General features: G+C 63.7%; 51 protein-coding genes and 1 riboswitch (1 of these 52 cut by a window edge). Of the genes, 16 read left to right on the top strand and 35 right to left on the bottom strand.

What is annotated here, in order from left to right; all coding sequences use genetic code 11:
* From AC2FMN_RS06080 to AC2FMN_RS06060, 5 genes are all read right to left on the bottom strand, one after another.
* Nucleotides 1-1,979, bottom strand: a 1,979-nt coding sequence (locus AC2FMN_RS06080) for a DUF2339 domain-containing protein (RefSeq protein ID WP_496686954.1), incomplete at its 3' end; no start/stop codon positions are given.
* A gap of 149 nt (nucleotides 1,980-2,128) precedes the next feature.
* Nucleotides 2,129-2,839, bottom strand: coding sequence for a VIT1/CCC1 transporter family protein (locus AC2FMN_RS06075; protein WP_496686952.1), 711 nt, complete (start codon nucleotides 2,837-2,839; stop codon nucleotides 2,129-2,131).
* A gap of 60 nt (nucleotides 2,840-2,899) precedes the next feature.
* Entirely contained in the window at nucleotides 2,900-3,889 is a 990-nt protein-coding gene (locus tag AC2FMN_RS06070; protein ID WP_496686950.1) for a YcjF family protein, read from the bottom strand.
* Nucleotides 3,890-3,892: 3 nt separating this feature from the next.
* On the bottom strand, nucleotides 3,893-4,336 hold the full coding sequence (locus tag AC2FMN_RS06065; RefSeq protein ID WP_496686948.1) for a GNAT family N-acetyltransferase: 444 nt from the start codon (nucleotides 4,334-4,336) through the stop codon (nucleotides 3,893-3,895).
* On the bottom strand, nucleotides 4,333-5,745 hold the full coding sequence (locus tag AC2FMN_RS06060; RefSeq protein ID WP_496686947.1) for a YcjX family GTP-binding protein: 1,413 nt from the start codon (nucleotides 5,743-5,745) through the stop codon (nucleotides 4,333-4,335). Before AC2FMN_RS06060 ends, AC2FMN_RS06065 begins: the two co-directional genes overlap by 4 nt.
* Before the next feature lie 112 nt (nucleotides 5,746-5,857).
* Between AC2FMN_RS06060 and truA the strand changes: the two genes are divergently transcribed.
* Nucleotides 5,858-6,625, top strand: a complete 768-nt coding sequence (gene truA / locus AC2FMN_RS06055; RefSeq protein ID WP_496686945.1) for a tRNA pseudouridine(38-40) synthase TruA — start codon at nucleotides 5,858-5,860, stop codon at nucleotides 6,623-6,625.
* A gap of 2 nt (nucleotides 6,626-6,627) precedes the next feature.
* Here the strand turns inward: truA and AC2FMN_RS06050 are convergent, their stop codons facing one another.
* From AC2FMN_RS06050 to AC2FMN_RS06030, 5 genes are all read right to left on the bottom strand, one after another.
* Nucleotides 6,628-7,560, bottom strand: coding sequence for a nickel/cobalt transporter (locus AC2FMN_RS06050; protein WP_496686943.1), 933 nt, complete (start codon nucleotides 7,558-7,560; stop codon nucleotides 6,628-6,630).
* Nucleotides 7,545-8,192 carry a DUF1007 family protein gene (locus tag AC2FMN_RS06045; protein ID WP_496686942.1) on the bottom strand — a complete coding sequence of 216 codons (648 nt, stop codon included), beginning with the start codon at nucleotides 8,190-8,192 and terminating at the stop codon, nucleotides 7,545-7,547. The genes AC2FMN_RS06050 and AC2FMN_RS06045 overlap by 16 nt, the downstream gene beginning before the upstream one ends.
* A 68-nt stretch (nucleotides 8,193-8,260) precedes the next feature.
* Nucleotides 8,261-9,076: a thioesterase family protein gene (locus tag AC2FMN_RS06040; protein WP_496686940.1), complete on the bottom strand. Its 816-nt coding sequence runs from the start codon at nucleotides 9,074-9,076 to the stop codon at nucleotides 8,261-8,263.
* 1 nt (nucleotide 9,077) lies between these two features.
* Nucleotides 9,078-10,313 (bottom strand): acyl-CoA dehydrogenase family protein, encoded by a 1,236-nt coding sequence (locus tag AC2FMN_RS06035; protein ID WP_496686938.1) that lies wholly within the window; start codon nucleotides 10,311-10,313, stop codon nucleotides 9,078-9,080.
* 162 nt (nucleotides 10,314-10,475) lie between these two features.
* Nucleotides 10,476-10,829, bottom strand: coding sequence for a hypothetical protein (locus AC2FMN_RS06030; protein ID WP_496686937.1), 354 nt, complete (start codon nucleotides 10,827-10,829; stop codon nucleotides 10,476-10,478).
* A 183-nt stretch (nucleotides 10,830-11,012) separates the two neighbouring features.
* On the opposite strand from AC2FMN_RS06030, the gene AC2FMN_RS06025 reads away from it, so the two are divergent.
* The 3 genes from AC2FMN_RS06025 (at nucleotide 11,013) to AC2FMN_RS06015 (ending at nucleotide 13,310) form a co-directional block, all read left to right on the top strand.
* The gene (locus AC2FMN_RS06025) at nucleotides 11,013-11,846 is read left to right on the top strand and encodes a bifunctional allantoicase/(S)-ureidoglycine aminohydrolase (RefSeq protein ID WP_496686936.1); all 834 of its coding nucleotides are present in this window, start codon (nucleotides 11,013-11,015) and stop codon (nucleotides 11,844-11,846) included.
* A 109-nt stretch (nucleotides 11,847-11,955) separates the two neighbouring features.
* Nucleotides 11,956-12,273, top strand: coding sequence for a hypothetical protein (locus AC2FMN_RS06020; protein ID WP_496686934.1), 318 nt, complete (start codon nucleotides 11,956-11,958; stop codon nucleotides 12,271-12,273).
* 53 nt (nucleotides 12,274-12,326) lie between these two features.
* Complete coding sequence (locus AC2FMN_RS06015) at nucleotides 12,327-13,310, top strand: type I glyceraldehyde-3-phosphate dehydrogenase (protein WP_496686932.1); 984 nt, start codon at nucleotides 12,327-12,329, stop codon at nucleotides 13,308-13,310.
* Nucleotides 13,311-13,315: 5 nt separating this feature from the next.
* On the opposite strand, the gene AC2FMN_RS06010 is transcribed toward AC2FMN_RS06015, so the two are convergent.
* Nucleotides 13,316-13,804 (bottom strand): ureidoglycolate lyase, encoded by a 489-nt coding sequence (locus AC2FMN_RS06010; protein WP_496682019.1) that lies wholly within the window; start codon nucleotides 13,802-13,804, stop codon nucleotides 13,316-13,318.
* A complete protein-coding gene (gene puuE / locus AC2FMN_RS06005; RefSeq protein WP_496686930.1) occupies nucleotides 13,801-15,219 on the bottom strand; it encodes an allantoinase PuuE in 1,419 nt (472 codons plus the stop codon). The genes AC2FMN_RS06010 and puuE overlap by 4 nt, the downstream gene beginning before the upstream one ends.
* A gap of 202 nt (nucleotides 15,220-15,421) precedes the next feature.
* Here puuE and uraH point away from each other — a divergent pair, with 202 nt between their 5' ends.
* Nucleotides 15,422-15,778, top strand: coding sequence for a hydroxyisourate hydrolase (gene uraH, locus AC2FMN_RS06000; protein WP_496686928.1), 357 nt, complete (start codon nucleotides 15,422-15,424; stop codon nucleotides 15,776-15,778).
* 4 nt (nucleotides 15,779-15,782) lie between these two features.
* Here uraH and AC2FMN_RS05995 read toward each other — a convergent pair whose 3' ends face one another.
* Nucleotides 15,783-16,697 carry a LysR family transcriptional regulator gene (locus AC2FMN_RS05995; RefSeq protein ID WP_496686926.1) on the bottom strand — a complete coding sequence of 305 codons (915 nt, stop codon included), beginning with the start codon at nucleotides 16,695-16,697 and terminating at the stop codon, nucleotides 15,783-15,785.
* A gap of 95 nt (nucleotides 16,698-16,792) precedes the next feature.
* Here AC2FMN_RS05995 and AC2FMN_RS05990 point away from each other — a divergent pair, with 95 nt between their 5' ends.
* From AC2FMN_RS05990 to AC2FMN_RS05980, 3 genes are all read left to right on the top strand, one after another.
* Nucleotides 16,793-18,016, top strand: a complete 1,224-nt coding sequence (locus tag AC2FMN_RS05990) for a urate hydroxylase PuuD (protein ID WP_496686924.1) — start codon at nucleotides 16,793-16,795, stop codon at nucleotides 18,014-18,016.
* A gap of 140 nt (nucleotides 18,017-18,156) precedes the next feature.
* The gene (locus tag AC2FMN_RS05985; RefSeq protein WP_496682009.1) at nucleotides 18,157-19,962 is read left to right on the top strand and encodes an autotransporter assembly complex protein TamA; all 1,806 of its coding nucleotides are present in this window, start codon (nucleotides 18,157-18,159) and stop codon (nucleotides 19,960-19,962) included.
* Nucleotides 19,959-24,050: a translocation/assembly module TamB domain-containing protein gene (locus AC2FMN_RS05980; protein WP_496686922.1), complete on the top strand. Its 4,092-nt coding sequence runs from the start codon at nucleotides 19,959-19,961 to the stop codon at nucleotides 24,048-24,050. The genes AC2FMN_RS05985 and AC2FMN_RS05980 overlap by 4 nt, the downstream gene beginning before the upstream one ends.
* Nucleotides 24,051-24,071: 21 nt before the next feature.
* Here AC2FMN_RS05980 and AC2FMN_RS05975 read toward each other — a convergent pair whose 3' ends face one another.
* From AC2FMN_RS05975 to ychF, 6 genes are all read right to left on the bottom strand, one after another.
* On the bottom strand, nucleotides 24,072-24,593 hold the full coding sequence (locus tag AC2FMN_RS05975) for a thioesterase family protein (RefSeq protein WP_496686920.1): 522 nt from the start codon (nucleotides 24,591-24,593) through the stop codon (nucleotides 24,072-24,074).
* Nucleotides 24,590-25,378: a cyclase family protein gene (locus tag AC2FMN_RS05970; RefSeq protein WP_496686918.1), complete on the bottom strand. Its 789-nt coding sequence runs from the start codon at nucleotides 25,376-25,378 to the stop codon at nucleotides 24,590-24,592. Before AC2FMN_RS05970 ends, AC2FMN_RS05975 begins: the two co-directional genes overlap by 4 nt.
* A 117-nt stretch (nucleotides 25,379-25,495) precedes the next feature.
* The gene (gene fdhF, locus AC2FMN_RS05965; protein WP_496686916.1) at nucleotides 25,496-28,279 is read right to left on the bottom strand and encodes a formate dehydrogenase subunit alpha; all 2,784 of its coding nucleotides are present in this window, start codon (nucleotides 28,277-28,279) and stop codon (nucleotides 25,496-25,498) included.
* Between the two features lie 11 nt (nucleotides 28,280-28,290).
* Entirely contained in the window at nucleotides 28,291-29,994 is a 1,704-nt protein-coding gene (locus AC2FMN_RS05960) for an NAD(P)H-dependent oxidoreductase subunit E (RefSeq protein ID WP_496686915.1), read from the bottom strand.
* Nucleotides 29,995-30,080: 86 nt separating this feature from the next.
* A complete protein-coding gene (locus AC2FMN_RS05955) occupies nucleotides 30,081-30,962 on the bottom strand; it encodes a LysR family transcriptional regulator (RefSeq protein ID WP_496686914.1) in 882 nt (293 codons plus the stop codon).
* A 72-nt stretch (nucleotides 30,963-31,034) separates the two neighbouring features.
* The gene (ychF, locus tag AC2FMN_RS05950) at nucleotides 31,035-32,132 is read right to left on the bottom strand and encodes a redox-regulated ATPase YchF (RefSeq protein ID WP_005978002.1); all 1,098 of its coding nucleotides are present in this window, start codon (nucleotides 32,130-32,132) and stop codon (nucleotides 31,035-31,037) included.
* 194 nt (nucleotides 32,133-32,326) lie between these two features.
* Here ychF and AC2FMN_RS05945 point away from each other — a divergent pair, with 194 nt between their 5' ends.
* The 7 genes from AC2FMN_RS05945 (at nucleotide 32,327) to AC2FMN_RS05915 (ending at nucleotide 38,204) form a co-directional block, all read left to right on the top strand.
* Nucleotides 32,327-32,812 (top strand): acyloxyacyl hydrolase, encoded by a 486-nt coding sequence (locus tag AC2FMN_RS05945; protein WP_496686912.1) that lies wholly within the window; start codon nucleotides 32,327-32,329, stop codon nucleotides 32,810-32,812.
* Nucleotides 32,813-32,890: 78 nt separating this feature from the next.
* The gene (gene trpA, locus AC2FMN_RS05940; RefSeq protein ID WP_496681988.1) at nucleotides 32,891-33,682 is read left to right on the top strand and encodes a tryptophan synthase subunit alpha; all 792 of its coding nucleotides are present in this window, start codon (nucleotides 32,891-32,893) and stop codon (nucleotides 33,680-33,682) included.
* Nucleotides 33,683-33,840: 158 nt separating this feature from the next.
* Nucleotides 33,841-35,007 (top strand): alpha-hydroxy acid oxidase, encoded by a 1,167-nt coding sequence (locus AC2FMN_RS05935; RefSeq protein ID WP_496686910.1) that lies wholly within the window; start codon nucleotides 33,841-33,843, stop codon nucleotides 35,005-35,007.
* A 110-nt stretch (nucleotides 35,008-35,117) separates the two neighbouring features.
* Entirely contained in the window at nucleotides 35,118-35,765 is a 648-nt protein-coding gene (locus AC2FMN_RS05930; RefSeq protein ID WP_496681983.1) for a 50S ribosomal protein L25/general stress protein Ctc, read from the top strand.
* A 129-nt stretch (nucleotides 35,766-35,894) separates the two neighbouring features.
* Nucleotides 35,895-36,575, top strand: a complete 681-nt coding sequence (pth, locus tag AC2FMN_RS05925; RefSeq protein ID WP_496686909.1) for an aminoacyl-tRNA hydrolase — start codon at nucleotides 35,895-35,897, stop codon at nucleotides 36,573-36,575.
* Nucleotides 36,576-36,653: 78 nt separating this feature from the next.
* Entirely contained in the window at nucleotides 36,654-37,817 is a 1,164-nt protein-coding gene (locus tag AC2FMN_RS05920) for a serine hydrolase domain-containing protein (protein ID WP_496686907.1), read from the top strand.
* A 9-nt stretch (nucleotides 37,818-37,826) separates the two neighbouring features.
* Entirely contained in the window at nucleotides 37,827-38,204 is a 378-nt protein-coding gene (locus AC2FMN_RS05915; protein ID WP_496681978.1) for a DUF2237 family protein, read from the top strand.
* 27 nt (nucleotides 38,205-38,231) lie between these two features.
* Here the strand turns inward: AC2FMN_RS05915 and AC2FMN_RS05910 are convergent, their stop codons facing one another.
* The 16 genes from AC2FMN_RS05910 to miaB form a co-directional block, all read right to left on the bottom strand.
* Complete coding sequence (locus tag AC2FMN_RS05910; protein ID WP_496686906.1) at nucleotides 38,232-39,887, bottom strand: autotransporter domain-containing protein; 1,656 nt, start codon at nucleotides 39,885-39,887, stop codon at nucleotides 38,232-38,234.
* Between the two features lie 456 nt (nucleotides 39,888-40,343).
* On the bottom strand, nucleotides 40,344-41,591 hold the full coding sequence (trpB, locus tag AC2FMN_RS05905; protein ID WP_496682055.1) for a tryptophan synthase subunit beta: 1,248 nt from the start codon (nucleotides 41,589-41,591) through the stop codon (nucleotides 40,344-40,346).
* A 118-nt stretch (nucleotides 41,592-41,709) separates the two neighbouring features.
* Nucleotides 41,710-42,354, bottom strand: a complete 645-nt coding sequence (locus AC2FMN_RS05900; RefSeq protein WP_496686905.1) for a phosphoribosylanthranilate isomerase — start codon at nucleotides 42,352-42,354, stop codon at nucleotides 41,710-41,712.
* A gap of 8 nt (nucleotides 42,355-42,362) precedes the next feature.
* Nucleotides 42,363-42,713 (bottom strand): lipopolysaccharide assembly protein LapA domain-containing protein, encoded by a 351-nt coding sequence (locus AC2FMN_RS05895; protein WP_496686904.1) that lies wholly within the window; start codon nucleotides 42,711-42,713, stop codon nucleotides 42,363-42,365.
* A 7-nt stretch (nucleotides 42,714-42,720) separates the two neighbouring features.
* Nucleotides 42,721-43,005, bottom strand: a complete 285-nt coding sequence (gene ihfB, locus AC2FMN_RS05890) for an integration host factor subunit beta (RefSeq protein WP_149775649.1) — start codon at nucleotides 43,003-43,005, stop codon at nucleotides 42,721-42,723.
* A gap of 273 nt (nucleotides 43,006-43,278) precedes the next feature.
* Nucleotides 43,279-44,955 carry a 30S ribosomal protein S1 gene (gene rpsA / locus AC2FMN_RS05885; RefSeq protein ID WP_496682571.1) on the bottom strand — a complete coding sequence of 559 codons (1,677 nt, stop codon included), beginning with the start codon at nucleotides 44,953-44,955 and terminating at the stop codon, nucleotides 43,279-43,281.
* A gap of 320 nt (nucleotides 44,956-45,275) precedes the next feature.
* On the bottom strand, nucleotides 45,276-45,893 hold the full coding sequence (gene cmk, locus AC2FMN_RS05880) for a (d)CMP kinase (protein WP_496686903.1): 618 nt from the start codon (nucleotides 45,891-45,893) through the stop codon (nucleotides 45,276-45,278).
* Entirely contained in the window at nucleotides 45,890-47,236 is a 1,347-nt protein-coding gene (gene aroA / locus AC2FMN_RS05875) for a 3-phosphoshikimate 1-carboxyvinyltransferase (RefSeq protein ID WP_496686902.1), read from the bottom strand. Before aroA ends, cmk begins: the two co-directional genes overlap by 4 nt.
* 68 nt (nucleotides 47,237-47,304) lie before the next feature.
* A complete protein-coding gene (gene trmB / locus AC2FMN_RS05870; RefSeq protein ID WP_496686901.1) occupies nucleotides 47,305-48,015 on the bottom strand; it encodes a tRNA (guanosine(46)-N7)-methyltransferase TrmB in 711 nt (236 codons plus the stop codon).
* A gap of 127 nt (nucleotides 48,016-48,142) precedes the next feature.
* A complete protein-coding gene (metK, locus tag AC2FMN_RS05865; protein WP_496686899.1) occupies nucleotides 48,143-49,324 on the bottom strand; it encodes a methionine adenosyltransferase in 1,182 nt (393 codons plus the stop codon).
* A gap of 5 nt (nucleotides 49,325-49,329) precedes the next feature.
* A riboswitch (SAM-SAH riboswitch) is annotated at nucleotides 49,330-49,379 on the bottom strand.
* Between the two features lie 42 nt (nucleotides 49,380-49,421).
* On the bottom strand, nucleotides 49,422-50,927 hold the full coding sequence (lnt, locus tag AC2FMN_RS05860) for an apolipoprotein N-acyltransferase (RefSeq protein WP_496686897.1): 1,506 nt from the start codon (nucleotides 50,925-50,927) through the stop codon (nucleotides 49,422-49,424).
* Entirely contained in the window at nucleotides 50,924-51,808 is an 885-nt protein-coding gene (locus AC2FMN_RS05855) for a hemolysin family protein (RefSeq protein ID WP_496686896.1), read from the bottom strand. Before AC2FMN_RS05855 ends, lnt begins: the two co-directional genes overlap by 4 nt.
* A 36-nt stretch (nucleotides 51,809-51,844) precedes the next feature.
* Complete coding sequence (gene ybeY, locus AC2FMN_RS05850; protein ID WP_496682558.1) at nucleotides 51,845-52,339, bottom strand: rRNA maturation RNase YbeY; 495 nt, start codon at nucleotides 52,337-52,339, stop codon at nucleotides 51,845-51,847.
* A 35-nt stretch (nucleotides 52,340-52,374) separates the two neighbouring features.
* Nucleotides 52,375-53,397 carry a PhoH family protein gene (locus AC2FMN_RS05845; RefSeq protein ID WP_496682556.1) on the bottom strand — a complete coding sequence of 341 codons (1,023 nt, stop codon included), beginning with the start codon at nucleotides 53,395-53,397 and terminating at the stop codon, nucleotides 52,375-52,377.
* A 139-nt stretch (nucleotides 53,398-53,536) separates the two neighbouring features.
* Complete coding sequence (locus AC2FMN_RS05840) at nucleotides 53,537-54,301, bottom strand: outer membrane protein (protein WP_496686895.1); 765 nt, start codon at nucleotides 54,299-54,301, stop codon at nucleotides 53,537-53,539.
* A 175-nt stretch (nucleotides 54,302-54,476) separates the two neighbouring features.
* Nucleotides 54,477-55,796 carry a tRNA (N6-isopentenyl adenosine(37)-C2)-methylthiotransferase MiaB gene (gene miaB, locus AC2FMN_RS05835; RefSeq protein ID WP_496686894.1) on the bottom strand — a complete coding sequence of 440 codons (1,320 nt, stop codon included), beginning with the start codon at nucleotides 55,794-55,796 and terminating at the stop codon, nucleotides 54,477-54,479.
* Nucleotides 55,797-55,918: 122 nt separating this feature from the next.
* On the opposite strand from miaB, the gene AC2FMN_RS05830 reads away from it, so the two are divergent.
* On the top strand, nucleotides 55,919-56,415 hold the 5' portion of the coding sequence (locus AC2FMN_RS05830) for a hypothetical protein (protein WP_496682574.1). The gene runs 367 nt beyond the window's last position; 497 of the gene's 864 nt are visible here — the first part of the coding sequence; its start codon is at nucleotides 55,919-55,921; the stop codon falls past the right edge of the window.

The following is a 56,415-nucleotide window of genomic DNA, read 5'->3' as shown; positions in this document are numbered from 1 at the left end:
CCCTCGCCCAGCCCTTCCAACCAGCGCAGCAGCAGCAGCGACACCAGAACGCCGCCCGTCGCCCAAGCCGCACTGTCTAACATGACCTTGGCGACAGGTCGGTCCAGCGGGCGCAGCATCCACCATGCGGCGACATAGCCTGCAACCGCAGTTCCATAGACCAGCGCCATTTCCGGAACCGGCGCATCGAGCGCCCAGCCCAGACCCGGGTTCAGGATCAGCCGGAACGTGACGGTGACGACTCCGGCCCAGATGAACCAGCTCATCGGCGGCAGGGCAAACCGCCGGTCCAGCGCCGCCGCCGCGATGATCGTGACCACGAATGCGATGGTCAGCGCCGCCGAGCTGAGCACGATCACGCAGCCGAAGGTCAGGCAGGACAGGGCCGACAGCGTGGCCAAAGCCGGACGCATCCGGGCCTTAACATCCACACGCGCAAAGCGCTCGGCTAGCACCACCATCAGCGCCGCAAGCGCGACCGCATGTAGGGCCCAGGGGTAGGCTCCGATAACGCTGGCCGGGCGCCAGCCAAGCTCAAGCGCGATGGCCAGCGCCGGGGCGTACAGCGCAGCGGCACCGGCCCAGACCAGCGGGTACCGTCCACCCCGGAACGACCGCCATGCCGCCAGAAGAGAGATCACCGCGCCCAGCGCAACCAGCCACGTCACGGCCAACGGAAAATCGGCCTCGGGCGTTTCGGAGTAGGTCTGCCAGAACCCACGCGCCACCGCGCCGCCATCAAACCCGTGCGTGAACACGAAACCACCCAGCCCCAGGGCAGGCAGCGCGGTCATGTCCTGCAGGGCCGGTGCGTCCTTGGCCCAGATCAGCAGGGCGAACGTCAGGACTGCCAGCAGGATCACACCCAGCCAGAACTCACCGCTCGTATCCGCCCATTGCAACACCAGAATGGCCGAGCTTGCCAGCACCGCCCCAAAGGCCAAACGCGTCGGAAATTCGGGCCACGGACCACTGGCTTTTCTGACAAATATTTCGCTGAACATCGCGCCGTCATGATCGGGCCAGATCCGGCGCACGGGAATGGCAATGGCGATCACGGCAACGGCGGCCACGTAGATGAGGAAAGCCGGTTCTGTGATCGGCGAACCAGCCACAAGCAAAAGGCCCGCCAAATAGGCTCCTATCAGCGACAGCACCGACACCCAGGCCCAACGCTGCACCGTGTCGATCCCAAGCCCAAGCCCGGTGATCACGAAGAAATATCCATACAGCCAGGACGGGTCGGCCGACTCTCCACCTACGACGAATGGCGCGGCAAAGGCGCCGATCAACCCGATCGCCGCCAGCAGTGGGCCGTGGAACCAGCCCAGAACCAGCCCGACAAGGGCGATGGCGATCATGCCCGCCAAAGCCGCCTCGGGGCCGATCAGGTCATAGAGCTGGCGCGCCGCCAGCACACCGCCGAACAGCGTGACCAGCCCCGCGCCTGCAAATACCGAAGGCAGGTAGGCGGTGGCCGACGACTCGTCATCGCCGTATCGGCGCCGCACGACTTCACCCGCCACGATCAGCAGCGCGCCGAAGCCCAAGGCCGCCACCACGCGCGCGGTGGGCGGCAGCAACCCGTTCTCGACCCCGTATTGCACCAGAAATATCCCCGCCAGCGCCAGCGACAGGGCGGATACGGCATAGAACCAGTTCTCGCGGAGCCACGCGCCCAGATCGTCGAAGCGCTCGGCGCGGAACACGACTGCGGCCGGAGGGGATGCGGTCTCGGCAACAGTTGCCGATTTTTCAGGCTCGGGCTGTTGATCCGGCGTGGGTGGGCTTTCCTGTTTCGGCGGGCCCCAAGGGGCCGGTCGGGGTTTTGGCTTCGACGCTTCTGCTGGCGCGGGCGGCGTCCGCGCGGGCCGTGCCATGTCGGGCTGCGGCTTGACACCCAACCTGATCTCCAACTGCTCGACCCGCCGCCGCAGTCGGGCATGGCCGACCAGCAAGACGACAATAGATACCGGCATCGCCAAAACGACCAAGCCAACAAGAACAAGCAGAGATTCCAAACCGCACCTCCGGGCAAATCTGCATTATAGGCTATCCTGTGCAGGCGCGGTAAGACAGTCGGGAAATCCCAAATGGTTTCAGCCTGTTGTGGTCTGACGCCAGTAATCTAAGGATGGAACAGAGACCCGACGAGATAGGCAATTGCCGCCGCTGCTCCACCAATCGCCAGCGTCTCAAGCCCCGAGCGCCACCAAGGCGCCAGCGACCACCGGCTTTTCATCGCGCCGATGGCAAAAAACACGCTCAGCGTCATCAGGACCGAGGCTGAAAACGCGCCCTCGACACCCAACAAGAACGGCACGAGCGGAACCATACCGGCCACGACAAAGGCCGCGAACGTGGCTGCGGCGGCCTTGAGTGGATGCGGATCGACGCTGCCCAACCCGTACTCGCCCTCAATCATCAGGTTGATCCAGGTGTCACGATCGGCAGTGATCGCATCGGTTGCCTGTTCGAGCACCCGGCCCGACAAGCCCTTGCGGGACAGGATTTCCAGCACCTCGCCGCGCTCGCCGTCGGGGTAGAGGCGGATGTGGCGCTCTTCGATGGCGCGGATCCGTCGGATATTGTCCAGCTCGGCCTTGGTCCCCGAGTAGTTGCCCGCCGCCATCGAGAATCCGTCAGCCAGCACGTTTGCCAAACCCAAAGCCACAATGACGAAGGGCGACAGCCCGGCCCCGGCGACGCCTGCCACGATGGCCAGCGTGGTCACCGATCCGTCGATCCCGCCATAGACAACGTCCCGCAAGAACCCACGTCCGGGTGGGGTGTCGATCCGTTCTGCGATTTCCTTTTGGCTGTGGCCGTGATCCGCCATGGCTGGTCTCCCTTCCGGAAGATTGTGCCCTGAGTATCGGCCCGATGGCTTTGCGGCAGATCAACCCTTGGAAAACAGCCCGCCCAGCGCGCGCGAGACCATGCCGCGGGTCGACGGCCTGTGCCGGTCCGAGAAGGGCAGCGGACGGCAGACCTCCATCGCGGCCACGCCGACGCGGGCGCTTAGGGCGCCGTTGACCAGCCCTTCGCCAAAGCGGCGCGACAGTTTGCTGAGGACTGACCCGCCCAGAACCGGTTCAAGCAGATCGTCGCCCACGGCCACCGCACCGGTGGCCACCAGGTGAACGAACACCGCGCGGGTCAACCGCCAGCCCCCCAGAATCCCGGCCCGCCCGCCATAGATTTCGGCAATCCGGCGGATCATCCGCAGCGAGGCAAGCAGCGCCGTCGCCACATCGGCCAGCGCCAGCGGCACCAGCGCCGTCACGGTCGCGACCTGGCGCGCGGCGGCCTCGACCTCGCGGCTGGCGGCGGCGTCCAGCGGAGCCAGCAATTCATCCTCGACCAGTCCCAGCAGGCCCGAAGCGTCGAACTGTTCCTCGACCCGTTCGGCCAGACGGTCGCGGCCCCAGCGCGTATCTTCGCGCCCGCGATAGAACGTGATCAGGCGCTGGGTCACGGCCCGGGCCTGCGCCAGATCGGCATCGGCCAGCGCGGCATCGGCGGCGCGGCGCATCCCGTCCACCCGCGACAGCCGGCCCAGCGCGGCCAGTTCGCGCAGCGCGATCAGCATGGCCACCAGCACCAGCGCGCAAATCAGGCCGGTCACGATCCAGCCCAGCACCGGAACGCTGGCGATCAACGAGGTGGCAAAATTCCACGCGGCTACAGAGACCGCCGCCCCCACGACGGCAACCGCCAGCCCCCAGAACCACCGGCCCAAAACCGACGGCTTGCGCGCGGCCAGCCGGGCCGCGGCCTGCATCGCCTGCCCCTGGGGTGGCGCGATATCCGGTACCGGCGCGGCGTTCGCCACGTCGGCGGCCGGGGCATCCTCGTCAAGTTCGATCAGAACCGGACCCTTGGCCATGCGTCACTCCTTCTGTTGCCAGACGAACCGAATGTCCGGCAGCTGTTCATCATTGTCGGCCCCGTCGCTTCGGGCCACTTCGACAAAGCCGTGCCGCTCATAGAACCGGCGCGCGCCCGTATTGGCCTGAAAAGCAAACAGCACCAGTTCGCTACGACCTGCCTTGGCGCTGTCTAGCAGTTGTGCGCCGATCCCCTGGTTTCGCGCGGCGGGGCTCAGGTACAGGCAATGAACCTCGGTCCCGTCCACGGCTAGAAAGCCTGCGACCTTGCCGCCCTGTTCGGCAACCGTGACCCATCCATTGTCGATCATCCGCCCGCAAAAGGCGATGGCTTCGGCCCCGGAATGCAGCTCGGGCATCCAGTCGTTTTCGTGTGCAAAGCCGTGCAGGATCTCTCCGATCGCCCCGGCATCGAGGCTGCGCGCGGGCCTGAGGGTAACGGTCACAGCCGGTCTCCGATCAGGAACTGCGCAGCGCGGTCCAGCCGGATATGCGGCGGGCCGTCGCCGGGGCGCAGCGACAGATGCGCCGGGGCAAAGGTCATGAACCCGTAATCCTCGCCCAACCAAGTGTCGGCCCCCCTGCGCGCGGGGCCCAGCAGATGGGCGGGGTCTTCGGGCAGCTCTCCGGGATAGAAGGCCGCCTGCTTGCCGGTGTCCAACGTACCGCGCACGCAGGGCAGTTCGACGCCGTTGTGGGTGCGGATTTCTTCGGTCGTCACGCGCAGCGCGGCGATGGACATGGCAGCGGTCTCGGCCCCGGCGAACCTGGCGCGGTCGCGCGCCTCGCGCGTCAGAGCCTCCATGATCGCGGTCAGGCGCGGGTGCTGCAGGTGGTGCAGGTGATCGGCCTTGGTGGCAGCGAACAGGATGCGTTCGACCCGCTTGCCCAGCAGCATCTGGCTGAGCCACGCATTGCGGCCGGGCCGGAAGGCAGACAGGATATCACCCATGGCGCGGCGCATGTCCTCGACCGCCTGCGGCCCCTTGTGGATCGCGCCCAGCGCATCCACCAACACCACCTGCCGGTCGATCCGGGCGAAATGATCCCGGAAAAAGGGCTTCACGACCTGCGATTTGTAGGCCTCGAACCGGCGCTCCATCTCGCGATGCAAGCTGCGGCGGCGCGAGGCGCCCTCGGTCGGCAACGGTGCAAAAGTCAGCACCGGCGACCCGGCCAGATCACCCGGCAGCAGAAACCGGCCCGGCGTACAGTCATAGAAACCCGCATCCCGCGCGGCAGTCAGATAGTCGGCAAAGCCCCGCGCCAGGGCCTGCGCGGTGGGTTCATCATGGGGGTCGGCCGGGTCAACAGATTTGATCTGGGCCAGGAAATCGGCGGCGGCCGGACGCTGCGCGATCCGCTCCAACGTTTCGCGCGACCAGTCGTCATAGGATTTTTCGAGCAGGGCCAGATCCAGCAGCCACTCGCCGGGATAGTCGACGATGTCCAGATGCACGGTGCGCGGCCCCTGCAGGCCGGCCAGCAGCCCGGCGGGGCGGACCTTGAACGACAGACGCAGCTCGGACACGGCGCGGGTGCTGTCGGGCCAGTGGGGCTGCGGCCCGGTCAGAGCCGACAGGTGCGATTCATAGTCGAACCGGGGCACGGTGTCGTCGGGCTGCGGCTGCAGGTAGGCGGCGTTGATGCGCCCCTCCTGCTGGGCGACCAAGCCGGGCATCCGCCCCCTGTCCAGCAGGTTGGCCACCAGCGACGTGATAAACACCGTCTTGCCCGACCGCGCCAGCCCGGTGACGCCCAGCCGGACGACCGGTTCGAAAAACGTCTCGGACACGCGGTCGCCGACGGATTCGACGCCGCGCACAAGACTGTCTGCCAGTGATGAGATGACCAAACCGCCGCCCCGCATTTCTTGTTTGTCCCAAGATAGGTAGCCGCTGCCCCGGTTGCCAGCGCTTTTGCCGCCTGCCCTTGCCCGGGCGCGTCCGGCAAGGTACCAGCAGCCCATGCCCAGATACGCGTTGAAAGTCGAATACCAAGGTGCGCCGTTTGCCGGATGGCAGCGGCAGAAAGAGCTGCCCTCGGTCCAGGGCGCCATCGAGGCTGCTTTGTCGAAACTGCAGCCCGGTGCGCACACGATCGCGGCCGCCGGGCGTACGGATGCGGGCGTTCATGCGCTGGGGCAAGTGGCCCATTGCGACCTTGAAAAAGACTGGGACCCGTTCCGCCTGTCCGAGGCGCTGAACTATCACCTCAAGCCGTTGCCGGTGGCGATTCTCAAGGCCGCGCGGGTGGCGGAAGACTGGCATGCGCGGTTCTCGGCCATCGAGCGGCAATACCTGTTCCGCATCCTGATCCGCCGTGCACCCGCGACCCATGACAAGGGCCAGGTCTGGCAGATCGGGCACCCGCTGGATGTCGCCGCAATGCAGGAAGGGGCCGACATGCTGATCGGGCGGCACGACTTCACCACCTTCCGGTCCTCGATCTGCCAGGCGGCCAGCCCGGTCAAGACGCTGGACGAGCTGCGCGTCGAACAGGTTCAGGGCTTTTCCGGCCCCGAGGTGCATTTCCATGTCCGTGCCCGGTCCTTCCTGCACAACCAGGTGCGCAGTTTCGTCGGTACGCTTGAACGGGTCGGCGCGGGCGCCTGGACCCCGCAGGACGTGCGCGATGCGCTCGAGGCCGCCGACCGCGCGGCCTGCGGGCCGGTCTGCCCGCCGCAAGGTTTGTACTTGGCGCGGGTGGGCTACCCCGATCCTGTTTTCGACTGACGTCAGAGCGCGCGCAGCAGCAATCCGCCCGCGATCACCGCGATCAGCAGCCCGGCCACCAGTTCGATCGTGGGCGCCAACACGGCCGCAAACCGCGTGGCCGAGGCCGAGGCCAGCAACCCGCCCCGCAACCCGAACGACGTCCAACCAACCAGGGTGGTAACGGTCGCGGTGCCCAGCGCCATGGCAAAGGCCCCGGCGATACCGACCATCGCGATGCCCATCTGCCAGGTCAGGATCAGCACGAACAAAGCTCCGGTACAGGGTCGCGCGGCGATGCCGGCGATCAGAATCAGCGCCTCGCGCAGGCTGCCGACCTGGGCCACCTCTTCGGCGGTGGGGCCGTGACGATGCCCGCAATCGGAACAGACCTCGCCGTCGTGGTGGTGATGCCCGTGATCATGATGATGGTGATGGTCGTGCGGAGCACTGTCCGCACGGCCGCGCCGGGAGAAACTGCGCAGCGACCGCAGAACAAGCCACAGCCCGATGGCCGCGATTGCGCCATAGCTGACCGGGGCCATGATCTGCTCGGTGGTGCCGACCAGGCTTTCCCGCGACATCTGGAACACCAGAACGCCTGCATAAACCAGAACGATCGCCGTCACGGCCTGCCCCAGCGAGGACAGAACGCTGATCGCCGACAGGCGCAGAAAGGCGACATTGCGGCCCAGCCCGTACCCTCCGATCAGCACCTTGCCATGACCCGGCCCCACCGCATGGAAGAACCCATAGGCAAAACACACGGCCAGCAGCGTGGCCACGGCCTCGGGCTGTTCGGCCCGCGCGGCCCGCAGGGCACGGGCGATCTGGTTCTGGAATTCCCGCTGCTCGCCCGCGGCCCAAGACGCGAGGCTGTCAAAACCTCCGCTGCCCCAGAACCACAGCAGCAGCGCAATCGCCAGGCTGACCGGCAGGATCAGGTAGCGGGACATGAAACGCGGATCTCGGTGGCAAAGCTTTCACCGACCAGAGGGATGTCGTTCTCCTCGAGGTCATAGTCGGCGTCCAAGGTCAGCAGAAAGGCCTGCATCTGGGCCAGTTCGCCGTCGATATCCGGCTCGAACCTGTCGATCCGGCAGGTTTCAGGCCCGGAAACGGTGACCGGACGCGTCACCTCGTAGGCGGTATAGAATGTCTCGTCATAGGGTTTGGCCGACAGAGCCTGCGCGGGTACTGGCTCGCCCTCGACCTTGCGCAGATGGGTGGTCACGATACGGCCATCCTCTGTCGTCGCGCGCGGCTCTAGCGGACCAGACAAGGCAACCGGCTGATCGGCTGCTAGGATGACCAGATCGCCGTTGTATCCTTCGACCCATTGCGCGTCGAAGCCAGCAAGGCGCTGTTCTTCCGCCTCGGATAAAACGCCGTCGCCGTCCTGATCCAACCTCATATCCTCGAGCACCAGCAGCGAGTAGAATTCGTCATAAGCCCAAGTGACGCGGACATGGGTCAGGTTGCCCGACTCGTCCACGATGAATTCCAACCCGGTGTCGATGAAGACATGCGGGTGCGCCACTGCAGAAAACGGCAGGCAACAGGCGATCACGGCGGGAATCCAGCGCATGAACGCGAAGATAGGGTGCCCGACCGGCGCTGGCAACACAGTTCGGCGGTGAGCACGGATTTTGCCGCTCATTTCGGCGGAAACAGGACCAGCGTCTGCAGCGCCGTGCCAATCGGGCCTTGAGTATCGTACAGAACCGACTGCGACATCCCGATGCCGCTGGGCTGCCAGTGTGACACGGAATCCGAGGCGAGCCAGTCAGACACCGGCTCGCGGTGGATCTGCACCGTCAGGTCGGTGTTCATGAACCCCATTTCCGAGGTCGGCGCATTCCAAGAAATGCCATTGCCGCAATCGGCCAGCGGGCACAGCGACTGGATCGGCGAGGGGGTTTCGCCCTGCAACAGAGGCGGGGTGCGCATCCAGATGGTTTTTGGCCCCGCCCCTTGGTTGCCGCCCTTGGGATAAGCCACCTCGGAATGATGGGCAAAGCCGGGCAGGTCATGCCGCATTTCGCCGATGGGAAACGGGCCGTCTTCGATCTGCGACAGGTCGGGGCCTTGGATCGCCACATTCGGCACCGGCCCCAGATCCCGGCGCGCCAGATGCATCGTGGTGGCGGTGGCGCACAGCGTATCGTCCAGGTCATGCACGGTGACGCGCGTGGTGGCCAGCGTCTTGGTGTGGCGCACGGTCTCGGCGGCCACGCGCAGACCGTACAAAGGCAGCGGGCGCAGCAGATCGACCGTCAGGCGGGTCAGCATCTTGTCGAGGCCGACCTCGATCTCGGCCGCGCGCACGATCAGGCCCGCAACCGGGCCGGCATGACAGTGATCGGCCGACCACGGCCCGCGCGCCGGGTCATTGCCGACAAAGGCCCCGTCGGGCGCGACCCGAAAATATGCGGTCTCACCCACCACTGGCTGCATCGCCGCGTCCTGCATGTCAGATCTTTTCCTGGGTATGCTTTCTCAGTTCGGCCCGCGCCACCTGACGGCGATGCACCGCATCCGGGCCATCGGCTAGCCGCAGCGTGCGCACATGGGTCCAGGCGGTGGCCAGCGGCGTATCCTGGCTGACGCCTTGCCCGCCAAACATCTGCACCGCCTCGTCGATCACCTTCAGCGCAACACGCGGCGCGACGACCTTGATCTGGCTGATCCACGGGGCCGCCGCGCGCGCATCGCCCTGATCCATGTACCACGCGGCCTTCAGACACAACAGGCGGGCCATCTCGATCTCCATCCGGCACTCGGCGATGATGTCGAAATTGGCACCCAGCTGCGCCAGCTTCTTGCCGAAGGCTTCGCGCTGCAGGGCGCGTTTGCACATCTGCTCCAGCGCCATCTCGGCCTGGCCGATCGCGCGCATGCAGTGATGGATGCGACCGGGCCCGAGGCGCCCCTGCGCGATTTCGAACCCGCGGCCCTCGCCCAGCAGGATGTTCTCGGCCGGCACTCGGACATCGGTGAACCGGATATGCATGTGCCCGTGCGGCGCGTCGTCATGGCCGTACACTTCCATCGGGCGCAGGATCTCGATCCCCGGCATGTCGGCGGGCACCACGATCATGGACTGGCGCTGGTGCTTGGGCAGGTCGTCGCCGCCGGTCTTGACCATCACGATGTAGACCTTGCAGCGCGGATCGCCCGCACCGGACGACCACCATTTCTCGCCATTCAGAACATAGTCATCCCCGTCCCGCACGCAGGACATCGAGATATTCGTGGCATCCGACGAGGCTACATCCGGTTCGGTCATCAGATAGGCCGAGCGGATCTCGCCCGCGAGTAGCGGCTTGAGCCACTGCTCTTTCATCTTCTCGGTGCCATAGCGCTCGAACACCTCCATGTTGCCGGTGTCGGGGGCGGAACAATTAAACACCTCGGCGCCCAGCGGGGTCTTACCCATCTCTTCGGCGAAATAGGCGTACTCGACCGTAGTGAGGCCAAATCCCTTGTCGCTGTCGGTCAGCCAGAAATTCCACAGACCCGCCGCCTTTGCCTTGGCCTTCAACCCCTCCAGGATCTCGGCCTGGCGGTCGGTGTACTGCCAGCGGTCGCCCTTGTTGATCTCGGCCTGGTATTCCTCTTCCAACGGCATGATCTCGTTGCGGATCATGTCGCGGACCCGCTCCAGCAGCGCCCGGTTCTCCTCGCGCAAGACGAATGACATGTTCATGGATGGTCCCTCCCCAATGGCCCGGCGCAGGGCCGAATTTCTGACGCGAGGATGGCGCAGGGGCACTGACCCTGTCCAGCCGGGTGACGGGACGTCACGCGCAATCATTTGTTCAAAGGACTTCGGGACGTTTGGCCCGGATCGAGCGTTTCCCCCAGGCAATCAGGGTGTCATGATCCAGTTTCCGCCAGCGTCCCTGCAACGCCGCGTCCGGATTTCGCGGGTTTGATCACCGCCTTCGGCTTGGATGAAATGCTGCAGATGTACACAGTTTCCCCGCACGTCGCGTACCCGGATCGTCCCTTTCGAGCCGGTCTGTTCATTTTCCCAGCTGCGTTCCTGCCCGACGCTAGGCGTCCCGCCCGACAGCAGTGCCGTCGAGGCCGCGTCCAGAATCTGAAAATCAGCCGGGCTCAGGCCCATTTCAGCAATGATCCGCGACAGAGGTTTGGCCTGCGCCGTGCCGATCAACCCGACCAGAACCGCTGCGCAGAAGAGGAAGAAAAACCGGGGCATGCCTTGAAACTCGCTTTCGTCGAAAAGGGTCCGGGGCCAAGCCTATACCGCGGGTGCGGTGCGGCCAAGCCCCGGGCGGGGTGCACCTTCAAATAATCCCGAACAAACCTATTGCATCCGTGACGCTATCGGCCCCCGCACGATCGGCACATAGTGGCCGAGACACCTACCCGAGGTTTTACGATGGCTCATCCCACCTATTACGCGCCCTATGGCGGCCACCCCGGTCAGGATCAGTTGCTGACCGATCGCGCCATGTTCACCGAGGCCTATGCCGTGATCCCGCGCGGTACGATGCGCGACATCGTCACCAGCTTTCTGCCGTTCTGGGAGAAGACCCGGCTGTGGGTCCTGTCCCGTCCGCTCAGCGGCTTCGCCGAGACCTTTTCGCAATACATCATGGAGGTTCAGCCCGGCGGTGGCAGCGACCGACCCGAGACCGACCCGGCGGCGCAAGGCGTCCTCTTCGTGGTCGAAGGGACCGTGGTCCTGACCCTCGCCGGGCAGAAGCACGTGCTGGACCCCGGCGGATACGCCTATGTGCCGCCCGGATCCGACTGGGCGCTGCACAACCGGTCCGACGCGGTGGCGCGGTTCCACTGGGTGCGCAAGGCCTATCAGGCGGTGCCCGGCCTGCCCGCCCCCGACCCGATCATCACCAACGAGCGCGACGTGGCCCCCACCCCGATGCCCGGCACCGAGGGTCGCTGGGCCACCACCCGCTTTGCCGACCCGGCCGACCTGCGTCATGACATGCATGTCAACATCGTCACCTTCGAACCCGGCACCATCATTCCCTTTGCCGAGACCCATGTGATGGAACACGGGCTGTATGTGCTGGAAGGCAAAGCGGTCTATCGGCTGAACCAGGATTGGGTCGAGGTCGAGGCCGGCGACTACATGTGGCTGCGCGCGTTCTGCCCGCAGGCCTGCTATGCCGGCGGGCCGGGGCGGTTCAGGTACCTGCTGTACAAGGACGTCAACCGCCACATGCCCCTGTCCGTGGCCGGGCGATAGCGAGAAATTCCCTCCCGAAACCGGCTTTCCGGGGCCGAGACTTCCCTCGGGGGCCGAAATTTGCTCTGATCGGGGCAGATTTCATGTGTTCATTCCCGGAGATTGCCCAATGAAACTGCATAGATCCATTTTGACTCTGGCCACGATCGCGCCTCTCAGCGTCGCTGCCCCGGCCCTTGCAAACGAAGAAACCCGAACCGTATCGGTGATGAGCCGCACCTGGGCCGTCACCCAGGTGGCCGACGAACCGGTCGTGTACCGCGCCACCCGCGACAACAACAACCTCAACCCGTTCGGTCCGCCCCCGCGCCTGCGCACGCTTCAGGCCATCGCGGCCATCCAGCAAGCGACCGGGTGCAAGGTGATCCGGTCCAGCATGTACCAGAACATCTCGGGTCAGTTCTTCTCGCAAGTCAGCTGCGGCTAACATCCCCCCGAACGGGCATTGAGGTCGCCCCGGCGCCCTGCCATAGCTTGCGCATGAAGATTGCGATCAACGGATTCGGCCGCATCGGCCGCACGATCCTGCGGCAGGTCATGGCGCTGCCCGCCGGGTCAGATGTTCAGGTGGTGCTGATCAACGACATCGCGCCGCTGGAAACCTGTGCCTATCTGTTCCAATACGACAGTACCTTCGGCCCCTATGCCGGGACGGTCGCGGCCCGGAACGCCGCGCTGGTGGTGGATGGCGTAGAAATCCCCGTCACCAACAGCGAAGATGTGGCGCGGGTCGATCTGTCGGGGGTGGATGTGCTGCTGGACTGCACCGGCATCGCCCGCAGCTCGGACGTGGCCGCACGGGGGCTGCAGGCCGGGGCGGCAAAGGTTCTGATCTCGGGGCCGTCACCGGCAGCCGATACCACCATCGTTCTGGGCGCCAACGAAGACGTCTTGGGCGATGCTCGGATCGTGTCGAACGCGTCCTGTACCACGAATGCGCTGGCGCCGCTCGTGAAGGTGCTGGACGGCATCGGAGGCATCGCATCAGGGCACATGACCACGATCCATTGCTACACCAACAGCCAGCCGATGGTGGACGCACCGCGGGGCGATCTGGCGCGGTCGCGCGCGGGGGCGCTGTCGATGGTGCCCACGACCTCGAGCGCGACGCACCTGATCGACGTGGTGCTGCCGCATCTAGCCGGGCGCATCTCGGGCGCGGCGGTGCGGGTGCCGACGGCCAGCGTCTCGGCCGTGGACCTGGTGGCGACGCTGGAAACTCCGATGGACATCGACACCTTCACAGAACGGTTGCGCCATGCGGTTGTCGAGTCGGCCGTTCTTGGCTGGACCGACATGCCCCTGGTGTCGTCCGACCTGCGGGCGCGGCCCGAGTCGCTGGTGATCGCTGGCCCCGAGATCCGCATGGTCGGCGACCGCCAAGTGCGGGTTTTTGGCTGGTACGACAATGAATGGGGGTTCTCGGCCCGGATGCTGGATGTGGCCAGGCTAATGGCGGGCTGACCCGGTCAGGGCAACCGCACCTCGTAAGGGGTGTCGAACCAATGCTCCTGAAGGTTGGTGCCGTCGCCGATGCGGTCGACCACGGCGAACAGGCCGGGCGCGTGCAGCGGCGTCAGCACGCCGTGCCATGTGCCGCGATGATAGTTCACGGCCTGCCCCGGCTGCGTCACGAAGGCCAGCGGCCTGCCCGGAACGCCATCTTCGTCCGGCGCGACGATCACCAGGAACGGCTGGTGGGTCATCGGAATGAAGGCCTGGCTGCCCTGAGGGTGACGTTCGACCATGTCCAGTTGATAGGGCAATGCCCGCGGGTTGGCGTCGAACAGGCTGATCCCCGCGCGCCCGTCCGCAAAATCCAGCACCGCTCGGTCATGGTATCGCCCGCACTGACCCTGGTTGATGATCTTGTCCGGCGCGCCCGAAACCTCGAGCACGTCGCCGAATGGCGCAAAGGCCTGGGCCGTCAGCGGCGCGATATGGATAACCAGGGTCATGAGGGCAACAGGTCGCGCAGGCGGAACTCGGCGATGCGCTCGACCTGACGGCACGCTTCGGCGAGCTCGGTCTCGCGGTCATTCTCGATGCGTCGCTGAAACGCCTGCAGGATCGAGGCCTTGTCGTGGTCGCGCACCGCGATGATGAAGGGAAAGCCGAATTTCCGGGTGTAACGCGTGTTCAGGTTGGTAAAGGCGTCGCGCTCGGCGTCGGTCAGGGCGTCCAACCCGGCCGAGGCCTGTTCGGCGGTGCTTTCAGCCGTCAGGCGTTTGGCCTGTGCCAGCTTGCCCGCCAAATCCGGATGCGCGGTCAGAACGCCCAAGCGCTCCTCGGGCGAGGCCGAACGGAACACCCGCGCCAGCGCGTTGTGCAGCCCGCCCGCCGTATCGTGCGCCGGCCCCAGTTCCAGCGCCCAGGCGCGCTCGGCGATCCAGGCCGAATGTTCGAAGATGCCGCCATAGGCCGCCACGAAGGAGTCGCGGTCCATCTGCGAGGGGCGCGGGCGGTCCTGCGGCGGATGATGCGCGGCCCAGTGTTCGGCAATCTGCAACCGGGTCGCGAACCACACATCGGAAAAGCCGCGCGCATAGTCCAGAAACCGCTTCAGCGCCATCACCCGGCCCGGTCGGCCGATCAGGCGGCAATGCAGACCGATCGACAACATCTTGGGCGCGCCGGCCTGCCCCTCGGCATAGAGCGCATCGAAACTGTCGCGCAGATACGCAAAGAACTGATCGCCCGAGTTGAACCCCTGCGGCGTGGCAAAGCGCATGTCGTTGCAGTCCAGCGTATAGGGCACGATCAGCTGGTCGCGCCCGCCGGTGTGCACCCAAAAAGGCAGATCGTCGGCATAGCTGTCGGCCACATAGGCAAACCCGCCTTCCTCGGCGACAAGCCGCACGGTGTTGTCCGAACACCGCCCCGTGTACCAGCCGCGCGGGCGGTCTCCGACCACCTCGGTGTGCAGGCGGATCGCCTCGGCGATCTGGGCGCGCTCCTCGTCTTCGGGCATGTCCTTGTGTTCGATCCATCTCAGCCCGTGGCTGGCGATCTCCCACCCGGCGGACTTCATCGCCGCCACCTGATCGGGCGAGCGCGCCAGCGCGGTGGCCACGCCATAGACGGTCACCGGCAGGTCGGCCATCAGGCGATGCAGCCGCCAGAACCCGGCGCGGGCGCCGTATTCATAGATGGATTCCATGTTCCAATGCCGCTGGCCGGGCCAGGGCGCGGCGCCCACGATTTCGGACAGAAACGCCTCGGACGCCGCATCGCCATGCAGCACGCAGTTTTCGCCGCCCTCTTCATAGTTCAGCACGATCTGCACTGCCAGTTTGGCGCCGCCGGGCCACTTCGCATCGGGCGTGGTGGCGCCATATCCGATCATGTCGCGCGGGTATCTGGGGGGCTGCATGTTGGGTTCCGCCTTTTGTTGCGACCATTCACTGGCTTTTTATTGCATGAAACCGCAAGGGATTATCAAATCAATCCGAACGCTGTTTCGGTTATTTGGCCGTTTCCTCGGGCATGGGTTTCGCCTCAGAATGCCGTCTATCCGTTTGCCAAATCCGCTGACGACCGGCAAGACTGCACCACGCAACAGGCAGGAGAGACCCGTGACAGGATACCTGACGACCCACGTTCTGGACACGGCCCGCGGCTGTCCGGCCAAGGAGCTGAAAATCGCGCTGTACCGCGTGTCGGGCAATTCGCACCGCAAGCTGGTCGAGATGCAGACCAACGCCGATGGGCGCACCGACAGCCCGATCCTGCCGCAGGATCGGTTTGAGCCCGGCACCTACGAGTTGATCTTTTTTGCCGGCGACTATCTGCGCGCCACCGACCAGGCGGGAGCGGAACCGCTGTTCCTGGATCAGGTTCCGATCCGGTTCGGCATGTCCGATCCGCAGGCGCATTACCATGTGCCGCTGCTGCTGTCGCCCTACGGCTATTCCACCTATCGCGGCAGCTGAGAGCCTAGGCCTCGGCCCGGCGGACGACCGCACCGATCCGGGCGATCACGAAATCCATGAACAGGCGCGCCTTTGGGTCTTGATGGCGGCGATGCGTGTACAGGCACGCCATCTGCACCGGCACGGGCGGCGTGTCTTGCGCCACCGGTACAAGGCGGCCGGCCTTCAGATGCTCGGCCACTTCGAAGACCGGCTTCATCGCGATCCCCTGCCCCGCCAGTGCCCAATCGGTCAGCACGTCGCCATCATCGCACTCAAACCGACCGGACACGGCAAAGCGTTTGGGGCCGTCGGGCGTCTGCAACAGCCATTGAAACTCGGTCGCGCCGGGATAGCGCAGGTTCAGGCATTCGTGCCGGTCCGCGATCAGATCAGCCCCCGATCGCGGCATGCCCAGGCGCGCGACATAATCCGGAGCCGCGCACAGAATGCGCTGACAATCGGCGATCTTGCGGATGCGCAGGGTGCTGTCCTCGGGCAGGCCGATGAAGAACGCAAGATCCAGCCCCTCGGTCGTCAGGTCCACCGAGCGGTCGGTCAGGCGCAGCCGCACGTCGATCTCGGGGTATTTGTCCAGAAATTCCGGCACTTGCGGCGCGATCAACCGCCGCCCCACCCCAAGCGGCGCCGCCACGAACAAGGTGCCGCGCGGGGCCTCGGTCAGGTGCATAACCTGCGCCTCGGCCTGATCGACCGCGTCCAGCACCGCCACCGCACCGGGATAGAAAGCCCGGCCCTGCTCGGTCGGCGACAGGTTGCGCGTGGTGCGCTGGAACAGACGCACGCCCAGATGATCCTCGAGCTGGGAAATCCGCGCCGATGTCACCGCCGGTGAAATCCGCAGATCGCGGCCCGCCGCCGACATGCTGCCCAGATCATAGACCCGGACAAAGGTGCGAATGTTGTCGAGATAGGACATCTTATCGTTTTTTTTGATACAGTTTGACAATATGCGGGAATACCGAAGAAACCACCACTTGCCTAGTGTGCGGGCAAACAATCGGAGAGCCATGGATGTTTGAGTTTGCCGTGTTCTGGGACTGGTTGGCCTTTGGCGTGCGCTGGCTGCATGTGGTCACCGCGATCGCGTGGATCGGGTCGTCGTTCTATTTCATCGCGCTGGACCTCGGCCTGAACCGCGACATTCCCGGCCCGGCGGATGGCGAGGAATGGCAGGTGCATGGCGGCGGGTTTTATCACATCCAGAAATACTTGGTGGCGCCCGAACGGATGCCCGATCACCTGACCTGGTTCAAATGGGAAAGCTATTCCACATGGCTCAGCGGCGCGGCGCTGCTGATGATCGTCTATTGGGTGGGTGGAGAGCTGTACCTGATCGACGCGCAAAAGGCCGATCTGGCGCTGTGGCAGGGCATCCTGATCTCGGCGGCGTCGCTGACCGTGGGCTGGCTGATCTATGATTTCCTGTGCAAATCTGATCTGGGCGAGCGTCCGACCCTGCTGATGCTGCTGCTATTCGTTCTGCTGGTGGCAATGGGCTGGGGATACAACCAGATCTTCACCGGCCGCGCGATGATGCTGCATCTGGGCGCCTTCACCGCCACGATCATGACGGCCAACGTATTCTTCATCATCATGCCCAACCAACGGATCGTGGTGGACGACCTGAAAAATGGCCGCACCCCCGACCCGAAATACGGCAAGATCGCCAAGCTGCGCTCGACCCACAACAACTATCTGACTTTGCCGGTGGTCTTCCTGATGCTGTCGAACCACTATCCGCTGGCCTTTGCGACCAAGTACAACTGGATCATCGCGGCGCTGGTCTTTCTGATGGGCGTCACCATCCGCCACTATTTCAACACGCGCCACGCCCGGGCCGGCAACCCGACCTGGACCTGGCTTGTGACGGCCCTGCTGTTCATCGCCATCATGTGGCTCTCCACCGCCTCGATGCACGACCCGCTGGAAGAGGCCGAGGCGCAGCCGCTGACGCCCTATGAACAGAGGTTCGCCGAGGCCCCCGGCTTCGAGGCCGCCCATGACGTCGTTCTGGGCCGATGTTCGATGTGCCACGCGCGCGAGCCGGTCTGGGACGGCATCCTGTGGGCGCCCAAGGGCGTTCTGCTGGAAACCGAGGCCGACATCGCGCGCAACGCCAAGCAGATCTATCTGCAGGCGGGGATCAGCCACGCGATGCCGCCCGCGAACGTGACCTACATGGAGCCCGAGGACCGCGCGGCCATCGTCCGTTGGTTCCGCAACGCCGGGTCATGACAGCCGGCTGAAAATCCAGCTTGTCCACCCAATATTTCTGTCCCTTTCCCGCGCGCGATGTTCTAACATGCCGATCAAGGACGTTGCGGAGGCCGCATTTCGGCTGAAAAACCGCAATGCAGAACGGGTGGAGCCAATTGATGCGGGCAGGCAGGCGGAAGTGCAGTCTGAGGGGCTGGTTCATTGGCGCGGTGCTAGCCGTGGCCCCGCACAGCCTGCTTGCACTGGAAACCTCCCTGTCGGCGCCGGGCCTGCCGCCGGACGTTGTCAAGAAGATCGAAAACACGTCCTCGGTCATCACGGCCGAATCCCGGGGCCTGGACACACCTTTGGAGGTCTTTTCGGCCGCCCTGTCCGATTATCGCACCATCGTGCAGATCCTGTATGACGCGGGGTATTTCGGGCCTTCGGTCAGCATCAAGCTGGACGGGCGCGAAGCCGCTGACCTCAGCTCGGTGAACGTTCCGGCGCGGATCAACCGTGCGGTGATCTCGATCAATCCCGGGCCCGCGTTTTCTTTCGGAACCGCCGTCATCCGCCCCGTGGCCCCCGAAACCGACCTGCCCGAAGGCTTCGCCACCGGAAAGCGCGCCACTACCGGCGCGATCCATGATGCGGCGTCGGCCGGGGTGCAGGGCTGGAAAAACGCGGGCCACCCCAAGGCCGCCCTGTCCGATCAAGAGATAATCGCCCGCCACGCCCAAGCCCGGCTGGATGCTCGGATCAGGCTGGACCCGGGCCCACGCCTGCGGTTCGGCAAGATGCATATCGCAGGCGACACCGATGTCAGACACAGGTCAATCGAGAAAATCGCTGGTTTCCCTTCGGGCGAGGTCTATTCGCCGGACAAGCTGCAGAGAGTCGGCACCCGGTTGCGTCGCACCGGAACATTCAGCAGCGTTTCGATCGTCGAGCGTGAAACACCCAACCCCGACGGCACGCTGGATTTTGACGCCACCTTCGAGGACCTGCCCAAGCGCCGCCTGACCTTCGGGCTCGAACTCGCCTCGCGCGATGGGCTGGATCTGGCGGCCACCTGGACCCACCGAAACGTTTTCCGACGCGCCCAGCGTCTGCGGCTCGAAGCCGCGATCCGCAACATCGGCGGGTCCGAAGACGTCGATTACCGCCTGGGCCTGCGCCTGGACCAGCCCGACAGGCTGGGCCCCGACGACAGCACATTCTGGAGCGCGTTGCTGGAACGGCGCGACACCGACAATTACACCGTCTCGGCAGCGTCGCTGGTCTTCGGCGCACGTCGGACATTTTCAGACCGTCTCTATGCCGAAGCCGCCACGGGTTTCTACTACTCCGAAGCGGATGACGCCTATGGTACAGGCCGCAAGTTCCGGTATTTCATCCTGCCGACCCGATCCGAATGGGACCTGCGCGACAGCAAGGTCAGCGCCACGCGCGGTTATTACCTTGACGCCCAGGTTATGCCGTTTGTCGGGCTGTCTGGAACCGATACGGGGATTCGGCTGTTTGTCGACGGGCGTGGTTATGCCAGCTTGGGCACCGGCGGACGGCTGGTGCTTGCCGGGCGCATTCAGCTGGGTTCGGTGATCGGCCCGCCGGCCGACGGGGTCACGCCCGACTTCCTGTTCTTCTCGGGCGGCGCGGGCACCGTGCGCGGCCAACCGTATGAAAGCCTGGGCGTGCCCGTCGGAACCGGAATCGCCGGTGGCAAATCCTTCCTGGGCCTGTCCGGCGAAGTCCGCGGAAAGGTGACCGAGAAACTGTCGCTGGTCGGGTTCTACGACTACGGTGCCGTGGACATCTCGTCCTTCGTTGGCAGCGGCGCCGAAACCCATTCGGGCGCCGGCTTGGGGGTCCGGTATGATCTGGGTGGGTTTGGGCCCCTGCGGCTGGATCTGGCCGTTCCCGTCCAGGGAGACACCGGCGACGGGCTGCAATTCTACATCGGGATCGGGCAGGCATTTTGACACGTCATCTTTCATATCCGCTTGCGATCGCCGCCCTGTCGCTGACTTTGTCGGGTCCCGTTGCGGCACAGGACACGGATGGCGGCGGCATGCTGTCGGATTTCCTTCAGAACACCCTGTCCGGCGACAATCGCAACGTGCGCGTCGTGGGGCTGCAAGGCGCGCTGAGCGCCCGCGCCACAATCGAGGAGATCACCGTCGCCGATGACGACGGCGTCTGGCTGACCATCCGCAACGCCGAGCTGGACTGGAACCGCCTGGCCCTGATCCGCGGACGGTTTTCCGTGAACGCCCTTGCGGCGGAGGAAATCGAAATCGCCCGCGCGCCCGGCAAGACGACGTCGGATGAACCGACCGCCACAGCCGAGGCCCAGCCCTTTCAACTGCCGGAACTGCCTGTTGCCATCGAAATCGGAGAACTCCGGGTGGACAGCCTGTCGCTGGGTCAGCCGCTGATCGGCGTCGCGGCCACGTTGTCGGTAGACGGCAACCTGACGCTGGCCGACGGCACCCTTGACACCAAGCTGGGTATCGACCGACTGGACCGCCAGGGCGACCGGATCGCCTTGACCGCCGGGTTCCAGAACGAAAGCCGTCAGATCGACCTTGACTTGACCGTGTCCGAGGCGCCCGGCGGCCTGATTTCCCAAGCCCTGAAAATCCCCGACAGCCCGGCCATCGGGTTGACGGCCAAAGGGTCTGGGCCGGTCACGGATTTCACCGCCGATATCGGTCTGGGCAGCGACGGGATGGACCATGTCAGCGGCCAGATACGTCTGCGGGGACTCGAACAAACGCAAACCTCCGCACAGGACGGCATTGTCTTTACAGCGGATCTGGGCGGCGACCTCAGGCCGTTTCTTGCCCCCGAAATCGACCCGTTCTTCGGCGCGCGCACACGCCTGTTCATCGACGGACGGACATTGCCGGGCGGCGGGATAGAGGTCTCCATGGCCGAAATCACCTCACAGGCGCTGCGCTTCGAGGCGCAGGTGAACCTTGCCGCAGGCAACGCCTTGCAGATGGCAGCCATTCAGGGCCGGATCACTCCGCCTGCCGGCGATGAGGTGGTTCTGCCCTTCGGCGGCGGGGATACCTCGGTGGGCGCAGCCCAGTTCTCGGCCCTGTTCGACCAGAAGAACGGCAACTACTGGGATCTCAGCCTGACCGCCAACGCAATCGATACGCCGCAGTTGCGCGTCGCTCGGGCGCGGCTGACGGCACAGGGCACTCTGACGCAAACCGCCGGCCTGGACCTCAGCGGCGATCTTCAGGCCTATTTGGGCGGTGTCGATCCAAATGATCCCGCCTTGAAGGCGGCGGTTGGCGACCAGATCACCCTGGATGGCCGGTTCGACTATGGCGCAGACCAGACGCTTGGGTTGTCGGGGTTCGAACTGGTCGGAACCGACTATGCCATGCGGGCCGACGCACAGATCAGCGGGTTGGCGAGCGGGTTGAAGGTCGACGGGACCGCCACCGCCGATGTGACGGACCTGTCCCGGTTCTCGGGCCTGGCGAAACTGGACTTGGGCGGACGGGCCAGCCTGCGTGTCGAAGGCGCGGGCTCGCCGCTGGAGGGGAGTTTCGACGGCAAGCTGACCGTTGAAGGGCACGACCTGTCCACCGGTCGCGACGACATCGACCCGGTGATCGCCGGAGAGACCGACATCGCGCTGGACGCGCGGCGCGATGCGGGCGGCATAACGATCCGCGCGCTCACCATCAACGGCGAGACCTTGACCGCGCAGGCCAGCGGAGACGTGACGACCCCCGGCGGCAATCTGACGCTCGACGGACAGGCCGAGGTGAGGGCTACCGATCTGTCGATATTTTCAGGCTTGGCCCAGCGCCCGCTGGCCGGCGCGCTGTCGGCGCGGGTGGATGGCAAGGGCGCGGTCCGGACGCTGGCGTTCGACGGCACCGCCAGTCTGGACGCCCGCGATGTCCGAACCGGGCTGGACCAGATCGACCCGCTGTTGACCGGCCGCGTTGAGGCGGCGTTCGACGGGGCGTACGGCCGCGACCGAATCGACATCCGGCAGGCAAGCCTGAACAGCGCCGCCGTGCAGGCCGAGATCGCCGCCACCATCGACGACCCGACCGGGAAATTGGTCGTTGATGGCCGGGCCAAGGCCGAAATCCCGGACCTGTCGTTGTTCGCGGCATTGGCGGGCCGCCCCGTGGCCGGGGCCGTTTCGGCAGAACTGTCGGGCAAGGCCGCCAGAGACAGCCGCACCTTCGACATTCGCGGAACAGTCAAGGCCGACGACATCCAGACCGGGGTCGCATTGGCCGACGCTCTGGTACCGGGTCGCACGACCCTGACCGTGGACGCGGCGAACGACGACCAGGGCCTGAACATCCGCACATTCCGGCTGGCAGGCACCGCGCTGTCGGCAAATGCCTCGGGTCAGTTGGACCGGGCATCCGGCGGGCTGAGTTTCTCGGCCGGTCTGGACGATCTGGCACGCATCTCGAACACGATTTCGGGGCCATTGAAACTGGATGGTAACGTGGCGCCCACGGCTTCGGGGCTGGAAGGGTCGGCGCGTCTGCAAGGGCCTGACAGCTCATTCGCGGCGCTTGTCGGCGCGGTGAACACGGATGGGTCCGCCGATCTGGACTTTGACGCCAGGTTCGACCGTATCGAGCGTTTCGCGCCGGACTTCCCGGGCAGCGTCACCGCCAAGGGAAATGCCCGGCGTGACGATGGTGTCTGGACGATCGACGCCGCCGCAACCGGCCCGGCCGAGATCAACAGTACCGTCAAGGGCACTTATTCCGAGGCAGCAGGCACGGCCGACATCACCGCGCAGGGCGGCGTAAATCTTGGCATCGCCAATGTGTTCATTACCCCGAACAAGATCGAGGGCTCGGCCCAGTTCGATCTGGCCCTCAATGGCCAACCCTCGCTGGACGCGCTCAGCGGCTCGGTCACGACCTCGGAAACTTCGTTGGCCATCCCCACCGCCGGTCAAACCATTACCGGCATCACCGGCCGGATCGACCTTGCCCAAAGCCGCGCGACGATCGCGTTGAACGGCGGCATGCGGGCAGGCGGCGGGTTCACCGTCAGCGGCCCCGTCGATCTGACACCGCCCTTCAATGCGCAGATCACCACCGCGATCAACAACCTGGTGGTGACCGACAACCTGCTGTACGAAACCACGTTGAACGGACAGATCGCCATGACCGGTGCGCTGGCCCGCAACAGCACGCTGGCCGGGCAGATCACCTTCGGCGAAACCAATATCAACCTTGCAGCCGCCTCGGGGGCCGTCGGCGCCGCACCCATCCCGGTGATCGAGCATGTGGGTGAAAGCGCCGCCAGCCTCGTCACGCGCCAGCATGCCCAATTGGTCGAAACCGAGCGCACCCAGAAAGGCGAGTCCCGAATCGCGCTGGACATCAGCCTGCTTGCGCCCAAAAGCGTCTTCGTGCGCGGGCGTGGCGTCAACGCGGAACTTGGCGGTGCGATTTTCATCAGGGGCACCACCGCCTCCGTTGTGCCTTCGGGCCAGATCGACCTGATCCGGGGCAATCTGGACATTCTCGGGCGTCGGCTGGCCTTGACCAAAGGGATCGTCAGCCTGCAGGGCGACCTGAAGCCGTATATCGAATTCGTGTCCTCGGCCAGCACCTCGGACGGAACCGCGACCATCGAGATCGCCGGGCCGCTGGACGCCCCCGCCGTCGACGTGTTTTCCGACCCCGAACGCCCGGCCGAAGAGGCGCTGGCCATGTTGCTGTTCGGCAACCGGTTTTCCGAGCTTTCGCCCTTCGTGATCGCGCAGATGGCGGCCTCGCTGGCGCAGCTCAGCGGTGCGGGCGGCGATGCCACCAAAGGCGTGCGCGACGCGACAGGGGTTGATACCGTCGATGTCGGCGCGACCGAAGGCGGTGGCGGGCGGCTGGGTGCCGGCGCCTATCTGAGCGACAACCTCTATACCGATTTCACCGTGAACACCGAGGGCGATACTGAGGTGAACCTCAACCTTGACGTCACCGACAATATCACTGTGCGCGGCACGGTGGATGGCAAGGGGGAAACCGGAATCGGCATCTTTTTCGATCGCGATTACTGAAGGCCAGTATCGCGGGGCCCGTCAGGATCTTCGGATGCCGATCGGCTGCCCGATTTGCGGCGCGGCCTCCAGACCCGCGTGATCGGCCACCATCCGGGCCAGACGCGCTACGGCCCAGTCCGGGTAGGGTTCCGACCGACCTGTTGAGTGGCTGACATTCATGAACAGGGCCTCTTGGGTGGCACAGACCACGCCATCCTCGGCCGACACCATCTTTGCAAAATAGTGACCACGCTTGTAATCGGCGTCCAGCATCCGAAACCGGAACACCAGTGCCTCTCCCTCGCGAACCTCGCGCAGGAAATGCAGATGCGACTGCAGGATGTACGGCCCCTGCCCCAGCGCCGCGACCTGCGGTTCGCCCAGGCCCAGATGATCGACCAGCAGACGTTCGAAGGCCAGATCGAACACCACGCCGTAATACCCCACATTCATGTGGCCGTTATAGTCGATCCAGTCGGGCCGGACCGAAAAACCGGTGATTTCGACTGGTGCGGGGTACGGGCCGTCATGGCCGCCCAAAGGCTCGGATTGCGGGGTCATTGCGCACTGTCCTCCTCGAAGATCGCCACCGCGCGGACGAACCCGGCCGAGGCGCCCTTAATCTTGAACGGAAAGCAAGAGATCTCGAACCCCGTGGGCGGCAGGCTTTCCAGATTGGTCATCTTCTCCATGTGGCAATAGCCGATCTCCATCGACGCGCGATGCCCCTCCCAGATGATCGAGGGATCATGGGTTTCCGCGTATTCCTGCGCGGTTAGCGGAAAGGGCGCGTCCCAACTCCAAGCGTCGGTGCCGGTCACACGTACGCCGCGCTCGGTCAGGTACAGCGTGGCCTCGCGCCCCATTCCGCAGCCTTTCATCAGGTAATCCGGCTGGCCATAGCAGGTGCCGGCGGAGGTGTTGACCACGACGATATCCAGCGGTTGCAGGTCATGCCCGATCCGCTTCAGCTCGGCCTCGACATCGGCGGCGGTGACGACGTAGCCATCCTCGAAATGCCGGAAATCCAACTTCACGCCCGGGTTCATACACCACTCCAGCGGCACCTCGTCGATGGTGATCGCCCGCTCGCCCCGGTTCATGGTCGAGTGGTGGTGGTACGGCGCGTCCAGATGGGTGCCGTTGTGGGTGGCGATCTGCAGCCGTTCGATGGCCCAGCCCTCGCCGCCGGGCAGGTCCTTTTTTTTCAGGCCGGGGAAAAATGCCATCACCTGCTCGGCCGTCTCGTCGTGGCTCATGTATTCGATCTGCGGCAGCATGATCGGTGGGTCCGACACGATGCCGGTTTCCAGCGGGACGGACAGATCGACGAAACGGCGGGCCATGAACTCCTCCGGGATTGCGCGGCTCAAGGGTTGGCTGGCTGCAAGCATCTGTCAAGCCAAGAAAAAGGCGGGCACGCTGGCCCGCCTTTTCAAGGTTTTGGTGAGTGGTGGCAGTCGTTACTCGGCCGCGATGGCGTCCTCGATCTTTTCGACACGGATGGCCGAGAACTTGAACTCGGGGATCTTGCCATAGGGGTCGATTGCCGAGTTGGTCAGGATATTGGCCGCCGCCTCGACATAGGCGAAGGGGATGAACACCATGTCCTCGGCGATCGCCCGGTCGGCGCGCACCATGATCTCGATCGAGCCGCGCCGGGTGGTCAGACGCACCATCTCGCCCGGCTCGATCCCCATCAGCTTGAGCGTTCGCGGGTTCATCGAACAGTTCGCTTCGGGCTCGACCGCGTCCAGAACCTTGGCACGACGGGTCATGGACCCGGTGTGCCAGTGCTCCAACTGCCGCCCTGTGGTGGCGATCATCGGGAATTCCTCGTCCGGGGCCTCATCCGGGGGGATGATGCTGGCCGGAGTAAATTTCGCACGGCCATCCGGGCGCGGGAAGCCGTCGCCGAACACGATGGACTGGCCCGGATCGGTCTCGGACAGCGACGGATAGGTGATGCTCTCGGTCTCGAGCCGCTCCCATGTGATGTTGTCCAGCGACGCCATGGTCAGCTTCATCTCGGCAAAGACCTGCGAGACATCCGTGTAATCCCAGTTCAGCCCGATGCGCTTTGCCAGATCGACGGTGATCGCCCAGTCCTCGCGCGCATCGCCCGGCGGCGGCACCGCGGGGCGCACGCGCTGCACTTGGCGGTTGGTGTTCGACACCGTGCCGTTCTTTTCATACAGCGCCGAGGCCGGCAGGATGATGTCGGCATAGTTTGCCGTTTCGGTCAAAAAGATGTCCTGCACGATCATCAGGTCCAGCTTGGCCAGCGCCTCGCGGGCGTGGTTCACGTCGGGGTCGGACATGGCCGGGTTTTCGCCCAGGATGTACATGCCCTTGATCTTCCCCACATAGGCGTGGTCGATGATCTCGGTCACGGTCAGGCCCTTCTCGTTCGAGAAATCGCCCGAATTCCAGACCTGACTGAACTTGGCTCGAACGGCGTCGTCGGTGACCGACTGGTAGTCGGGCAGGAACATCGGGATCAGGCCGGCATCCGAGGCCCCCTGTACGTTGTTCTGTCCGCGCAGCGGGTGCAGACCCGCACCGGGCTTGCCCACATTACCCGTCATCAGCGCCAGCGAGATCAGGCAGCGCGAGTTGTCGGTGCCGTGGATATGCTGGCTGACGCCCATGCCCCAGAAGATCAGGCCCGCATTCGCATTGGCGAAAATCCGGGCCACGCGGCGCAGTTGATCGGGCTCGATGCCGCAGATCGGCGCCATCTTCTCGGGCGTGAACTGGCGCAGGTGCTCCTTCTCGGCCTCCCAGTTCTCGGTCCAGCGATGGATGTACTGGCTGTCATACAGCTCTTCCTCGACGATCACGTTCATGATCGCGTTCAGCATCGAGACATCGGCACCGGGCCGGAACTGCAGCATCTCGGTCGCGAATTTGCGCATGCCCACGCCGCGCGGGTCCATCACGATCAGCTTGCCGCCGCGTTTGGCGAACTGCTTGAAATAGGTCGCCGCGACTGGGTGATTCTCGACCGGGTTGGCGCCGATGATGATCGCCACATCGGCATTTTCGATCTCGTTGAAGGTCGCGGTCACTGCGCCCGAGCCCACGTTCTCGATCAGCGCCGCCACCGACGAGGCGTGGCACAGCCGCGTGCAGTGGTCCACGTTGTTGTGGCCAAAGCCCTGCCGGATGAACTTCTGGAACAGATAGGCCTCTTCGTTGGTGCATTTGGCCGAGCCAAAGCCCGCCACGCTGCGCGGATCCTCATCCCGCAGCTTCATCAGCCCCTTGGCGGCCAGGTCCAGCGCTTCGTCCCAGGTCGCCTCGCGGAAATGGGTGCTCCAGTCGGCGGGATCGACGTTCAACCCCTTGGGCGGCGCATCCTCGCGCCGGATCAGCGGCTTGGTCAGGCGGTGCGGGTGGTGGATGTAGTCGAACCCGAACCGGCCCTTGACGCACAGGCGGCCTTCGTTGGCGGGACCGTTGATGCCCTCGACATATTTGACCTTGCCGTCCTTGACCTTGAGGCTGACCTTGCAGCCCACGCCGCAGAAGGGGCAGACGCTTTCGGTCTCGGAGTCGTAATCCTTGCTGTCGCCGTGCTGCTGGTCGTCCAGCACGGTGGCGGGCATCAGCGCGCCGGTCGGACAGGCCTGGACGCATTCGCCGCAGGCCACGCAGGTCGACTCGCCCATCGGGTCGTTCTGGTCGAACACCACCTGCGCGGTATGCCCGCGGCCGGCCATGCCGATCACGTCATTCACCTGCACCTCGCGGCAGGCACGGACGCAGAGGTTGCAGTTGATGCAGGCATCCAGATTGACCCGCATCGCCACATGGCTGTCATCCAGCAGCGGGATCTTCTCGGGCTCTTTCGCCGGAAAGCGGCTGTCGCTGACATCGTTCAGCCTAGCCATGTCCCAGAAATGGCTGGAGGCATCATGCGGCTGCTCTGGCTGGTCGGCCACCAACAATTCCATCACCAGCGCGCGCGATTTCTCGGCGCGGTCGGTGTCGGTTTTGACCACCATCCCTTCAGCCGCCGGGCGGATGCACGAGGCGACCAGCGTCCGCTCGCCCTCGACCTCGACCATACAGGCGCGGCAGTTGCCGTCGGGGCGATAGCCCGGCGCGGGCTTGTGGCACAGATGCGGGATGACCAGACCCTTGCCGTTGGCCGCTTCCCAGATCGTGGTGCCCTCGGGTACCGTCACGTCTTCGCCGTTCAGGTTGAAGGTGACGGTCTTGGTTTCGCTCGCGTCAAGCATAGCTGTCTCCCTCAGATCTCATTGGCGAAATGTTTCATGACCAGGCGGATCGGGTTCGGAGCCGCCTGCCCGAGACCGCAGATCGAGGCATCACCCATCACCTGGCACAGGTCTTCCAGCAGGTCGGTGTCCCATTTCTCGGCCTGCATCAGCTTCACCGCCTTTTCGCAACCCGCGCGGCAGGGCGTGCACTGGCCACAGCTTTCGTCCTCGAAGAACCGCAGCATGTTCAGCGCCGCGTCGCGCGCGGTGTCCTGATCGGACAGGACCACTACGGCGGCGGACCCGATGAAGGTGCCATGCGGTTGCAGAGTGTCGAAGTCCAACGGGATGTCGTCCATCGACGCGGGCAACAGGCCCGAGGACGGCCCGCCCGGTTGATACGCTTTGAAAACGTGACCCTCGGCCATGCCCCCGGCGGCATCAATCACGTCAAGAATGGTCGACCCTGCCGGCAGCAGGTAGACCCCCGGCTTGGCCACGCGGCCCGAGACCGAATAGCTGCGCAGACCGTTGCGGCCATTCTTTTCAACCGAATTGAGGATTTCCGGGCCTTCCCGGCAGATCTTGGACACCCAGTAGAGCGTCTCGACATTGTGCACCAGCGTCGGGCGGCCAAACACGCCGACCTGCGCCACAAAGGGCGGGCGGTGGCGCGGCAGGCCCTTCTTGCCCTCGACCGACTCGATCATCGCGGATTCTTCGCCGCAGATATAGGCGCCCGCACCGCGGCGCAGGTCGATATAGCCTTTCTCGACGATCCCGGCCTGTTCCAACGCTGCAATCTCGCGCCGTAGGATTTCCAGCACCGCCGGGTATTCGTCGCGCATGTAGATGAAGCAGGTCTCAGCCTCGACTGCCCATGCGGCGATCAGCATCCCTTCGAGGAAAACATGCGGCGTGCGTTCAAGATAGTAGCGGTCCTTGAAGGTGCCGGGCTCGCCCTCGTCACCGTTGACAGCCAGGTAACGCGGGCCGTCGTTCATGCGGACAAAGCCCCATTTCTTGCCCGACGGGAAACCGGCGCCGCCTAGGCCGCGCAGACCCGAGGCCAGAACCTGTTCCTGAACCTCTTCCCAGTCGCCACCTTCGCGCAGTTCTCTTAGTTTGGCGTAACCACCGTTTTCGAAATAGGTCGCGAAGGTCTCGTAGTCGGGCAGATGGGCGTGGGTATCGCCCGCCGCGATGGCGGCCTGCACCTTTTCTGGGGTGGCGTGGTCGATATGGTTGTGCCCGATTTCCAGCACCGGCGCGGTGTCGCAGCGCCCCATGCAGGGCGCGCGCAGAACGCGCACTTCGGACGGGTCCAGCCCATCTTCCAGCGCCTTCTTCAGCTGTTGTGCGCCGGCCAATTCGCAGGACAGGGAATCACAAACGCGGATGGTCAGCGCGGGGGGCGGCGTTTCACCTTCTTTGACCACGTCGAAATGGGCATAGAAAGTCGCGGTCTCGTAGATCTCGGCCTGACCGATCCGCATCTCGACCGCCAGCGCGGCGATGTGGTCAGAACTGATATGGCCGTGCGTGTCCTGGATCAGGTGCAGAAACTCGATCAGCAGATCGCGGCGACGGGGGCGGTCGCCCAGCAGGCGCTGAATCTCGGCCTGCGCTTCGTCCGTGAACTGACGGCCCTTGGGCGTGTGCCGCCCCTTGCCTTTACCTGACTTCCAGACGCCCTTTGGCGCGCCTGATGGCTTGGTATCCAATGGTGCCATGATTCCCTCCGAATTGAGGTCCCGTGTCTCATCAGCAAACCATATCGTCAAATCGCAAAACCGAATGGCACGATAACGACGGTTTATCACCGCAAAGACGTCACCACCCGTCGCAAGGCATCGACCGTCGGCAGTTCCGGGTCGCGCGCCAGCGTCGCCAGACAGATCGGCTTGCTGACCACCGGGTCCACCAGAGGCAGAACCCGCGTCCCTTTCAGATCGCCCAGCGCCCGCACCAGAACGCGCGGCACCACCGTCGCCGCCAGCCCTTCGCGCGCCATGACCATCGAGGCAGTGAATCCGCTGGTTTCGGCCACTACATGAGGATGTAGACTTTGTTCGGCGAAAATCCTGTCAAGAATGCGCCGGTTCTGCATCTGCGGCTCCAGCAGGCTGAGCGGGAACTCGGCCACGCGTGCCCAAGGGATCGGGCCGGTTTCCTGCGTCATGTGCTGAGGGACAAGCAGCACATAGGTTTCTTCATACAGGGGATGAACATGGCGCAGGTCGGTGCCGATGCTGTCGCCATAGGTGATCCCGGCATCAATGCTGCCTTCGTCCAGCCGGTACTGGATCGCGGTGGCCGACATGGTTTCGATCCGCGACAGGATGCGGGGATGCGCCGCCTGCAACCGTTTGATCAGGCGTCCGGTAAAAGCGATGGCGGTCGGGATCACGCCAAGGATCAGGGTGCCGGTGATCTCGCCCTTGATCGCCTGCACCTCCTGCTCCAGCGCCTTGGCGTCATCCAAGATACGGCGGGCGCGGCGGACGATCATCTCGCCCTCTTCGGTCAGGCCCTGAAACCGGTTGGCCCGGCGCACGATCGACACGCCCAGCCGATCCTCGAGGTTGCGGATGCGCATCGAGAACGCGGGTTGCGAGATGCCGCATTCCTCGGCCGCCTTGGCGAAATGGCGATGGCGCGCAAGCGCGGACAGCAGGTGCAGGTCGCGAAGGTCGAACACGGGCGGGCCTCGGGGTTGCGGAGGATGCCCGCAGGATACCGGGTTTGCCCGCCGGGAAAAGACGTTTCGCGATCAGGTGTTGAACAGGAAGTGCAGCACGTCGCCATCCTTGACGACATAGCTTTTGCCTTCGGCCCGCATCTTGCCGGCCTCCTTCGCGCCCTGTTCGCCATTGCACGCGACAAAGTCGTCATAGGCGATGGTCTCGGCGCGGATGAAGCCCTTTTCGAAATCGCCGTGGATCACGCCCGCGGCCTGCGGGGCCAGCGTGCCGCGACGGATGGTCCAGGCACGTGCCTCTTTCGGGCCGACGGTGAAATAGGTCTCCAGCTTGAGCAGGTCGTAACCCGCGCGGATCAGGCGATCGAGGCCGGGTTCTTCCAGCCCCATCTCCTGCAGGAACATCTGTGCCTCGTCCGGCTCCAGCAGGCTGATCTCTTCTTCGATCTTGGCGCTGATAATGACGTGGGCGTTACCCTGCTCGGCCGCCATCTTGGCCACGCGTTCGGAATACTCATTGCCGGTGGCCGCATCTTCCTCGGATACGTTGCAGACATAGAGAACCGGCTTGGTCGTCAGCAGTTGCAGATTTTTCCAGGCCTTCGCATCCTCGTCGCTGACCTCGACCAGGCGGGCGGGCTTGCCGTCCTCCAGCATCTGTTGTGCGGCGGCCAACAGGCGGTCCTGCTGCTGGGCCTCCTTGTCGTTGCCCTTGAGCTTGCGCACCAGGTTGGCGCGTCGCTTTTCAATGCTTTCCAGATCGGCCAGCATCAGCTCGGTCTCGATCGTCTCGGCATCGGCAACCGGATCGACGCGGCCCTCGACATGGGTTACGTCGCCGTCTTCGAAACAGCGCAGCACATGGGCGATGGCGTCCACCTCGCGGATGTTGGCCAGGAATTGGTTGCCCAGCCCTTCGCCCTTCGAGGCGCCTTTGACCAGGCCGGCGATGTCGACGAAGGTCATCCGGGTCGGGATGATCTGCTTGGATTTGGCAATGGCGGCCAGCTTGTCCAGGCGCGCATCCGGCACCGCAACGTCACCCACATTGGGTTCGATCGTGCAGAACGGGAAATTCGCCGCCTGCGCGGCCGCGGTCTTGGTCAGCGCGTTGAACAGGGTCGACTTGCCGACATTCGGCAGACCCACGATACCCATTTTAAAGCCCATTGCGGCCTCCTGATGCCATTCGACGGCTGCTTCTATGCATCTCACGGGGAATCCGCAAGGCGCTGGTCTGCCGCCAGACTGAGTCCCATCGGCAACATCACGAAAAGTCGCGGAATCGTGCGCCTTCCCGTGTTGAACTTACCGACATACGGTTCCGATTTACGATCCGAGTTCTTCAAAGGTTATGATTTGACATGAAAAACCTTCTTGCCTCAGCCGCGCTTTCAGCCTTTGCGACCATAGCACCGGCGCAAACCATCATTTTTGGGGCCGGTTATGCCGATTTCTCGGACAGCCTGTCTGCAGATCAAGCGATTTTCTCGCTGGAATATCAGCACCGGCCGTTCCATCAGGCCGAACGGTTCAGTGCGACCTGGGGTGCGGCGATTTCGTCGGACAAGGACGGCGACAGCCATATCGGGGCCGGACTGATCGGAACCTACCAGTTTGCCAACCGATGGTTCATCGAAGGCAGCGTGATGCCCGGCTATTACAACGAGTCGCTGGCGCTGAATGACCTGGGCGGCAGCTTTCAGATCCGCAGCCTGCTGGGCGTCGGCTATACGCTGAACGGCGGCAACGGCGTATCGCTTGCGATCACCCACAAATCGAACGCAAGCACGCAAGAAAAAAACCCCGGCATGAACGCCCTTATGCTGCGGTATCATCTGAACTTCTGACCCCGGCGGTCAGGACGGGATTGATTTTCGGCCAAACTTTCTGCACATCGGGTCCAAACCTGTATGCAAGGATCGTCCATGACCCGTATCGACGCCAAGTTCGCCGCCCTGAAGGCCGAGGGTAAGAAGGCCTTTGTCGCCTATGTCATGGCCGGGGATCCCGACTATGACACCTCGCTTGAAATCGTCCGCGGCCTGCCGGGGGCCGGCGTCGACGTGATCGAACTGGGTCTGCCCTTCACCGATCCGATGGCTGACGGCCCGACAATTCAGGCCGCCGGTCAAAGGGCACTGGACGGCGGCATGACGCTGCAGCGCACGCTGGATCTGGCCAAGGCGTTCCGGGAAACCGACGACACCACGCCGATCGTGCTGATGGGCTATTACAACCCGATCTACAGCCGCGGCGTGGACAAGTTCCTGGCCGACGCCAAAGAGGCCGGCATCGACGGACTGATCGTCGTTGACCTGCCGCCCGAGGAAGACGACGAGCTGTGCCTGCCCGCGCAGGCGGCCGGGCTGAACTTCATCCGGCTGGCCACACCCACCACCGATGACAAGCGCCTGCCGCGGGTGCTGCAGAATACCTCGGGCTTTGTCTATTACGTCTCGATCACCGGCATCACCGGTGCGGCCGAGGCCGAGGCCACCGATGTCGGCCCCGAGGTCGCGCGCATCAAGGCGGCGACCGATCTTCCGGTGATCGTGGGGTTCGGCATCAACACGCCCGAGAAATCACGCGCCATCGCCAGCGTTGCCGACGGGGCGGTGGTCGGCTCGGCCATCGTCAGCCAGATCGCCGCCGGAAAACCGGTGGCCGAGGTTCTGGACTTCGTGAAATCGCTGTCAGACGGCGCCCACAGCGCCTGACGGCAAAATCCGAAACGGATTTCAGCCGCTGCAGGCCGCACGCCTGCGGCGGTTTATCTTTGCGTCTTTGACCCATCTGACCACATGCGCAACTGGCCGTTGCGCCTTGGCGGAAGAATTGGTAAAGAAACCTAACCAATCTGCAGAAGGGCGCGGCCATGCCTGTCATTACCAATATCGACGATCTCAAACGCATCTATGAACGCCGGGTGCCCCGGATGTTCTATGACTATGCCGAAAGCGGCAGCTGGACCGAGCAGACCTTTCGCGACAACAGCGCGGATTTCCACGACATTCGCTTGCGCCAGAAGGTTGCGGTGGACATGTCCGGCCGTTCGACCGCGTCGCAGATGATAGGACAGGACGTGGCCATGCCGGTGGCCCTTGCGCCCGTGGGCCTGACCGGGATGCAGCATGCGGATGGTGAAATGAAGGCCGCCAAGGCCGCGCTGGATTTCGGCGTGCCCTTCACGCTGTCGACCATGTCGATCAACTCGATCGAGGATGTGGCCGAACATACCGGTGCGCCGTTCTGGTTCCAGCTGTACACCATGAAGGACGAGGACTATGTCCGCCGCCTGATCCAGCGCGCCAAGGATGCCAAATGCTCGGCCCTGGTCATCACCCTTGATCTGCAAATCCTCGGCCAACGGCACAAGGACTTGAAGAACGGCCTGTCCGCCCCGCCGAAACTGACCGCCAAGACCATCGCCAACCTGATGACGAAATGGGCCTGGGGCATCGAGATGCTGGGCGCGAAACGGCGCGAGTTCGGCAATATCGTGGGTCATGTTCAGGGCATCTCGGACGCCTCGTCGCTGGGTGCATGGACCGCTGAACAGTTCGATCCCAGCCTCGACTGGAAAAAGATCGAGAAACTGATGGAGCAATGGGGCGGCAAGGTGATCCTGAAGGGCATCCTTGAGCCCGAAGACGCCAAGATGGCGGCCAAGTTGGGCGCCGACGCCATCGTGGTCTCGAACCACGGCGGGAGGCAATTGGACGGCGCACTCAGCTCAATCCGGATGCTGCCGCGGATCATGGATGCGGTGGGCGGCGATGTCGAAGTGCATCTCGACAGCGGTATCCGCTCGGGGCAGGACGTGCTCAAGGCGCTGGCGTTGGGGGCCAAAGGCACCTATATCGGGCGCGCTTTCGTCTACGGGCTGGGCGCGATGGGCCAAAAGGGGGTGACCACCGCGCTGGAAGTGATCCAGAAGGAACTGGACACCACCATGGCCCTGTGCGGCGAGCGCAACGTGGCCGATCTGGGGCCGCACAACCTGCTTGTCCCGCAGGATTTCTGCGGCCGCTGGCAGGAATGACGCGGAAATCGTTTTTACCCCTTTCCAAATGGCCGGATTCGGTCTAAGGACGCCGCTTCACGCGGGGTGACAGCCTTGGAGGCACCCTGCCCTAACATTGGAGATTTATCATGGCTGGTGAGATTCCTGATCTCGTAGCTCTGGAACGGACGGGGACGGGCAAGGGCGCCGCTCGTCAGGCACGCCGCGACGGCATGGTTCCGGGCATCGTATTTGGTGGCGACAAAGACCCGCTGCCGATCCAGATTCCGTTCAACGAACTGTTCAAGCGCCTGAAGGCAGGCCGCTTCAAGTCGACTCTGTGGAACCTGAAGGTCGAGGGCCACGAAGACGTCCGCGTCATCTGCCGCGACGTGCAGCGTGACGTGGTCAAGGACCTGCCGACCCACCTGGACCTGATGCGTCTGCGCCGCACCAGCAAGATCGCGCTGTACATCCCGGTCGAGTTCATCAACGAAGACGCGGCCCCCGGCATCAAGAAGGGCGGCGTTCTGACCGTCGTCCGCCCCGAGGTCGAACTGGTCTGCACCGCCGGTGACATTCCCGAAAAGATCACCGTCGATCTGACCGGCCTGAACATCAACGACGTCGTGACCATCTCGTCGGTCGATCTGCCCAACGGCACCAAGCCGACCATCGATCGTGACTTCGTGATCGCCAACATCTCGGCCCCGACCGGCTTGGTCACCGATGACGAGGACGGCGAAGAAGAAGTAGCAGCCGATGCAGTCGAAGTCGTCGGCGAGGATCAGGAATAAATCCAGTCCCGGATTGTTCCGAATTCAAACGGGGTGTCGCAAGGCGCCCCGTTTTTCGTTTGAACCGCAGACCGCGCTTGTTTACCTGATCGGTGCAACCAACATGCCGTGCAACGCAAGGAACCAAGGATGAAACTGTTCGTCGGACTGGGCAACCCGGGCGCGAAATACGCGAGGAACCGGCACAATATCGGCTTCATGGCCGTGGACGCCATCGCCGACGCGCATGGCTTTGGCCCCTGGCGGTCCAAATTCCAGGGCGAGGTTTCCGAAGGCCGGCTGGGCCGCGAAAAGGTTCTGCTGCTCAAGCCGATGACCTTCATGAACCGGTCGGGCCAGTCCGTGGGTGAGGCGATGCGGTTCTACAAGCTCGACTCGACCGACGTGACCGTGTTCCACGACGAGCTGGACCTTGCCCCCGGCAAGGTGCGTGCCAAATCGGGCGGCGGACATGCGGGGCATAACGGCCTGCGGTCGATCCATGACCACATCGGGGCGGCCTATGACCGGGTGCGTCTGGGCATCGGGCATCCCGGCCGCAAGGAACTGGTCTCGGCCTACGTACTGGGCGACTTCGCCAAGGCTGATTCTCAGTGGCTGGAGGACGTTCTGCGCGGGGTTTCCGATGGCGCCGTGCATCTGGCCGAGGGCGATACGGCCAAATTCATGAATGCCGTCGCCCTGCGCACCGCGCCGCCGCGCAGCTCGACCACGGCAACCAAGCCCGCGCCCAAACCGGCTACCCACCCCACCGCGCCCGAGGCCGACACGCGTTCGGCGATGCAGAAGCTGCTGGACAAGTTCAAATAGGCCCCGAAGCCTGCCGCAACGTAGCGATTGCGGATTGAACGGCATCGCGCTCCAATGCCGTCAACAGGGGAGGGAAACATGAAAACGGTCCTGAAATGGCTGCTGCGCATCGTGCTGATGCTGGCGCTGGCCGCCGTCGTCGTCGGCGTCTGGAAACGGGAAGAGATCCAGCGGTTGCTGGCCGTGAACTCTCTGTTTTCCGAGGAAAAGATCGTCCACAACTTCTCGCACATGGATCAGGCTTTTCTGACGACCCCCCTGCCCCGCGGAGATGGCCCGACCTGGGAGTTGCCCTACGGCCCCGCGTTTGACCTGCCTGAGGGCAGCCAGGACTGGATCGAGGAGAGGGCGGTGACATCCCTGCTGGTGATGCAGGATGGCCAGATCCGGTTCGAGGAATACTATCTGGGCACCGGGCCGGATGACCGGCGCATTTCCTGGTCGATGGCTAAAAGCTATCTGTCGGCGCTGTTTGGCATCGTCATGAACGAAGGGGCCATCGAGTCGCTGGACGATCCGGTCGTCAAATATGCCCCCAAGCTAAAAGGCAGCGCCTACGAACCCGCCACGATCCGCAATGTGCTGAACATGGCCAGCGGCGTGACCTTTGACGAAGACTACCTGGACCCCAATTCCGACATCAACCGGATGGGGCGCGTGGTGGCCCTGGGTCGAGAATTGGACGATTTCACTGCCGCGCTTACCGAGAGTTTCGCCACCCCCGGCGAAGTCTGGCAATATGTCTCGATCGACACCCATGTCGTGGGGATGGTTATCCGCGGCGCCACCGGCCGCAGTATTCCCGACCTGCTGACGGAGAAAATCGTACAGCCGCTGGGATTGGCGCGCGATGGCTACTATGTCACCGACGGGGCTGGCGTGGCCTTCGTGCTGGGCGGGCTGAACTTCACCACCCGCGACTATGCGCGGTTTGGGCAGATGATCCTGCAGAACGGTGTACACGACGGCCGCCAGATGGTGCCGGCCGACTGGATCGCGGAGTCGACCTGGCCCACCGCTCCGACCGAACCGGGAAAAATCGGCTATGGCTATCAATGGTGGATCCCGGTTGGGGCACATGAAGGCGAGTTTCTGGCCCGCGGCGTCTATGGGCAGTACATGTATTTCGATCAACCTCGCGGCGTCCTGATCGTGGCCACGGGGGCTGATCGAAAGTTCCGCGAGTCCGGCGTCAACGAACAGAACATCGAAATGTTCCGCAAGATCGCCCAAAGCCTGTAAGATGGAGTCATGCAGAAACAGGACAGCATCAACGTATTGGGCGGGGTTCTGGCCCCGTGTTCGCGGAAACCGCTGACAGGGTTCTTCCGTGACGGGGCCTGCAATACCTGCCCCGAAGATCGTGGCAGCCACACGGTCTGCGCGGTGATGACGGCCGAGTTTTTGGCCTATTCGAAATATGTCGGCAACGACCTCAGCACGCCGCGGCCCGAGTTCGACTTTCCCGGTCTAAAGCCCGGCGACCGCTGGTGCCTTTGTGCCGGCCGGTTCCTGCAGGCGCATGACGAGGGCTGCGCGCCCCTCGTGCATCTCGAAGCGACCCATCAGCGCGCGCTCGAAATCGTGCCGCTGAGCGTGCTTGCATCCTACCGGGCGCCAGCCGACTGACAGCGAAGCGATGCCTGACCAGATGCGTCAGAACGCCATTCGCCACATCACGTTGACCGCATAGCTTTCAAAACCGCTTTCGCCGATACCGTCATAATAGATCCCGGCTGACAGTGTGCTGCTGTTTTCCAACCGGTAGTCGAGCCCAAGATCGGCCCGGCCGCGTGTGGTATCCCCGATCGGAGCCACTCCGACGGCGGTCCCGGCGCCCGAGGTGCTGCTCCAGACCCCGGACAGGCCGCCGGTCAGCGTCATCTCGCCACGCGACACCACAATGGGGCGACTGAAATCCAGACCCAGCCTGGCCGTCGTCAGGCTGAAGTCCTGATCCGGGATCCGGTTTCCCAACCCGTCGGTATAAGCCTTCTGGTCATCGGAGGCATAGCTGACGTCCAGAAGCGGCATAAGGGTCAAGTCTCCATACTGCATCTGACCGGTCACGCGAGTTTGAACCAGCCAGCGATCACTGTCGAACTTGTCCGTGTAGGTGCCGAACGGCGAAATTTCGTTGCTGGCTTGCCCATACAGCGCACGGCCTTCGAAGAACACCGGCTGCCCGGGCATCTTGGCCACGACGTAGGGGCCGATCAGCCAGCCCGTCCCATCGACATCGCCCACACCGTCCTCGGTCTTGGCATAGTCGATCTGCACCATGCCCCCCACAAGCAAATTCGGATTGATCTGCCGGTGCGCGCCCATGACCGCCAGCGCATAAGAGCTGTCGAAATCGTCCTGTGAACTCCAGTTCCCGGTCAGGTTGAACCAGATCGGATAGGCCCGGCTGCTGGCAAAGTTCAGATATCCCGCCCCTTGCGTCGCCGCGGCATCCAGAACGCCGCCTCCGGGTTCCGAGAGGAACGGCGTCAGCTTGGGCTGATTGGAAACCAGGCTGTTAGCCCGCGCATTCTGAAAGGCCTGAATCAACCGTTGGGTATTCACCACGGGCTGGACCGAGCTGACCCGGTTCGAAGCCAAGTTCGGGTTTCCGGCTGCATCGGTAAACACGTTTGCAGGCACGAACAATTCGATCGGCCCGTTGCTTTGCGGCGTCAGCGTCGCCACGTAATTTGCTCCTGAACCCGTCATCGCGGCGGTGGCATTGGTAGCCGACAGATCGCCCACCACGAAATTCGTGCTGGGCTCGCTGAGCGTGATCGTCGCCTGATACTGCCCGCCGGAAGTCGCCGACAAGGGGCTGATCGTCACTGTCGGGCGTGTGGTGTCCACGGCAGTTCGGGTGTTGATGATCTGCGTGGTGGTGACGCCAGACAGCGCGATCTCGTATCGGTAGAGTTGGCCGCCTGGTGTTTCGCGGGCGGTGAATACCACCCCCATGTAGCCATCGGTGGAATAGGTCGCATCGGCTCCGTTCTGGCTGAGGATGGTCACGTCCACCCAGCCCAAAGCTGTCAAGCCGGCAGGCGTTACCGCCGGCAAAGGAAAGATGAAACCCCCGCTGTAGATGGCCCCACCCGGCACCTCGCCCGAACCGCCAAGCGAGACGAAAGCTGTCGAAGTTCCCTGAAGATTAGTAAAGAAGATGTTGCCGCCATTCGGCGTCGTCACTGTCGATCCGATGAACTGTGGCGGACCGAAGGCCCGGGCCTGCCGCCACTCGCCAATCAACACGAACATGGCCGCCAACAGCAGAACCAAAGACTTGCGCAAGACCGACCAAACCATCCCAATCTCCTAAGTCACCACCGCGGGCGGCCAAGGTTTGCCAAGCCGCGCCGTGCAATCGTCAATCATGCTTGGGGGTCTGTTCCCACCGCACCCACATACATTCTTGACTTGAGGCTAATTGAACCGAAATCCGCTGTACAGATTCCGCAAGCGAGTCACCATTCGTCTGCTGCCTCCGCGACACAAGGGTTGATTTCCACACACGGGCGCGCGGGATCGATGGGCCGGCTAGGATATTGAAAAATATAGTTTATATGGCGACCGGCATCCCAACGCCGTTGCCCGGATACGCGACCACCCTGGTGTTGGACGACCATCGGCTTAGGCCTGAGCTGTCAACAATTTGAACGACTAATGCGCACTCCAGCCGCGCCGGAAACAAGGTCGCCTAAAGGCTGCGGTTTCGGGGCTGCAAGGCCCCGAGAACGCAATCTTCCAACGCTAGGAGGCCGGTCAGCCCGCGTCGCGCCCTTCGGTGTCGGACATATCGAAGTTCAGATACTTGGCGACTGTTTGCACGTCCTTGTCGCCGCGTCCGCACATGTTCATGCAGATGATGTGATCCTTGGGCAGCTCCGGCGCGATCTTCATGACATGCGCCAGTGCGTGGCTGGGTTCGAGCGCGGGAATGATGCCCTCGGTCGCACAGCACAGCTGGAACGCCTCAAGAGCCTCTTTGTCGGTGATCGACACATATTGCGCGCGCCCGATATCGTGCAGCCATGAATGTTCAGGGCCGATGCCCGGATAGTCGAGCCCGGCCGAGATCGAATACCCCTCGAGGATCTGGCCGTCGTCATCCTGCAGCAGATAAGTCCGGTTGCCATGCAGCACGCCGGGCCGGCCGCCCGTGAGCGAGGCGCAATGCTCCATCTTTTGGTTGACGCCCTTGCCGCCCGCTTCGACGCCGATGATGTTGACTGAAGGATCATCCAGGAACGGATAAAACAGCCCCATGGCGTTCGAGCCGCCGCCGATCGCCGCGATGATCGTGTCCGGCAGACGACCCTCGGCCTTCATCATCTGTTCCTTGGCTTCCTTGCCGATGATCGACTGGAAGTCGCGCACCATCGCCGGGTACGGGTGCGGCCCGGCAACCGTACCGATGCAATAGAACGTGTCGCGCACATTGGTCACCCAGTCGCGCAGCGCGTCGTTCATCGCGTCCTTCAGGGTACCGCGGCCCGAGGTCACCGGAATCACCTCAGCCCCCAGCAAACGCATGCGGAACACGTTGGGCGCCTGCCGCTGGACATCATGCGCACCCATGTAGACCACGCATTTCAAACCAAACTTGGCGCAGACCGTCGCGGTGGCGACACCGTGCTGCCCGGCCCCGGTTTCGGCGATGATCCGGGTCTTTCCCATGCGACGCGCCAAGATGATCTGACCCAGCACGTTGTTGATCTTGTGCGCGCCGGTGTGGTTCAGCTCGTCGCGCTTCATATAGATCTTGGCACCGCCCAGATGCTCGGTCAGGCGTTCGGCATGATAAAGGGGCGACGGACGGCCGACATAATTGGCCCACAGATCATCCATCTCAGCCCAGAAACTCGGGTCGGTCTTGGCCTTCTCGTACTCCTCCTCCAACGACAGAATCAGCGGCATCAGCGTTTCGCTGACGAACCGCCCGCCGAAGATGCCAAAGCGGCCGTTTTCATCCGGGCCGGACATGAAGGAATTGAACAGATCATTGGCCATGGTGGTCTCCATCATCTTGCCCAACGTTCATAGGTGCTGGCGGCGGGATTTGCCATCGCAAATCGCGGCAATCGGGGCGAGGCAAACCGTTCAGCCCGGCGCCAACAGCCCTTGGCGGTCATCGCGTCGCGCGAATGAAGGCGTCGATCAGAGCCGGGTCCTTGACGCCCGGCGCTGATTCCACGCCCGACGAGACATCGACCTGCCGTGCGCCGGTCATCCGCACTGCTTCGGCCACGTTGTCAGGCGTCAGCCCTCCGGCCAGCATCCAAGGCCGGCGCCAATATTTACGCCCGGCCAGCAGCCGCCAATCGAAGGCCAACCCATTGCCCCCCGGAAGATCGGCGTTCTTGGGAGGCTTGGCGTCGATCAGCAACTGGTCGGCCACGTCGGAATAGAGGTCGATCGCCGCCAGGTCCGCCTCGTCGGCAACGCCGATGGCCTTCATCACCGGCAGGCCGAAACGGCTACGAATCTCGGAAACGCGCGCGGGGTTCTCCTTGCCGTGAAGCTGAAGCATGTCCAGCGGAACCATGTCCAACAGCCGGTCCAGCTCGGCATCGGTGGCATCGACCGTCAAAGCGACCTTGGCCACCCCCACGGGGACATGGCTTGTCAGGTCGCGCGCTGCGGCGGGTTCCAGATGCCGCGGAGATTTCGGAAAAAACACGAACCCCACATAGCGCGCGCCCGCATCAACGGCGGCACGCAACGCATCCGGTGCGGTCAGGCCGCAGATCTTGACGCTGATTTCGCCGGGCATCAGTACGCTCAGTTGGCCTCGTCCAGCAGGGCAAGCACATCGTCCTCACCCTCACTCTGTTTTTTCTTCAGCTTTTTGACCTCGCGCTCAAGCTTGCGCACCTCGGTGGATTTCACCGACGCATCGCGGCGATGCTTGTGTTCGCGCAACCACTCCCACAGGAAACCGATGACAAGACCGGCGACCACGCCGCCCAAGACCACAAGAAACAGGGGCAGGTTTGTCGAAAGATTGAAGCCCAGCAACTCGGCCAAGGCATCTGGCATCAGCTTCAACTGTACCATTTGCCGGTTGGCCAGGGAGACTGAGACCAGGACGATTCCCAGCGCCGCCAGGAACCCGTATCGAATGTAGCGCATCATGAGATCACGCCTTACCGTTCAAACGGTCCCTTAGCAACTTCCCTGTCTTGAAAAACGGCACGCATTTTTCCTCGACCTGAACGGTTTCACCGGTGCGCGGGTTGCGGCCAACGCGTGCATCCCGTTTTTTCACCGAAAATGCGCCAAAACCGCGCAGCTCGACACGGTCGCCACGTGACATGGCGTCAGTGATTTCTTCGAAAACGGTATTCACGATCCGCTCAACATCGCGCTGGTACAGATGCGGGTTTTCATCGGCAATCTTCTGAATCAGTTCTGAACGGATCATGCGTGCTACCCTCCCAGGTCACCGTGTCGTCTCGTCTACTGGTTTGGACAGTATAGGAAAAAACGCTGGCATGGGGAACGCAAACTCTGGCCGTCCGGGGCGCAATTTGCAGAAAAGAACGCGAAATTCGCGCAGCGACGTGTAATTTCGGGGAAACAAGCATGAACCTAATGCCGATTAACCCGGATTTTCAGAACGCGTTGATTCGAAAAAGAAACGGCCCCGCACGGATGTACGGGGCCGCCAATTCGGGTTTATGCCGTTGGGCCGGGCTTAGTCGCCCGACTTCAGCGCGGCGCCCAGAATGTCGCCCAGCGATGCGCCCGAGTCCGACGAGCCGTACTGTTGAACGGCTTCTTTCTCTTCGGCGATTTCGCGCGCCTTGATCGACAGGCCCAGACGGCGGGTCTTGCTGTCGACGTTGGTCACGCGGACATCGACCTTGTCACCGACCGAGAAACGCTCGGGGCGCTGTTCGGCACGGTCGCGGCTCAGGTCCGAACGGCGGATGAAGGACTTCATGCCTTCGTATTCCACCTCGATGCCGCCATCTTCGATCGCGGTCACTTCGACGGTGATGACCGAGCCACGCTTCACGCCGCCCACGGCTTCGGCGAACTTGTCACCGCCCAGGGCTTTGATCGACAGCGAGATCCGCTCTTTTTCAACATCAACTTCCGAAACGACCGCCTGAACGACGTCGCCCTTGCGGTAGTTCTGGATGGCATCTTCGCCACGCTCGTCCCACGACAGGTCGGACAGGTGCACCATGCCGTCGATGTCGCCTTCCAAGCCGATGAACAGACCGAATTCGGTGATGTTCTTGACTTCGCCTTCGACCTGAGTGCCCTCGGGGTGCGTTTCTGCAAACACTTCCCACGGGTTGCGCTGGGTCTGCTTAAGGCCCAGAGACACGCGACGCTTGGCGCCGTCGATTTCCAGAACCATGACGTCGACTTCCTGGCTGGTCGAAACGATCTTGCCGGGGTGGACGTTCTTCTTGGTCCAGGACATCTCGGACACGTGCACCAGACCTTCGACACCGGGCTCGAGCTCGACGAACGCACCGTAGTCGGTGATGTTGGTGACGCGACCCTTGTGCACCGAACCCAGCGGGTATTTGGCGGCAACCAGATCCCACGGATCTTCCTGCAGCTGCTTCATGCCCAGGCTGATGCGGTGGGTTTCCTTGTTGATCTTGATGACCTGAACCTTGATGGTCTCGCCGATCGACAGGATTTCCGACGGGTGGTTCACACGGCGCCATGCCATGTCGGTGACGTGCAGCAGGCCGTCAACGCCACCCAGGTCAACAAAGGCACCGTATTCGGTGATGTTCTTGACGACACCCTCGACGGTCTGGCCCTCGGACAGGTTGCCGATGACTTCGGCGCGCTGTTCGGCACGCGATTCCTCCAGGATGGCGCGGCGCGACACGACGATGTTGCCACGGCGGCGGTCCATCTTCAGGATCTGGAACGGCTGCTTCAGACCCATCAGCGGGCCAGCGTCGCGCACAGGGCGCACGTCAACCTGGCTGCCGGGCAGGAACGCAACTGCGCCACCCAGATCCACGGTGAAGCCGCCCTTGACGCGGCCGAAGATGGCACCTTCGACGCGCTCGTCGTCGGCATAGGCTTTTTCCAGACGATCCCAGGCCTCTTCACGGCGGGCCATCTCGCGCGAGATGACGGCTTCGCCACGGGCGTTTTCTGCGGCGCGCAGGTACACTTCGACCTCGTCGCCAACAGCGATTTCAGGGGCTTCGCCGGGATTTGCGAATTCTTTCAGATCGACCCGGCCTTCCATCTTGTAGCCGACGTCGATGATGGCTTGGCCCGCTTCGATCGCGATGACCTTGCCTTTGACAACCGAACCCTCTTCGGGGGTGTCCATTTCGAAGCTTTCGTTCAGGAGGGCTTCGAATTCCTCCATGGTTGCGTTAGCCATGTGGCGTTGTTTTCCTTTGCATAACGTTTTTTCTGGCCGAGCGGTTGTCTCCGCCGGTCTTGGAGTTGGTCCGGCAACCTGAAACAGTGCCACAAAACAAAGAGGGCCGGTTGTGTCCGACCCTGCTCGTCTCATTGTTTTATGGCTCAAATTGCCTTGTCGACGGGCGCTCTGTAGCAACTTGGCGGCCGCACCGCAAGGGTTTCCGGGCGATTCCGGCGCATTCGGCGATGCCATGCAGGCTCGGGCGGTCACTCCAGCGCCCGGGCGGCCACCCTGCTGTTCGCGGCCCGGCATTTTCAAACGGTTTATCCGCGGCCTCACATGCCCGAGGACAGCTTTTCCTGAATGACGGCGATCGCCTTTTCCAAAGCGGCCTCGATGCTCAGGTCCGTGGTGTCCAAAAGAACGGCATCGTCGGCCGGTTTCATCGGGGCCGTGCTGCGCTCGGCATCCCGCGCGTCGCGCTCACGGACATCGGCCAGAACCTGCGCGCGGGTCACATCCGCGCCCTTCCCCACAAGTTCCAAATAGCGCCGCTCGGCGCGCACTTCGGGGCTGGCGGTGACGAACAGCTTCACCTCGGCCTCGGGGCAGATCACCGTACCGATATCGCGCCCGTCCAGCACCGCGCCGCCGGCCCGCCGGGCAAAGCTGCGCTGGAAATCGACAAGGGCTGCGCGCACCTCGGGAATCACCGCCACCTTCGACGCCGCCTGCGCGATCTCGGCAGTGCGCAGATCGCCCTGTTCCAACTCCTCGGCCGTCAGGGACCGCGCAGCCTCGACCGGGTCGGTGCCGTCCAGCGTGCGCCGGCCGACCGCACGATACAGCAGCCCCGTATCCAGGTGCGCCAGCCCGAAATGCGCGGCCACGGCCTTGGAGATCGTGCCCTTTCCCGCAGCAGCCGGGCCGTCGATGGCGACGGTAAAGCTCATGTGCGCTCGACCTTGGCGCCCAAGCCGTTCATCAAAGGCTCGAAGATCGGGAACGAGGTCGCGATGGGGCTGCCATCATCGACCGAGACCGCCTGTTGCGCGCCCATGCCCATCACCATGAAAGACATGGCGATGCGATGGTCCAGAAAGCTTGCGCAGGTGCCGCCGCCGGGCACGCCGCCAATGCCCAGCCCGTCGACCGACCACCAGTCATCGCCCTCGTCAACCGTGACGCCGTTGGCCCGCAAGCCCCGCGCCATGGCGTCGATGCGGTCGCTTTCCTTGACGCGCAGTTCCTTGACGCCGCCCATCATCGTCTTGCCGGTCGCGTTGGCCGCAACCACCGACAGCACCGGATACTCGTCGATCATCGAGGCCGCGCGTTCGGGCGGGACGTCGATGCCCTTCATGTCGGGCGAGTAGCGCGCACGCAGATCGGCAACCGGCTCGCCGCCTTCCTCGCGCATGTTTTCATAGGTCAGATCGGCACCCATCTCGCGCAGCGTGGTGAACAGGCCGGCACGCGTGGGGTTCAGGCCGATGCCCGGCACCAGAACGTCCGAGCCCGGCGTGATCAACGCCGCACAGACCGGGAAGGCAGCGCTGGACGGATCGCGCGGCACGGCGATCACCTGCGGCTTCAACTCGGGCCGGCCGGTCAGGGTAATGACCCGGCCTTCGTCGGTGTCCTCGACCGTGATTTCGGCGCCAAACCCCGCCAACATCCGCTCGGAATGGTCACGGGTGGCTTCCTTCTCGATCACCACGGTCTTGCCGGGCGCGTTCAGGCCGGCCAGTAGAACAGCTGATTTCACCTGGGCCGAGGGCACCGGCACTTCGTACCACACCGGCACCGGATCGGCCGCGCCGACGATCGTCATGGGCAGGCGCCCGCCCGAGCGGCCCACGGCCTGTGCCCCGAACAGGGCCAACGGATCGGTCACCCGCGCCATCGGGCGCTTGTTCAGGCTGGCATCGCCGGTGAAGGTCGCGCTGATCGGGCTGGTGGCCATCGCGCCCATGATGAGGCGCACGCCCGTGCCCGAGTTGCCGCAGTCGATCACCTGATCCGGCTCGGAAAAGCCGCCCACGCCGACGCCGTGCACCGTCCATTCGCCATTCCCGTGCGAGATCACCTCGGCTCCGAACGCGCGCATCGCCTTGGCAGTGTCCAGAACGTCTTCGCCTTCCAGCAGGCCCGAGATCCGGGTCTCGCCCACGGCCATCGCCCCAAGGATCAGAGAGCGGTGCGAAATCGACTTGTCGCCCGGCACTTCGGCCGTGCCGGTCAGCGGGCCGCAGGGATGCGAGGTCATCGGGATGGGCGTGCCGTGTCCGGACATGAGGGCTCCTTTTGCGCTATCAGTGCCCCTGCCGATTAGCGAATTGGCGCCGCAGCGTCCAGCCGCAATCACCCGTTGCGGCGGAAGGTCAGGTAGTGCGGCGTGCGGCCTTCACGCAGGGCTTTCTGCTCGTAGCGGGTGGAAATCCAGTCGTCCCACGGCTTGCGCCAATCCTCGGGCCCCTCGGCCAGCCATTCGAAACCGGCGCGGGGCACTTCCTCGAGTGTCTGGCGGACGTAGTCCGGGATATCGGTCGCCACGCGGAAAATCGCGCCGGGTTTCAGCACACGTGCCAGCGGCTCCAGATGCTCGGGGGTCACGAAGCGGCGGCGGTGGTGCCGCTTTTTGGGCCACGGATCGGGATAGAGCAGGAACGCGCGCGAAATGCTGCCATCGGGCAGCACGTCGAACAGGTCGCGCACATCGCCGGGATGCACCGCTAGGTTGGTCACTTCGGCCCGGCGGATCTTGCCCAGCAGCATGGCCACGCCGTTGATGAACGGCTCGGCGCCGATGATGCCGATATCGGGGTTGTGCTGCGCCTGGTGCACCAGATGCTCACCACCGCCGAACCCGACCTCAAGCCATACCGGCTTGCCGCCGAACAGCGCGTCTAGGTCGATAGGGGTGCGGTCGGGGTTGCTGTCCCAATCCACCGCGCCCGGCGACAGGGCGGCCAGGTCCTCGGACAGATAGGTCTTTTGGCTGGGCTTCAGGGTCTTGCCCTTGAAGCGGCCGTAGAAGTTTCTGCGGGGGCGTTCGGGTGACTGGGTGCTCATGCCGGTGCCCTTACTGCGGCGGCGTTTGCGTTGCAAGGGTCGGGCCGCGCCGGAGGGGCGCCCTTCGAAACGGAAACGGCGCGCCACATCGGACGCGCCATGCCGTGTTTTGTTTCCCGATGCCGGCTCAGACAGCCTTTTTCAAGGCCTCGACCAGATCGGTCCGCTCCCAGCTGAAGCCGCCGTCGGCATCCGGTTCACGCCCGAAATGCCCATAGGCCGCGGTGCGCTGATAGATCGGCCTGTTCAGTTGCAGATGCTCGCGGATGCCGCGCGGGGTCAGGTCCATTACCTGCCCGACGGCCCGTTCAATCGAGGCGTCGTCAACCTGTCCGGTGCCGTGGGTGTCGGCGTAGATCGAAAGCGGCTTGGACACGCCGATCGCATAGCTCAGCTGGATCGTGCAACGCTCGGCCATGCCGGCGGCCACGACGTTCTTGGCCAGATACCGCGCGGCATAGGCCGCCGACCGGTCGACCTTGGTCGGGTCCTTGCCCGAAAACGCCCCACCCCCATGCGGGGCCGCACCGCCATAGGTATCGACGATGATCTTGCGCCCGGTAAGGCCGGCATCGCCGTCGGGGCCGCCGATGACGAACTTGCCGGTGGGGTTCACATGCCAGTCGGTCTGGTCGGTCAGCCAGCCTTCGGGCAGGATCTCTCGCACATAGGGTTCGACGATCTGGCGGATGTCGTCCGACGTCAACGCTTCGTCCAGATGCTGCGTGGACAGCACGATCGAGCTGACGCCCACCGGCTTGCCGTTGCGGTAGATCACCGACAACTGCGACTTGGCATCGGGTCCCAGCGCAGGCTCGGCGCCGCTTTTGCGAACCTCGGCCAGGCGGCGCAGGATTGCATGCGCATACTGGATCGGCGCCGGCATCAGGGCCGGGGTTTCCGTTGTGGCGTAACCGAACATGATGCCCTGATCGCCTGCGCCTTCGTCTTTGTCGCCCGACGCATTCACCCCCTGTGCGATATGCGCGGATTGCTCGTGAAGCAGGTTCGTCACCTCGACCGTTTCGTGGTGGAACTTGTCCTGCTCGTACCCGATATCCTTGATACAGGCGCGCGCGATCTCTTCGATCCGGCCCATGTAGTCATGGAGCCGCTCCTGATCCGACAGCCCGACCTCACCCCCGATCACCACACGATCGGTAGTGGCAAAGGTCTCACACGCTACGCGCGCTTCGGGTTCTTCGCTCAGAAAGGCATCGAGGACTGCATCGGAAATACGGTCACAGACCTTATCGGGATGCCCTTCGGAAACGGATTCCGAAGTAAAGGTGTAGTTCTGTCGGGACATGAAAGCGCTCCATTAAGATTTCCCCCGTCACGCCAGGAAGCCGTTGTGACGGGCATCCGACGGGATACGCCCCCAGAAACAGACGGTCAATCGGTATTTATTCGCCAACAGGCCGAACGTTGCGCCCAAGCAGCACGAACAGGCCCACCAGAAGCACAAACACCGGAAAATCCCCGAACCGCGAATAAGGGGTCGGCGGCAATGGCAGCGGCAGGCCGGCATCGACATGCCCCGCCTGGCCCAGCGGCAGCGCAGCGGTCACGTTGCCCAGCGGGTCGATCATCGCCGAAACGCCGGTATTGGCAGACCGGGCCAGCGGCAGCCCCTGTTCGATCGCACGCATTCTGGCCTGGGCCAAGTGCTGGTACGGGCCCGACCGAGTCCCGAACCAGGCATCGTTGGTGACCTGCAACAGCAGGCTGGGCCGTTCAGGTCCGGCGGCGGCAATCTGCGGGAAAATGGCCTCGTAGCAGATCAGCGGCAGAACGCTCCCCAGATCTCCGGCCCGCAACAGGCGCGGACCGGGACCGGCGCTGAATCCGCTTCCGGTCGTGGCGGCCAGGCCGCTCAGCCCGAACCGCTCCAGCAGATCGCCCAAGGGGATGTATTCGCCAAACGGCACTAGATGATGTTTGTCATACAGGCCTGCCCGCTTTCCGGATTCATCCAGATACACCACCGAGTTGTAGATGCGCAGCCCCTCGGCCCGCTGAATTCCCAGAACCATCGGGGTGCCCTGCGCGGCATCGGCAATGGCGTCGAGATAGGGCTGCGCGCTGTCCAGCCACGCCGGCACCGAGGTTTCGGGCCAGACGATCAGGTGGGGCCTGGGTTCGGCGGCCGTGAACTCGATCTGGCGCGCAAAGAACACGGGCGTGAAGGCTGGGTCCCATTTCTGGTGCTGGGGGGCATTTGGCTGGTTCAGGCGCACGATCTTTCCGGTCTGCGCAACCGGTGGCCGCATGGCGGCATAGGCCGTAGCCAGCCCGGCACAGACCGCAATCGCGACCAAAGGCCCCACCGCATGCCGCGCCGGACGATCGCCAACCAAAGCAGCGCCCAGCGGCAGAAACAAAAACAGGGTCAGCGCACCCAGACCATAGGGGCCGACCAGGGCCAATACCTGCGCGACATACGTATCCACCCAGATCTGCGCCAGACCCGCCCAAGGGAACCCCGTCAGAGCATATCCGCGCGCAAACTCGGCCAGGGACACGGCCAGCGCCAGCAACATGGCCCGGCGGATCGCCGTTCCCCGCACCCGATGCACCAGCCCAAACGCCACCGCCCAGAACAGGGCCAGCCCGCCCGCCATGAACACGAGCGCAAACGGCGCCATCCAGCCATGGCGTTCGGGCTCAACCAGAAACGGCTCGATGATCCACGAGAGCGCATGCGAGAAATAGCCGGTCGCAAAAAACCAGCCGACTGCGGCCGCGCCCGTGCGGGTCTCGCTGGCCAAGAACAGCGGCGTCAACAGAACCAACGATACAGCAGTGGCCCACCAATACCCAAATGGCGCCAGACCAAATGCCGCAACCACACCCAGCCCGGCGGCCGCCAGGTACCGCACAGCGCGCGACCACCGCTTCGCTGGGTTCATGCAGCCATATCCGGCACCATCACGCGCAAACGCTTGATCCGGCGCGGGTCGGCATCGATCACCTCGAATTCCGGCCCGTCGGGATGTTGGACCACCTCGCCTCGCGCCGGCACGCGCCCTGAAAGCATGAAGACCAGACCGCCCAGAGTTTCGATTTCTTCCTCGTCCACGTCCTCGTGATTGGTCAGAGACCTGCCGATCTCGGCCTCGAAATCCTGAAGCGGCGCCTTGGCCTGTACGATGTAGCAGCCGGGCCGCTCCTGGACCCACATCTGGTCTTCGTCGGCGTCATGCTCGTCTTCGATCTCGCCGACCACCTGTTCGATCAGGTCTTCGATGGTCACCAGACCGTCAACACCGCCATATTCGTCGATCACCAGCGCCATGTGGCGCCGCTCGGTCTGCATCTTGGCCAGCAAAACGCCAATCGGCATGGACGGTGGCACGAACAGAAGCGGCCGAAGCATCGAGCGCAGGTCGAACGGCTTGGTACTGCCATTGAACCCGTGGGTCAGCGCAAAATCCTTCAGGTGGACGAAGCCAAGCGGCGTGTCCAACGTGCCCTCATAGACCGGAATGCGCGACAGGCCGCTCTCGCGGAAGACCTGCGCCAGCTCATCCTTGCCGATCGTTACTGGAACCGAGACGATATCTGCCGACGGTATGGCCACGTCCTCCACCCGCATCCGCCGCAGGTTGATCATGCCACGAGGCTGCACTGTTTCGGCCGCATGCCCGTTGACCGCGCCGCCCGTGTCTTCGCTGTTTGGAGAGATCGCTTCCAGCAAGCGCGAGAAAAGCCCGCTTTTCTCTTTGGTTTCGTCGCCGTTCCGTGAATGCGCGCTTTGCGCTGCCCCAGAACTGCCGTCTATGTCGCCCATTTTCCTGTTCCAGTTGATCGGGCACAAGGCCCCATGTCACGCATTATATGGGTTACCGATACCCATTTTGCCAAGTATTTCGATTTCGCACCGCTCCATCACAGTGGCGTCCTGGTCACGAACGTGGTCATAGCCCAACAAATGCAACATTCCGTGAACGATCAGATGCGTGACATGGTCGTCCATCGGTTTTCCGACCTCCTCCGCCTCGCGCCGGCAGGTATCGAACGAGATCGCGATGTCGCCCAACGCGATCTCGCCGGTGAAATCCGGTTCCGGTAAGGGCGGCGTGGCACCGGGATCTTCGGGGGCCAGATCCTCGGCCGGCCAGCTCAGCACGTTTGTGGGTGCGGGCTTGCCTCGGAATTCGGCGTTCAGCTCGGCGATTCGGGCATCGTCGCAGCCCAGTATGCTGACCTCGCACAAGTCGGGGTCCAGCCCCAGATGCGCAAGCGTTGCCGAAACCGCCTTGCGGGACAGCGCCTCCAACCGCTGCCAGCGGGCATCCTCGATGGAGATCTCCAGGTTCATGTCGCACTGCTCCACGGCCGACGGGCTGTCGGATTTCAGCCGGCCTCCCGGCCTGAATCGGCCTCATACGCCTCGATGATCGCGGCGACAAGCGGGTGGCGCACGACGTCCTTGGATGTGAAGTAGTTGAAACCGATGTTCGGGATCGTCTTCAGCAACCGTTCCGCATCGGCAAGCCCCGAAGCGACGCCCCGCGGCAGATCGACCTGCGACCGATCCCCCGTGATGACCATCCGGCTGCCTTCGCCCAAGCGGGTCAGGAACATCTTCATCTGCATGGTCGTGGCATTCTGCGCCTCGTCCAGAACGACGAAGGCATTCGAAAGGGTCCGCCCGCGCATGAAGGCCAGCGGCGCGATTTCGATCCGCTTTTCTTCGATCAACTTGGCCAGTTGCTTGCCCGGCAGAAAGTCGTTCAGCGCATCATAAAGCGGCTGCATGTAGGGATCGACCTTGTCCTTCATGTCGCCCGGCAGATAGCCCAGCTTTTCGCCCGCCTCGACGGCCGGGCGGCTGAGGATGATCCGGTCCACATGCCCGCCGATGAACATCGAAACACCGACCGCCACGGCCAGATAGGTCTTGCCCGTCCCGGCCGGCCCGATGCCAAAGGCAAGCTCGTTTTGGAACAGGGACTGAACATAGGCCTTCTGCGCGTCGGTCCGGGGTTCGACCAGCTTCTTGCGGGTCTTGATTTCGACCGGTCCGCCCTTGAACATCTCGAGCTGATCGCCATCACGCGAGCCGGTGCCGGCCTCGGAGTTGCCCATCCGCAATTCGCGATCCACATCGGCGGCTGCGACATCGCGGCCACCTTCCAACCGGGCGTACAGGGCCTGCAGAACCTCAATCGCCTGTTTCTGCGCCTCCTCGTCGCCCATCACAACCAACTGATTGCCGCGGCGGACGATCTGAACAGTCAGCTTGCTTTCGATGTCGGCCAGGTTGCGGTCATATTCACCGCAAAGGTCAATCAACAGCCGGTTGTCGGGAAATTCCAGAAACGCCTCGCCGTGGGGCATTTCGTTTTGCGGTGGGGTCAGGGCACCGATGGCCAATCCGTTCTCCTGTCTTGGCGTTGTCATCCCAAGCGTAGACAACAAGGATCGGTGGGCGCAAGCCACAGTTTCAGGAATTTGCTTGGGTGTGAACAAATCCGCCAATACCGAGTGCGCGGGCACAATGCCCAACGCGGTTTCAGAACCGATAGTTCAAACCAAACCTCAGCCCTTTGTAGCTGGGTGTGGATTTCGTCGAGAAACCCGAACCGAAATCGATGACTTCCGACTGGAATTGAACATACTCGAACTCACCGGTGATGGACCAGTTGTTGCCCAACTGGTGTTCGGCCCCGATGCTGGCCGTGAAACCGTTGCGGCTGTCGTCGTTGTCGAATGATTGTGTGGTCCCACCGCTGGTGATGCTATTTGTGGTGGTGATATCGCCATAGACCAGCCCAAGCGTAAGGAAGTAAAGCACAGTACCATTGGGATTGGTCAGGCCGTTCTTGAAACGAACAGACATCACGTTGTTGATTTCAGAGCCGCCACGAACCACCGTGCCCGCAATACCGGTCACCACGTCATCGTCCAGACCGGACCAGTCGTACCCCAATTCGAAACCGTAGACATAATCTCGGCCCCCCGTGGCGGGAACGACACCGCGCCAACCGCCGCGGACCCCGCCATAGTACCCTTTCAGATCCAGTTCTCCGATGGGGAAGGTGCGGATGGGCGTGGTCAGACCGAACCGATCGGAACCACCAGACCCATAGGCCCCGCTGATCCCGACATAGAAGGCGCTGACATCATCCGCGTACCGCTGAGGCCCGACCACCTGAGGATCGCGAACATTTCCACCCAAGTCACTCGCCGTTGTCGATGTTCCAGCCATTGCCGCCACAGCCGCGCCTGCAAGAGTCATCCGCACCTGTCGCGCGTGCGCACCCCATACTCGTTTCACTCGTCACCTCCTTCGCCCCGTGACGGACACCATCCGAGAGCGCCTGATCCTAAACCGGGCCATGCCAGCCCAAAACTCGACTGGGCCCCTCGGACCATAGGAGCAAACACTAAATCAAGGGTAAATTTGGAGACTGCGCGTCAATTCGTGGGGCGCGACAACCATCCAAAGCGAATCAGAGCAGCTCCCCCGCAAGCGAGTTCGCCCCCGACGCCGTGATCCGGACTGGCCGGAGATCGCCGGCGGACAGCTCAGCTCCGCTGACATGCACCGCGTGCAGGTACTCGGATTTCCCAACCATCTGCCCCGGCAGCCGGCCGGGTTTCTCGAACAGGACGTTCACGGTGCGACCGACCATGGCGTCCTGAACCTCGCGCTGATGCCGCGTGATCAGGGCCTGCAGACGCTGCAGGCGATCATCCGCCTCCTGCGGATCGACCTGCGGGCGCTCGGCTGCGGGCGTGCCCGGCCGGGTCGAATATTTGAACGAATACGCATAGCCATAGCGAACCTGCTCGACCAGATCCAACGTGGCCTGAAAATCCTCTTCGGTTTCTTCCGGGAAGCCCACAATGAAATCGCCCGACATCAGGATATCGGGGCGCGCTTCCCGAATCCGCTCGATCAGACGCAGATAGCTTTCGGCGGTGTGGCTGCGGTTCATCCGCTTGAGGATCTTGTCCGACCCCGACTGCACCGGCAGGTGCAGATAGGGCATCAGCTTTTCGCAGGTGCCGTGCGCCTCGATCAGATCGTCGGTCATGTCGTTGGGGTGCGAAGTGGTGAACCGGATGCGTTCCAGCCCGTCGATCTTGTTCAACTCCCAGATCAGCCCGGCCAGGGTCATGTCGCCATCGGGACCGGCCCCGTGATAAGCGTTGACGTTCTGGCCCAGCAGCGTGATCTCGCGCACGCCGCGCTCTACCAGGTCCTGCGCCTCACGCAGGATGCGGTCGGCCGGACGGCTGACCTCGGCCCCTCGGGTATAGGGCACAACGCAGAAGGCGCAGAACTTGTCACAGCCTTCCTGCACGGTCAGGAAGGCCGTCGGGCCGCGCTTGGCCTTTGGACGGTTCTTGAGCTTCTCGAACTTGTCCTCTTCGGGGAAATCGGTATCCAGCGCCTTTTCGCCCGCACGCGCCTTGGCTTCCAGTTCGGGCAGGCGGTGATAGCTCTGCGGTCCGACAACCAGATCGACCAGCGGCTGCCGGCGCATGATCTCTTCGCCCTCGGCCTGCGCCACACAGCCCGCCACGCCGATCTTCAGATCGGGTTTTTCGGCCTTCAACCCCTTGAAGCGGCCCAGTTCGGAATACACCTTCTCGGCCGCCTTTTCGCGGATGTGGCAGGTGTTCAGCAGGATCATGTCCGCATCTTCGGGCGACTGCGTTTCCACATAGCCCTGCCCGCCCAGCGCCTCGGACATGCGTTCGCTGTCATAGACGTTCATCTGACAGCCATAGGTCTTGATATACAGCTTTTTCGGTTCGGACATGGGCTGGGCCTTCTACGTTCGCTGGACCGGCGTCGTCTATACGCATCGAACGCCGCTTGCAATGCCGGCGCAATTACCCGAATTTGACCGAGAATTCCAGCGAGGCAGGCAGCAAACAGGCGATGCAGCACGATTCTCTCGATGATTTCCTCAGATCCGGTCGGGCGGCCCTGTCCAAGGGGCCGGTGGCCCTGATCTTTGCCGAGGACGACGTGGAAATCGACGGCACGCTGCGCCATCACCTCGACCTCGGATTCAAATCGGTGATCGCTTTCATGCCGCCGGATTTCGCGATGGCGCCCGACCTTACCCAGCGCGTCCACCGGGTGTCCATGCGCTGCACCCCGCGCGAGGCGGTCTTTGACGCCATCAACCGCATCATCCGCGCGGCGCCGTCGATCTGGATGTATTACTGCTACAACTCGGAATACCTGGTCTTTCCCTTCTGCGAGACGCGATCGATTGGCGAAATGCTGACCTTTCACGCCGAAGAACGCAGAGATGCGATGCTGTGCCATGTCATCGACATCTATGCCGACGACCTGACCGCACATCCAAACGGGGTCGCCCCCGATCACGCCATGCTGGACAGCACCGGATACTACGCCCACAGCCGGCA

Source organism: Ruegeria sp. BHSC037 (genome assembly GCF_059613045.1).
Note: the sequence above shows the minus strand (reverse complement) of the source record. Positions and strands in the feature narration are given on the sequence as shown.

Bases quoted from the DNA above. Each gene is read 5' to 3' on its own strand.
- AC2FMN_RS06030 (WP_496686937.1), bottom strand. From the start codon at position 10,829: ATGCCCCGGTTTTTCTTCCTCTTCTGCGCAGCGGTTCTGGTCGGGTTG.
- AC2FMN_RS06045 (WP_496686942.1), bottom strand. From the start codon at position 8,192: ATGCGCTGGATTCCCGCCGTGATCGCCTGTTGCCTGCCGTTTTCTGCA.
- AC2FMN_RS05985 (WP_496682009.1), top strand. From the start codon at position 18,157: ATGCGGGCAGGCAGGCGGAAGTGCAGTCTGAGGGGCTGGTTCATTGGC.
- trpA (WP_496681988.1), top strand. From the start codon at position 32,891: ATGACCCGTATCGACGCCAAGTTCGCCGCCCTGAAGGCCGAGGGTAAG.
- puuE (WP_496686930.1), bottom strand. From the start codon at position 15,219: ATGCAGCCCCCCAGATACCCGCGCGACATGATCGGATATGGCGCCACC.
- AC2FMN_RS05960 (WP_496686915.1), bottom strand. From the start codon at position 29,994: ATGGCACCATTGGATACCAAGCCATCAGGCGCGCCAAAGGGCGTCTGG.
- AC2FMN_RS05995 (WP_496686926.1), bottom strand. From the start codon at position 16,697: ATGTCCTATCTCGACAACATTCGCACCTTTGTCCGGGTCTATGATCTG.
- AC2FMN_RS05915 (WP_496681978.1), top strand. From the start codon at position 37,827: ATGCAGAAACAGGACAGCATCAACGTATTGGGCGGGGTTCTGGCCCCG.
- metK (WP_496686899.1), bottom strand. From the start codon at position 49,324: ATGTCCCGACAGAACTACACCTTTACTTCGGAATCCGTTTCCGAAGGG.
- miaB (WP_496686894.1), bottom strand. From the start codon at position 55,796: ATGTCCGAACCGAAAAAGCTGTATATCAAGACCTATGGCTGTCAGATG.
- AC2FMN_RS05910 (WP_496686906.1), bottom strand. From the start codon at position 39,887: ATGGTTTGGTCGGTCTTGCGCAAGTCTTTGGTTCTGCTGTTGGCGGCC.
- AC2FMN_RS05935 (WP_496686910.1), top strand. From the start codon at position 33,841: ATGCCTGTCATTACCAATATCGACGATCTCAAACGCATCTATGAACGC.
- AC2FMN_RS06040 (WP_496686940.1), bottom strand. From the start codon at position 9,076: ATGCAGGACGCGGCGATGCAGCCAGTGGTGGGTGAGACCGCATATTTT.
- AC2FMN_RS05930 (WP_496681983.1), top strand. From the start codon at position 35,118: ATGGCTGGTGAGATTCCTGATCTCGTAGCTCTGGAACGGACGGGGACG.
- AC2FMN_RS06050 (WP_496686943.1), bottom strand. From the start codon at position 7,560: ATGTCCCGCTACCTGATCCTGCCGGTCAGCCTGGCGATTGCGCTGCTG.
- rpsA (WP_496682571.1), bottom strand. From the start codon at position 44,955: ATGGCTAACGCAACCATGGAGGAATTCGAAGCCCTCCTGAACGAAAGC.
- AC2FMN_RS05920 (WP_496686907.1), top strand. From the start codon at position 36,654: ATGAAAACGGTCCTGAAATGGCTGCTGCGCATCGTGCTGATGCTGGCG.
- ychF (WP_005978002.1), bottom strand. From the start codon at position 32,132: ATGGGCTTTAAAATGGGTATCGTGGGTCTGCCGAATGTCGGCAAGTCG.
- AC2FMN_RS06010 (WP_496682019.1), bottom strand. From the start codon at position 13,804: ATGACCCTGGTTATCCATATCGCGCCGCTGACGGCCCAGGCCTTTGCG.
- lnt (WP_496686897.1), bottom strand. From the start codon at position 50,927: ATGAACCCAGCGAAGCGGTGGTCGCGCGCTGTGCGGTACCTGGCGGCC.
- AC2FMN_RS06020 (WP_496686934.1), top strand. From the start codon at position 11,956: ATGAAACTGCATAGATCCATTTTGACTCTGGCCACGATCGCGCCTCTC.
- AC2FMN_RS06035 (WP_496686938.1), bottom strand. From the start codon at position 10,313: ATGAACATGTCATTCGTCTTGCGCGAGGAGAACCGGGCGCTGCTGGAG.
- AC2FMN_RS05945 (WP_496686912.1), top strand. From the start codon at position 32,327: ATGAAAAACCTTCTTGCCTCAGCCGCGCTTTCAGCCTTTGCGACCATA.
- aroA (WP_496686902.1), bottom strand. From the start codon at position 47,236: ATGTCCGGACACGGCACGCCCATCCCGATGACCTCGCATCCCTGCGGC.
- pth (WP_496686909.1), top strand. From the start codon at position 35,895: ATGAAACTGTTCGTCGGACTGGGCAACCCGGGCGCGAAATACGCGAGG.
- AC2FMN_RS05855 (WP_496686896.1), bottom strand. From the start codon at position 51,808: ATGGGCGACATAGACGGCAGTTCTGGGGCAGCGCAAAGCGCGCATTCA.
- AC2FMN_RS05895 (WP_496686904.1), bottom strand. From the start codon at position 42,713: ATGCGCTACATTCGATACGGGTTCCTGGCGGCGCTGGGAATCGTCCTG.
- trmB (WP_496686901.1), bottom strand. From the start codon at position 48,015: ATGAGCACCCAGTCACCCGAACGCCCCCGCAGAAACTTCTACGGCCGC.
- truA (WP_496686945.1), top strand. From the start codon at position 5,858: ATGCCCAGATACGCGTTGAAAGTCGAATACCAAGGTGCGCCGTTTGCC.
- AC2FMN_RS06015 (WP_496686932.1), top strand. From the start codon at position 12,327: ATGAAGATTGCGATCAACGGATTCGGCCGCATCGGCCGCACGATCCTG.
- AC2FMN_RS05970 (WP_496686918.1), bottom strand. From the start codon at position 25,378: ATGGCCCGCCGTTTCGTCGATCTGTCCGTCCCGCTGGAAACCGGCATC.
- fdhF (WP_496686916.1), bottom strand. From the start codon at position 28,279: ATGCTTGACGCGAGCGAAACCAAGACCGTCACCTTCAACCTGAACGGC.
- AC2FMN_RS05990 (WP_496686924.1), top strand. From the start codon at position 16,793: ATGTTTGAGTTTGCCGTGTTCTGGGACTGGTTGGCCTTTGGCGTGCGC.
- AC2FMN_RS06070 (WP_496686950.1), bottom strand. From the start codon at position 3,889: ATGGCCAAGGGTCCGGTTCTGATCGAACTTGACGAGGATGCCCCGGCC.
- AC2FMN_RS05975 (WP_496686920.1), bottom strand. From the start codon at position 24,593: ATGACCCCGCAATCCGAGCCTTTGGGCGGCCATGACGGCCCGTACCCC.
- AC2FMN_RS06075 (WP_496686952.1), bottom strand. From the start codon at position 2,839: ATGGCGGATCACGGCCACAGCCAAAAGGAAATCGCAGAACGGATCGAC.
- cmk (WP_496686903.1), bottom strand. From the start codon at position 45,893: ATGAGCTTTACCGTCGCCATCGACGGCCCGGCTGCTGCGGGAAAGGGC.
- ihfB (WP_149775649.1), bottom strand. From the start codon at position 43,005: ATGATCCGTTCAGAACTGATTCAGAAGATTGCCGATGAAAACCCGCAT.
- trpB (WP_496682055.1), bottom strand. From the start codon at position 41,591: ATGGCCAATGATCTGTTCAATTCCTTCATGTCCGGCCCGGATGAAAAC.
- AC2FMN_RS05900 (WP_496686905.1), bottom strand. From the start codon at position 42,354: ATGCCCGGCGAAATCAGCGTCAAGATCTGCGGCCTGACCGCACCGGAT.
- ybeY (WP_496682558.1), bottom strand. From the start codon at position 52,339: ATGAACCTGGAGATCTCCATCGAGGATGCCCGCTGGCAGCGGTTGGAG.
- AC2FMN_RS06025 (WP_496686936.1), top strand. From the start codon at position 11,013: ATGGCTCATCCCACCTATTACGCGCCCTATGGCGGCCACCCCGGTCAG.